We start from the raw sequence: 55900 nt of genomic DNA on the forward strand, positions 1-55900 counted from the left end.
CATGCTGGATGTCAACGGCATCCGCCACGTCTTGGGCTTTCACCGCCGCCAGCTGCGCTTCCAACCGTGCCACCACCTCCAGCCGCCCCAGACATGACTCATACCGCCGCTGCAACACATCCACGTCATCACCAGCGCCGGACGCGAAGGAACCATCCACCCGAACCAGCCCGCCCAGCGCAGCAACAGAGGCAGAAACACCCTCCATCACCACCGCCAGATCAGTACCGATTCCCATAAAGAAATCATCCAACCAGGGTCCGACATTTATGGAGGAGGCTTGTGGTTCAGCGCCCTTCCGCATAATTCAGCGATGCTCCCCGGGAACGCTTAAATGAATTCGGCCGCCATCGGGTGGTGACGCCGTTGTCACCACCCGATGGCGGCCGAAGCTTTTGGGCGCACGCTTATAAGGCCCTCTCCGGAACTAAGCCGGAGAGCGCGAGGGATGGTCAGATGGTGACGGCCCCGTTGGCGGTTTCAAATGTGACGGACAGAATGCCGGGAGTGCCGTGCGGCGCTACCCACTCGACCACAACGTCTTCAAGCGGCTTCTCCACCGGCTCGCCCAGCCACTCGGTCACCCGCGACGCGGAGCCGGCAATGGTCAGGCAGCTCATCTTGAGGTTGCTCTCGTAGGCATTGGAGGGGTGCAGGGACGGGTCGCCTTCCCATTTGAGCATGTAGGGGACCTGGGGGTCTGCAATAAGGCCCAGGATGCCTATCTGCTTCCACACGAGTTCGCGGCCATCCGGGAACTTGCGGTTGCCGTTTACGGCAGCTCGGCCCAGGCGTTCCTCGAACGGGGCAAGGTCGTCCACTTCGACGCACCAGCCCATCCAGCCGCCGCCCGCAGCGGAACGGGCACGAACTGCCTGTCCGAACGGTGCTTTGTCCGAAGCCGGGTGGTCCAGGACCTCCACAACTTCGAGGTATTTGTGCCCGGCGAGGGGGATGATCATATTCCGGGTGCCGAACCGGGGGTGGACCCCGCCCTTCACTGCCTCAACGCCGAGGGCAGTTGAAATACGTTCGGTAGTGGCCGCGAGGCCATCGTGTTCACAGGCGTAAGAGACGTGATCCATGCGCATGGCAACATCTTGGCACTTTGTGATCGGGCTCTCAGCTAAGGGTACCCTTACTGGAATCGTGGCTGTTCGGACCGTCCCCGCCCGTCAGCTGCCACCCTCGCGGGCCCCACGGCCCGCACACAGCGGCAAGACCATGTTCGTCACAATGCTGTCCCGGCCGGAGTGATGTTCCTACACTGGGCGCAGGTCATGAGTGCCAGCGTTAAGCCCCGGCTCGCTGGCCGGCAACCCTCCATCCGCGGTGGGGTGCCCCGGGTGAGGACCAGGCTGTCCGGCAATTGCCGGAAGCAAGCGCGGCCCGTGGTGCTCCCAGCATGCCGGGCCCATGTCATAGGAGACTGAGATGTCCAACGGATGGTCCTTCGAAACCCGCCAGATCCATGCAGGCCAGGAGCCTGACAGCGCCACCGGGGCCCGCGCCCTTCCCATCTACCAGACCACGTCATTCGTGTTCCCGAGCGCCGAGAGCGCAGCCAACCGTTTTGCGCTGGCCGAACTGGCGCCGATCTACACCCGCATCGGCAACCCCACCCAGGACGCGGTGGAGCAGCGGATCGCCAGCCTCGAAGGTGGCCTGGCCGCTTTGCTGCTGAGCTCGGGGCAGGCCGCGGAGACCTTCGCCGTCCTGAATATCGCCGAGGCCGGGGACCACATCGTGGCCAGCCCCAGCCTGTACGGCGGCACCTACAACCTGTTCGCCCACACCCTGAAGAAGTTCGGCATCGCGGTCACCTTCGTGGAAGATCCGGACAACCTGGATCAGTGGCGGAATGCCGTTCAGCCCAACACCAAACTGTTCTTTGGCGAGGTGGTATCCAACCCGCGCCAGGACGTCTTGGACATCGAAGGCATCTCCCAGGTGGCCCACGACGCCGGCGTTCCCCTGATCGTGGACAACACCCTGTCCACTCCCTACCTGATCCGGCCGCTGGAGTGGGGTGCGGACATCGTGATCCACTCCGCCACCAAGTACCTGGGCGGTCATGGCTCGGCGATTGCCGGCGTCATCGTCGACTCCGGCAAGTTCGATTTCGGCAAGGACCCCGACCGGTTCCCCGGTTTCAACACCCCGGATCCCACCTACAACGGGCTGGTCTACGCCCGGGACCTTGGCGAGGGCGGCGCACTGGGCGCCAACCTTTCCTACATCCTCAAAGCCCGTGTCCAGTTGCTGCGCGACCTTGGCTCGGCGGTTTCGCCCTTCAACGCCTTCCTGATTTCGCAGGGCCTGGAAACGCTGAGCCTGCGGGTGGAACGGCACGTTTCCAACGCCACGGAGGTGGCGCGCTGGCTGGAGGGAAGGGACGACGTCGAATCGGTCGCCTACGCGGGGCTGCCGTCCAGCCCCTGGTACGAACGGGGCCGCAAGTACGGGCCCAAGGGGACCGGCGCCGTCGTCGCTTTCAACCTGGCCGGGGGCGCGGAGGCGGGCAAGCGCTTCGTCGACGCCCTGGAACTGCACTCGCACGTCGCCAACATCGGCGACGTCCGTTCGCTTGTCATCCATCCGGCGTCGACCACCCACAGCCAGCTCTCGCCCGAGCAGCAGGTGGTGGCCGGCGTCAATCCGGGGCTGGTCCGCTTGTCGGTTGGCTTGGAGCACATCGACGACATCCTGGCCGACCTGGAGGCCGGTTTCCGCGCGGCCAAGGGCGGCGCCGACGCCTGACCGCCGGCACGCCGGGGCGCTGCCGGCCGGCAGCGCCGGGAAGTCACAACCAGTCACACTCTTGGCCTGGACCGGGGGGTGTTTCGTACACTCGAACCAGGTCATGAGTGCCAGTGACAGCCCCGGCTTGCTGGCCGGCAACCCTCCTTCCGCGGTGGGGTGCCCCGGGTGAAGACCTGGCCTGCCGGTCAAATGACGGCAGGCAAGCGCGTAGAAGAGGTCTTGCCATGACGGTTACCGTCGCCCGTAACACCATTCCCGAACACGGAGTTGTCCGCTACGCCTCCATCGGAGGACTCGAGCTCGAGGGCGGCGGCTACCTGCCGGATGTCACCCTGGCGTACGAGACCTGGGGCACGCTGAACGCGGACGGCAGCAACGCCATCCTGATCGAGCACGCCCTGACGGGCAGCACCCACGTGACCCGGGGCGACACCGACGAAGAGGGCTGGTGGGAACAGCTGGCCGGTCCTGGGGCGCCCGTCGATACGGACAGGTTCTTCGTGGTGTCCGTCAACATTGTGGGCGGCTGCTACGGGTCCACGGGCCCGTCGTCGGCCGCCCCCGACGGAGCACCCTGGGGCTCACGCTTCCCCCTGGTCACCCTGCGGGACAGTACTGTTGCCGAGGCCCGGCTGGCGGACCAGCTGGGCATCGGGAGCTGGTACGCCGTCCTTGGCGGTTCCATGGGGGGTGCCCGCGCCCTGGAGTGGGCGGTGACCTACCCTGGCCGGGTGCAGCGCTGCGCCGTCATCTCGGTCGGCGCTGCCAGCACGGCTGAACAGATCGCTTTCGCCCAGGCCCAGACCTTGGCCATCCGCCAGGATCCGAACTTCAACGGCGGCGACTACTACGGCGGACCGTGTCCGGAAGACGGACTGGCCCTGGCACGGCGGATCGCCCACATCACGTACCGGTCCGCCGCGGAACTGGAAGGGCGCTTCGGCCGGGAACCCCAGGCCCCCGAGTCGCCCCTGCACGGCGGACTGCTGGCAAACCGCGGACGCTACCAGGTGGAAAGCTATCTGGACCACCAGGGCAGGAAGCTCGTCCGCCGGTTCGACGCCAACAGCTATATCGCCCTCACCGAGGCGTTGATGAGCCACGATGTCTGCCGTGGCCGCGGGCCGCTGGCCGAGACCCTGGCCTCCGCCACCGCCCGGTTCTTCGTTGCCGCCGTGGACTCCGACCGGCTCTACTTCCCGTCCCAGTCCCGCGAATTGGCCCAGGCCCTGCCGGGTGAGGTTGACGTGCATATGATCTCGGCACCGATAGGCCATGACGGCTTCCTGACCGAGATCGGACAGCTGGGGAACCAGCTCCGGACGACGTTCCTGGCCTAGCTGCGCCCGTCCCGGCAGCGGCCGGCTGCTGCCCTGCGGTGCTTCCGGTGCACGCTGCCGGTGGACGCCGCGGTGCCACAGTGCTGCAGGCCCGGGGTGGAAGTACGGCATGATCGTGTCATGAAAGCCGCCGTCCTGTATTCGACCGTTCCCGCCGCCGGACAGGCACCAGGAAAACCCGCCTACGCTGACGCGAAGCCCCTGATCCTGCAGGAACTGGACCAACCGCAGCCGCGCGCCGGTGAGCTTGGGGTTGCCATCACCTATTCGAGCCTGTGCCATTCGGACCTGTCCGTGGTGGACGGCTCCAGGGTCCGGCCGCTTCCGATGGCATTGGGCCACGAGGCGGTGGGGCGGGTGGTGTCCGTGGGCGACGGGGTAGCCGATGTGTCCGTGGGAGACCACGTGGTGCTCGTTTTCGTGCCCAGTTGCGGCCACTGCCGGGCCTGCCGGGCCGGGAGGCCCGCGCTTTGCCACCGCGCTGCAGAGGTCAACGGCTCCGGTGACCTGTCGCATGGGCCGGCCTTGCTGCGCACGCCGGCGGGGGAGCGCATCAACCACCATTTGGGCGTCTCGGCGTTTGCGGATTACGCCGTGGTGGCGCGGGAGTCGGTGGTGGTGATTGACGACGACGTCCCGGACACCGTCGCGGCGATGTTTGGTTGCGCCGTGCTCACCGGAATGGGGGCCGTGCTCAATACGGCAGGCGTCAGCCCGGGGCAGTCCGTGGCTGTCTTCGGCATCGGCGCAGTAGGCTTATCGGCCGTCATGGCGGCCCGCCTCGCCGGGGCCGCCGGAGTGATTGCCATCGATCCGAATCCGGGCAAGCACCCCTTGGCCCTGGACGCCGGTGCCACGGCGGTGGGAACGCCTGCGGATGCGCCCCGTCTTGTTGCCGAGGCTGCCGGTGACGGGGTGGATGTGGCCGTCGAAGCAGTCGGCTCGGCCGGCGTGATAGCAACTTGCCTGGATCTGGTGACGCGGGGTGGCGCGGTTGTCTCGGTGGGACTGCCCCATCCGTCAGCTGAACTGGCCGTTCCCGCACTGCAGTTCGCAGGAGCCGGCAAACGGCTCCTCGGCTCCTACATGGGCGACGCGGTTCCCCGCCGAGACATCCCGGCGTACCTTGGCTACTGGCGGGAAGGCAGGCTTCCGGTGGAACTTCTGCACACCGATACCCGGCCGCTGGCCGAAATCAATGAAGGCCTGGATGCGCTGGCGTCCGGGCAAGTGGTCAGGCGGCTCTTCCGGGCTTGAGGCGTTGCTCCGGGCTTGAGGCGTGGCGGCGGCTGGGGCTCAGCCGTTCATGATGTCGCTGCGGCGCTTCATGTAGTCCTCCATGGACATTTCGCCGTTGCTGTACTGCTGGTCCAGTTCTGCGAGCTTCCGGGCACGGAATCCCTGGGGCGCTCCCGGCGGGGGAACGGCCGGGCCTGGAGGCGGGCCGGCCGGCGTGTGGCCGGTACCCTGCTGCTGGCCGGGGAACTGCTGGCCCAGACCCTGCTGGCCCGGGAACTGCTGGCCCGGGAACTGCTGGCCCGGGAACTGCTGGAACGGCGGTTCCTGGGGCGCGCCGTAGCGGGGGTCCGGCATGGGGGGCTGCCCGTACTGGTAGGGCTGTGGCTGTGATTCACCGGCCGGGGTGGGCTGGCGGAAGCCGCCGGAGTAGTAGTCCTGCTGGGTGTAGCCGTCGCGGGGCTGGTTGCTCTGCGGCCCCGCGGACCCGGGAAACCGGCCGGACCCGGGGAACCCGCCCGGCCCGTACTGTCCCGGAAACTGGCCAGGGTACTGGCCCGGCAAGCCTTGGTCCCGGTCCCGCCGTGCCATGGACCGCCGGTACATCCGCATGGCCATGGGGACAACGAAGGACAGGATGATGATCCACAAAAACAAGCTGCTCACGGTGCCGCGCCTCTCAAAGGTTGTCCCTCCAGCGTAACCCCGTGCGGTCCTACCGGCGGCTGGGTTCCGAGGTTCCCAGCGGACCCTCGCCGGACCCCAACGGAACGCCCGGGCCAAAGACGGGACCCGGCGTCGGCCGTTTCGCCGTGACGCCGTCACCGGAGGACTGGTGCCGGAGCCGGCGCAGGACCCAGGGCACGAAGTATTCGCGCGCCCACACCAAGTCCCCGGTCCTTGCCTCGCGCCAGGTCCGGGGCGGCAGATCCTTGGGCTGGAGGGGTTCCAGCGAATGTTCAACGTTAAGCGAGTCCAGCACCATGGCCGCGATGGTGTGGTGCCCCAACGGGGAGAAGTGCAGCCTGTCCTGGTCCCACATCTGCGGATCGCTCAGTTGCCGGAGGGACCACATGTCGGCGATGACGGCGTCGTGCCGGGCCGCGACAGTCCGCAGGTTCTCGTTATAAATGGCCACCTTGCTCCGGATCCTGCCCAGGACCGAGGAGCCGGTGTCCGGACCGTTGAACAGGACCACGGTGGCTCCGCCCATGGACAGGATCTGGACCACGGAATCGAGCTTTTCGGCCAGCGCGTCGGGGTCGCCGCCCGGGCGGATGAGGTCGTTGCCCCCGGCTGACAAGGTGACCAGGTCCGGCTTCAGGGCCAGGGCCGGGGCCAGCTGCTGGTCCACGATCTGCTGCAGGAGCCGGCCCCTGACGGCGAGGTTGGCGTAGGCGAAGTCCGGCTTGGTGCGGCCCAGTTCTTCGGCCACCCGGTCGGCCCAGCCGCGGTGCCCTCCGGGGCTTGCGGGCTCGGGGTCGCCGATGCCCTCGGTAAAGGAATCGCCCATCGCCACGTACCGGCTCCAGGGGTGGGAACCGGGGTGCACGGACGGGGTCTGGATGGCACTTGCGTCAGTCACTGTCCTATCCTGCCTTCCGCTTCAATGGCTACGCCAACGTAGGTTGTTACTTTCGGGTAACTGTAAGAATGGAAACCATGACTGACGCCGAAGTATTTCCCGCTCCCGTTGTCCTGTGGTCCCACCCCGAAGACCAGCGTGCCGGCAAACCGCTGCTGGTGCTGCTCCATGGCTACGGCGCCAACGAACAGGACCTGTTCAGCCTTGCCGGGATGCTTCCGGGGGACTTTGCGGTGGCATCCGTCCGGGCGCCGATCGCCATGGGCCCGGGCTTCACCTGGTTCCCGCTGACGGCGTCCATCGACTACTCCCTGGACCGGGTCAAGGCGGCGTCGGCCTACGTCCAGGAATGGATCGACACCATCAGGGAAGGCCACCCCTCTGTTTCCCTGCTGGGCTTCTCCATGGGCATGGCCATGGCCACCACCCTCCTGCGGCAGCGTCCCACGGACTTCGCCGCCGTCGTCGGGCTCTCGGGCTTCGTGGTGGACGCCGCCGGCGACCCCACCTTCAAGGATGCCGAACTGGACGGAACCATCCCCATGTTCTGGGGCCGGGACCAGCAGGACCCGGTGATCACCCAGGACAAGATCGAGTTCACCATGGGGTGGGTGCGCAAGCACGTCAAGCTCACCAAGGTGCTCTACACGGGCATGTGGCACGGCATCAACCAGCAGGAGATCGGCCACGTGGGGGAGTTCCTCACCCACGAGGTGCTCAACAAGTAGGCGTCCGACGACGGCGCCGCGGCCGTGGCGGTCAGCCCGCCTCCGGCGCGACCACCTTCACGGTGTGCCCGTTCACGGTGACGGTGTCGCCGTGGTGCAGCTGGCGGCCGCGGCGGTCGTCGATTTCGCCGTTGACTTTCACCAGCCCGTTCTTGATGAGCTCCGTTGCCTCCACGCCGTCCTCCACGAGGTTGGCAAGCTTCAACAGCTGGCCCAGCCGGATCATGCTGTCGCGGATGGGGACGTCGTCAATGGGGTTGCTCATACAGCAATAATGCCTGAACTAAGGTGGATCCAATGACCTCCCCTCCACGCCTGCCCGTCCTCGCAGGTCTGCCCCTGGCGGTGGGCGCCGGCCTGGCCATCCCCGTCCAAGGCCGCATCAACGGGGCCCTCGGCGCCCGCCTCAACGACGGAATCGCCGCTGCCGTGGTCAGTTTCAGCACCGGCCTGCTGGTGATGATCCTGATCTCGCTGGTCCTGCCGCGGGGCCGGGCCGGGCTGGCGGCCATCCTCCCGGCCGTCCGTACCCGGGCTTTTCCCCGCATCTACGTGCTGGCCGGCGCCATCGGGGCGCTGTTCGTCTTCGCCCAATCCTTTACCGTGGGCCTCCTCGGGGTGGCCCTCTTCACCGTCGCCACCGTCACCGGACAGACCGTGAGCGGGCTGCTGGTGGACCGGCTGGGGATCGGCCCGGCCGGGAAGAAGTCCGTCACGGGAATCCGCATCATCGGTTGCGTCCTGACCATCGCCGCCGTCGCCTGGGCAGTGTCGCCGCGGTTCGGCGGGGGAGGCGCCGGTACCGGCGCCGACCCGGCTGCGTTGCTCGTTCCGCTGCTCCTGCCGGTGGCCGCAGGCTTCCTGATGAGCTTCCAGCAGGCCATGAACGGCACCGCCACCGTCCACTACGGCACCCCCATCGCCGCCACCCTGGTCAACTTCGTGGCCGGCACCATCGTGCTGTGGGCGGCGTTCGCCGTGAAGCTCGCGGTGGCCGGGCCGGGCAATCCGTTGCCCGCCGACTGGTGGTACTACCTGGGCGGTCCCATGGGCTGCGTGTTCATCGGCCTGGGTGCCCTGCTGGTCCGCAGCCTCGGCGTCCTGGTCACCGGGCTCGGCATGATCGCGGGCCAACTCCTGGGGTCCCTGGCACTGGACCTGGTGCTGCCCGCGCCTGGCACCGTCGTCGCCCCTGCCACGGTCCTTGGGACCCTGCTCACCCTCGGCGCCATCATCCTGGCAACCTTGCCCTGGCCGCGGGGCGCGCTCCGGGGGCGCCGGCCGGTAGGCTAGTACACGCAGCTCTTGACGCATCTTCCCCCATCCGCCCACCCGGTGCCCGGTGTGCCCTGCACGCCGCAGCCGGGGTTTGCACACCGCGGACCGCACCCAGCGGCCCTGTAGAAATTGGAGTTACCCCATGGCAGCAAAATCCGTCCTCGACCAGGTCATTTCCCTCTCCAAGCGGAGGGGCTTCGTGTTCCAGGCCGGTGAGATCTACGGAGGTTCGCGTTCTGCCTGGGACTACGGCCCTTTGGGCGCTGAGCTGAAGGAAAACATCAAGCGCCAGTGGTGGCAGTCCATGGTCCGCGGCCGCGAGGACGTGGTGGGCCTTGACTCCTCCGTGATCCTGCCCCGCCAGGTGTGGGAGGCCTCCGGCCACGTCGAGGTCTTTTCCGACCCTCTGGTGGAATGCCTCTCCTGCCACAAGCGGTACCGCGCCGACCACCTCGAGGAAGAGTACGAGGAGAAGAAGGGCCGCCCGGCGGAAAATGGCCTGAAGGACATTGCCTGCGCCAACTGCGGCACCCGCGGCCAGTGGACTGAGCCGCAGGAATTCTCCGGCCTGCTCAAGACCTACCTCGGGCCGGTCGCCAGCGAGGAAGGCCTGCACTACCTGCGCCCCGAAACCGCCCAGGGCATCTTCGTGAACTTCAACAACGTCCTCACCACGTCGCGGAAGAAGCCGCCGTTCGGCATCGGCCAGATCGGCAAGTCCTTCCGCAACGAGATCACGCCCGGCAACTTCATCTTCCGCACGCGCGAGTTTGAGCAGATGGAAATGGAGTTCTTCGTCGAGCCCGGCACGGATGAAGAGTGGCACAAGTACTGGATGAACGAGCGCATGGCCTGGTACACCGGCCTGGGCATCCGCGACGAGAACCTGCGCTTCTTCGAGCACCCCAAGGAGAAGCTGAGCCACTACTCCAAGGGCACCACGGACATCGAGTACCGCTTCGGTTTCCAGGGCTCGGAGTGGGGCGAACTGGAAGGCATCGCCAACCGGACCGATTTTGACCTCTCCACCCACGCGAAGGCCTCCGGCACGGACCTGAGCTACTTCAACCAGGCCACCAACGAACGCTACACCCCCTACGTGATCGAGCCCGCGGCCGGCCTGACCCGTTCCTTCATGGCGTTCCTGGTGGACGCCTACACCGAGGACGAGGCCCCCAACGCCAAGGGCGGCGTGGACGTGCGCACCGTGCTGAAGCTTGACCCGCGCCTGGCCCCCGTCAAGGCCGCCGTGCTGCCGTTGAGCCGCAATGAGGACCTGTCACCGAAGGCGAAGGCACTTGGCGCCCAGCTGCGCAAGAACTGGAACATCGACTTTGACGACGCCGGTGCAATCGGCCGCCGGTACCGCCGCCAGGATGAGATCGGCACCCCGTTCTGCATCACCGTGGACTTCGATACCCTCGAGGACCAGGCCGTCACCATCCGCGAGCGGGACACCATGGGCCAGGAACGTGTTTCCCTGGACAAGGTGGAGGGTTACCTGGCCGCACGGCTGATCGGCGCCTGAGCATGGCCATCGAATACCGCCCATGGCGCGATGGTGACGACCTTGCGCTGCTGGAAATCTGGGGTGACCCGGACACCGGTGAGGCCCGCCAGTTCCGCGGCGCCCTGGCACTGTCCTCCAACGGCCGGGACGGCACGCCGTGGCGCCGCTGCATCGTGGCCGAGGACGTTATTGACGGCGTCGGCATCCCGGTAGCCGCCGGCGTCGTCTACGAGGCGTCCCTGCACCCGGAACGCCTCTGGACCTACATCGAGGTGGCCCGGGACCATCGCCGCGCCGGCATCGGCGCCAGCCTGCTGACCATGCTGCGCCGCGAAGCCGAAAACGCGCCGACGGGTGTCACCAGGCTGCGCGCCAAGGTGGAGCCCGGCACCGCCGGGGCCGCCTTCGCCGAAGCGTTCGGGCTGGAACCCATCCAGCGCTCGCGCCTGGTGGTCGTCGAGCCGGGCGCCCTCCGGCTGCCCGTCTTCCCGGCCAAGGACGGGGACGGTGCGGCCGGCGGCGAGAACGCAGGCTCCGACGTCGTCATGGACCTGGCCACCGGCTCGGTGGAGCTCACCGACGTGGTGGGACGCTACTACACCGCCATCCATGACTGGGATTCACCCGGGGTCCTCTCCGTGGGACAGGTGCAGAAACTGTTCCTGGACGAGCTCACCGGCGCGCACGGCGCCATCGTGCTGCGGGCCGAACCGGAATCGGCTTTCGGGGCCGGCGTGGCGCCGAGCAAGAAGGGCCGCATCCGGGCCTTCGCCGTCAGCTACGCGGCCCCCGCCGGGCCTGATGCCGCACCGGCCCACCTGCAAACCCCTGGTGCAGAGACAACGGGCGCCGACATACCGACGGACGTTTTCGTGGGACATGAGCCGGCATTGTCCGCCGCGGACGCTGCCGAGGCCGTGCGCGACATGCTCGCCCTCATCGCGTACCAGCACCCGGTGATGCTGGAACTGGACGACTCGATGACCGCGCTGCGCGCCGCCGTCGAACCCCTCCTGGAGTCCGGCAAGGCCCGCCTCGCCGCGGCGGAAACCCTGGTGGTCTCCGACTGACCGGGGCCGGCCGGCCAACCCGGCAGCCAAGGCAGCGCCAGGTTTTGGCGTGACCTTCACGGCAAGACCTGGCGCTTACTTCGTTTGGCGGGAACCACGACGCCGGCCCGCGGCGGCGTCTGCGGCGTCCAGGCGCTGCCGCTCGGCGTCCGAAGGAGCGCCGCCGCCCAAGTGCGCCGGCATCCACCACGCCCCGTGCTCCGGCTGCAGCGGAAAGCCTGCAATGCACCGGTCGATCCCGGCCTGGAGCGTGCCGCGCAGCGCCTCCGTGGCCTCCTCAACGTCAACGTCATGCGGAAAGACGATCGGCGCTCCCACTTCGAGGCGCACCGGTGCCCGCCAGCTGCGCCGAAGGGAAAATCCGTGGCCGCGGGTCATCACCCGGTGGGCACCCCAGACCGAAACCGGAATGACCGGGACCCCGGCTTCCGCAGCCATCCGCACGGCACCGGTCCTGCATTCGCGAACCGTGAAGCTGCGGCTCACCCCGGCCTCCGGGAAGACCGCGAGGTACTCGCCGGCCCGCAGCTTGGCCACCGCGGCATCGTAGGCGTCTGAACGGTCCGCATAGCCCACCACCACATGGCCGCTGGCGCTGATGGCGGGGCCGGCCAACCAGTGGTCTGCGGCGCCTTGATGGACGAGGAACCGCAGCTGGGCACGCGTATGCCGCCACAGGAGCAGCTCGACTACCGCGAAGTCCACGTAGCCGAAGTGCGTGATGGCGAAGACCGCTCCCTTTCCGGGGGACGCCCGGCGGGAAGGGCCGGTGGCCGGTTCCTTCGCGGGAAGGATTTCCAGGCCGGTCGCCTGGATGTCCAGCCGGAGGGCCCAGCGCAGGAACTGCCCGGTACGGACGATGACCCGGTAGAAGGTGTCGTTGGACGGGGGACGCCAAGGCATCGGGACCGCGCCTAGAGAGTGACGTGCACGGACGATTCCGGCAGCAGCTGCGAAAAAGAACGCGGCGGCCGGACAGGGGCGCCCGTGCTCTCCGCGAAGGACTTAATGACAAACCCGGAGGCCAGCGTCTGCCACACCCGGATCTTTCGGAGCATGAAGTGCCCCACACCCTTCAGGGACACATACTGCATGCTTGACGCTTCCGCGGTGGCGCGGCGGGCGAACGCCAGCGACTGCCGGGGGCTGGTCATGTGGTCCGTGGTTCCGTGCACGATCAGCACCTTCCGTCCGGCAACCCGGGCTGAAGGGGTCTCCGGGCTTAGCCATGGCGCAAGGGCCACCACGGCTTCAACCTGCGGATGGTCTGCGGCGCAGACGGCTGTCAGGCCGCCCATCGAGTGGCCCAGCAGGAAGATCGGTACGCCGGGGTGCTGTTCCTCGATCTGCCGTAGCGCCCACCGTGCGTCCTGCAGCGGGGTCATGTCCGGGCCATTCCAGCCGCGGACGCTGTTGCGCAGGGACCAGACCGCCAGCCCGTGTTTCCTTCCCATGCGGTGCAGGTCCCGGGCAAAGGGGACCATCCTGGCCGGGCTCAGGTGCCGGGCCTCCACGGGTGCGCGGCTGTGCGCCCTCCCGCCGTGCAGGACCAGGACCACTCCCTTGGTGGCACCGGATGCCGCAAGGACGCTCAGTACGGGACGGTGCTGGGGATCCGAAGGCGCGCGCCCGGCCTGTTCCCCGCCACTTTTTCCCGTCCCGCGGGTATCGGTTCCACGTGTCCCACCGTTGTCCATGCCTGGTTCCTCCCCATCCGATGGTCCATTTATAAACCCTATGGCGCCGCACGTAGAGTACAAGCCATGAGGTTGTACTGCTGATGGGCGCCGGTCACTCCCACACTTCCGAGAGCCATTCGGAGCCGACACCGCAAGCGATGGCTGCCCGCAGCAAGGCGAACCGCATCCTGGCCGCGGTCCTGATCCCGCTGGCGCTGCTGACCCTGGCCGGGATGGCCGCGCTGTGGCCCTCCGGCAGCAAGGAAGGAATCACCCTCGCCAACCCGTACTCCACGGCCCCCGGCGTGACATTCGATACGGGAACCATCCAAAGCGTGGTGGCCGAGAACTGCATGCAGGGGACCAGCCAGCAATCCAGCCAGCCGGGGGCCGGCCAGCAGTCCAGCCAGCAGGGGACGGGCCAGGATTCCACCGGACAGCCTCCCCGCCAGGGCTCGGACTGCACGTTCGCGTTCACGGAGCCGGATAAGGGCGGGAGCCCGGTCAAGGTGGTGATCAACCCGGATGTGGCCTCTTCGCACGGGGTCAAGCCCGGGGACCAGATCCGGTACCTGAACCTCTCGAAGGTCCAAGGGGCCACCGGGTCGCAGGGTTCGCCGGCCTACGTCTTTGTGGACTTCGTCCGCACCCTGCCGATTGTCCTGCTCGCCGTGCTCTATGCCGCGGTGGTCATCGCTGTCGCCCGGTGGCGCGGTCTCCGCGCCCTGGTCGGACTCGTGGGCGCCTATTTTGTCCTGGCCAACTTCCTGCTCCCGGGCCTGGTGGAGGGCAAGCCTCCGCTGCTCCTGACCCTGGTGGGCTCCACCGTGATCATGATCGGTGTGCTCTACTTTGCCCACGGATTCTCGGCGAGGACGTCCACGGCATTGTTGGGCACCATTTTCGGGCTCGGCATCACGGCGCTGTTGGCCGCCTGGGCCACGGACGCCGCCAACCTCGCCGGCGTCGGCAGCCATGACGCCGCCACCTTGGTGAACACCTCGGCGAACATCTCAATCTCCGGCGTGATCCTGTGCGGGCTCATCATTTCGGGACTCGGCGTCCTGAACGACGTCACCATCACCCAGTCCTCTGCCGTGTGGGAGCTCTACGAACTGGCGCCGGGCACCAGCGCCCGGAAACTCTTCACCTCCGCCATGCGGATCGGCCGAGACCACATCGCCTCCACCGTGTACACCATCGCCTTCGCCTACGCGGGGGCCGCGCTGCCCATCCTGATCATCGTCATGCTCTACGACCGGCCCCTGATGGATACCCTCACCAGTTCGGAACTGTCCGAGGAAGTCATCCGCACGCTGGTGGGCTCCATCGGCCTGGTCCTGGCCATCCCGGTCACCACCCTGATCGCCGTGCTCGTGGTCAAGGCCACCGGCATCAGGGCAGTTGAGGGCCATGCCGGGGTCGGGGCGCACGACGACGGCCACGTCCACGCCGGAGACGTGGCGGATACCGGGGCGCTCGCCGCAGCCGTGCTGGGGGAGCGCAGCCGGCGGGCCGGCGTCGAACCAGCTGCGGAAACCGCCACCCGCCGGGGCCGGAGGGCGGACCGCGGCTGACGGGGTGCGCGGCGACTTGCCTGCGGGGCGGGCCGGAAAGCCCCGCCGGAGAGGCCTGGTGCCACGGCGGAAACCTTCGATTTGCCCGGCTTTGCAACAATGGACAGGTGACTGTTGCAGCAACCCCTCCCGCCCCCAAGCTGGAACTCCCGCCCCTGAAGCTGGGACCCATCACCGTTGACACTCCGGTGGTCCTGGCCCCCATGGCCGGCATCACCAACTCCGCCTTCCGCAGGCTCTGCCGTGAATACGGCGGCGGCATGTACGTGGCGGAGATGGTCACCTCCCGCGCACTGGTGGAACGGACCCCTGAATCACTCCGCATCATTTCGCATGACGACGACGAGAAAGTCCGTTCCGTCCAGCTGTACGGTGTGGATCCGGGCACCGTCGGCGCCGCCGTGCGGATGCTCGTGGAGGAAGACCGGGCGGACCACATCGACCTCAACTTCGGCTGCCCGGTCCCCAAGGTGACCCGGCGCGGCGGCGGCTCGGCCTTGCCCTGGAAGATCGACCTCTTCACCGCGATCGTGCAGACCGCCGTCAAGGAAGCCGGCAAGGGTAACGTTCCGCTGACCATCAAGATGCGCAAGGGCATTGACGATGACCACCTGACGTACCTCGATGCCGGCCGCATCGCCCGCGACTCCGGGGTTGCCGCCGTCGCGCTGCACGGCCGCACGGCCGCCCAGTTCTACTCCGGCAAGGCGGACTGGTCCGCCATCGCGCGCCTCCGCGAGGCCCTGCCGGACATCCCGGTGCTGGGCAACGGCGATATCTGGTCAGCAGAGGACGCCGTCAGGATGGTCCGCGAAACCGGCGTGGACGGCGTGGTGGTGGGCCGCGGCTGCCAAGGGCGCCCGTGGCTGTTCGGCGACCTTCAGGCGGCATTCGAAGGCAGCGATGTCCGGCACCGGCCCAACCTGCGCCAGGTGGCCGAGGGTGTCTACCGGCACGCCGAACTGATGGTGGAGACTTTCGGTGACGAGGGCAAGGCGCTGCGTGAAATCCGGAAGCATATCGCCTGGTACTTCAAGGGCTACGTGGTGGGCGGTGAGCTGCGCACCAGGCTGGCCCTGGTCACCAGCCTTGAGGTGCTCCGGGATACCCTCGCGGAGTTGGACCTGGACTCGCCCTACCCCGGGGTTGACGCCGAGGGCCCGCGCGGACGTGCCGGCTCCCCGAAACGTCCTGCCCTGCCCAAGGACTGGCTCGATTCCCGCGCCCTGAACGCCGACCAGTCCCGGGACATCGCTGCTGCCGAGCTGGATGTCTCCGGTGGCTGAGGCTTCCCTGAGCACCCCGGTCGCCGGCACTCCGGCGTCCGGCACGCCTACCGCGGCGCTCGCCTTGCCCGGCTACGAGCTGCACGATTCCGCCCGCTGGGTGGAGGAACCGCCCAAGAACACGTACCGCTCCGATTTCGAGAGGGACCGCGCCCGGGTCCTGCACTCCTCGGCCCTGCGCCGGCTGGGCGCCAAAACCCAGGTGGTGGCCCCTGACACGGACGACTTCGTCCGCACCCGGCTCACGCACAGCCTGGAAGTGGCGCAGGTGGGCCGGGAACTCGGCCGGGCTTTGGGCTGCGACCCCGACGTGGTGGACACGGCCTGCTTGAGCCACGATCTCGGCCACCCGCCGTTCGGCCACAACGGCGAATCGGCGCTGAACGAGGTGGCGCACGCCATCGGCGGGTTCGAAGGCAACGCCCAGACGCTCCGCCTGCTCACCCGGCTCGAACCCAAAGTGCTCACGGCTGACGGCCGTCCGGCCGGGCTGAACCTCACCCGCGCAAGCCTCGATGCCGCGTCTAAATATCCGTGGTCTGCCCTGGAAGCCCCGGTGATCCACGGCCAGCGGACCAGCAAGTTCGGCGCCTACGAGGACGATCTCCCCATCTTCAACTGGATCCGCGAGGGTGCCCCGGAGCGCCGGTCCTGCCTGGAAGCCCAGGTGATGGACCTCGCGGACGACATTTCCTACTCGGTGCACGACGTGGAGGACGCGATTGTTGCCGGCCACTTCCAGTTGCGCTGGCTGGACAACCCGGACCACCGGGCCCGCGTGGTGGGGTACGCGAAGCAGTGGTACCTGCCGCACAACGATCCTGCGGCGATCGACGCCGCGCTGGCCCGGCTCGAGGCCACGGACGTGTGGGTGCGCGAGGCGGACGGCAGCCGCAAGTCGATGGCAGCCCTGAAGAACATGACCAGCCAGCTGATCGGCAGGTTCTGCCAGAGCGCCCTGGAAACCACCCGTGCTGTCTACGGCCCCGAAAACCTCACCCGGTACAGCGCCGAGCTCATGGTGCCGGATGAGACGGTGATGGAGATCGCGGTCATGAAGGGCCTCGCCACCACGTTCGTGATGACCACTGAACACCGGCAGCCCATCTACGAGCGCCAGCGCGAAGTGCTGCACGCCTTGGTCACTGCCCTGAGCGCCACGGGGGACAGGCACCTGGAACCGATGTTTGCCGCCGACTGGCGGGACGCTGCCGACGACGGGGCACGGCTCCGGGTGGTCATCGACCAGGTGGCGTCCCTGACGGATGGTTCGGCGCTTGCCATGTACGAGCGCCTGGTGGGGAGCCTGCCTTCGCTCTGGTAGCCCCGCGAGGCCGTGGCGGATCCTGCCAACACCCGACCGATCAAACAGCTTGCTCTAAGAGTTTCCACAGGAACGAGGGGCAAGATAGGGGAAAAGGCAGGCCGTTAAAGCACGGGAGCAGGTCATGAGTACTCGCAGCAGGGGCAAGCGCCTCGCCACCGGGATTACCGTGGCGGTGGGCGCGGGCAGCGTCGCCGTTGCGGGCGTCAGCGCGGCCGCCGTGTACGCCGCCACGCCTTCCGTCATCGCCAGGACCACTCCCGGGACGGACAACAGCACCCAAGGCACCACGCCGAAACCGAGCGGTTCCACCGGTTCGGGCAACGACGGTTACGGGAGCCGGCAGGACGGCACGCGCCGTTCCAAGAGCTACGGAAGCACCACGCCGGTCCAACCCGGCAACGGCGGCACGGTCCACGGCAGGTCTTCGGGATCCTGAAATGAACGGTCCTGACGCGCACGGTGCCCGCATGGGCCGGTCCGGCCCGGCCGGCAGTGCGGCGGCGGAAAGCGGTATGGCGGCCCAATCAACCTGGACAGTCTGGGAGCTTGAGGCCTCCGTTACCGTTACGGACGCCGGCGCCCTGGCTGGCGCGGAACGGATCGTCCGCGACGTGCTGGCCGCCGTCGACGCCGCCTGCAGCCGTTTCCGCAACGACTCGGAACTTGTGATCCTCCAACCCCGGATGGCGCAGGGCGTCACCGTCAGCCCGATGCTCCGGCTGCTCCTGCAACGGGCCCTGGACGCGGCGGCCATGACCGGCGGCGACGTCGACCCCACCCTCGGAGCGGACCTGGCCGCACTGGGCCACGGCCCGGACCAACAGGGTATGACGGGGCTCCGCAGCGTGCCGGTGCCGGCACTGGCGAACGGAGCGGCGCGAACTCCTGCGCCGCCGTCGGCCGCATCCCCTGGCATGCCCGCGACGCGGGCACCCGGATGGACCAGGCTCGGCCTCGACTCCACCACCCTGACCCTGCCTGCCGAACTCCGGCTTGACCTCGGTGCCACGGCCAAGGCGGTCGCGGCGGACCTCGCCGCCGCCGAAGTGCACCAGCGGCTCGGCTGCGGGGTCCTCGTAGGGCTCGGCGGAGACCTGGCCAGCGCAGGGCCCGGACCCCTCGTGGATGGCCAACCCGGCCAGTGGCAAATCCTGGTCCAGGACCTGCCCGCCGACCCCGCCCAGCACATCTCCCTCGCGTCCGGGTATGCCCTCGCCACGTCCAGCACGCAAAAGCGCCGCTGGACGAACCGGGGAACCGACGTCCACCACATCCTTGACCCGCGCTTCGGGCTCCCGGCCGAGCCCGTCTGGCGGTCCGTGACAGTGGCCGCACCAACGTGCCTGGATGCCAACGCCTGCAGCACGGCCGCCATTGTCCGCGGCCACGCCGCCGTGGACTGGTTCCGGGCCGAAAATATCGTGGCCCGGCTCGTGGACCGCCATGGCAGGATTGTCACCACTGGCGGCTGGCCCACCGATACCCAACGCCCCCGCGGCGCCGGGTCCAAGCCTGCAGAACCACCCCGCCAAGCAGCCGGCGCCGGCGCTGCGGGGGGTGGCCGCCATGGATGAGGCAATGTGGGCTTTCGGCCGGGTGAGCGGCTTCATCTCCCTTGCCCTGTTCACCGCGTCCGTGCTGCTGGGAATCCTCAACAGGTCCGGCCGTCCCCTGATGGTGCTGCCGCGGTTTTCCATCAGCCTCCTGCACCGGAACATCGCCCTGCTCGCCACCGTCTTCCTGGGGCTCCACGTGGGCTCCCTGCTGCTGGACTCCTTCGCCAAGCTGAAGCCGGTGGACGTCGTGGTGCCCTTCCTGGGCTCCTTCCAACCGTTCTGGCAGGGTTTGGGGACGGTGGCCCTTGACCTGGTCCTGGCCGTGGTTGTCACCGGGTTGCTGCGGCACCGGATCGGACAACGGACCTTCAAGGCGGTCCACTGGCTGACCTATGGCGTCTGGCCGGTGGCGATGGCGCACGCCCTCGGAAACGGTACCGACGTCTCGAGCGGCTGGTTCCTGCTGCTTGCCGCGGCGTCCGCCGTCGCCGTGGCCGCGGCGCTGTTGTGGCGGCTGTCACCGACATTTCTTGAAACCTCCGCTGCCAGGCAAGGAAACCACCCGTGAGCCACGCCGGAGACACCTCCCAGCCGGCGCCCCCGGATGCGGCACGGCAGGAACCGCGCCTCCTCGCGGCCGGCCCGGATGCCGGCTGGGACCAGCACCTGAATACCTTCGGCCCCCTGGACGCAGACGCGGCCGCACCGGGGCTGCTTGACGCGCTCGCGGCGTCGGGGCTGACCGGCCGGGGCGGGGCAGCGTTCGAAACCTGGCGCAAGGTGACCGCCACGGCGGAGTCCGGCCGCAAGGGCCTGTTTGCGGCCCGGCCGGTGGTGATCGCCAACGGCGCCGAGGGCGAACCACTCAGCTTCAAAGACCGGACCCTCCTTAGCCATGCACCGCACCTGGTCATCGACGGCCTGCTCACCCTGGCGGCTGCCTTGGGCGGCGCCGGCACCTACGTGTACGCGCCGGCAGCAGGCCTGCCCCGTGTCCGGCAGGCCCTCGCGGGGCGTCCCGGCACCAAGCGGGTCCGGGTGGTGGAGGCGCCGGAAACGTTCATCTCGGGCGAGTCGAGCGCGGTGGTCAACATGATTGCCACCGGAAATGCGGTGCCGGTTGACCAACGCCGGCGCCTGAGCGAATCGGGACTGAACGGCCGCCCCACGCTGGTGGTCAATGTCGAAACCCTGGCACAGGTTGCCCTGATCGCCCGCTACGGGGCGCAGTGGTTCCGCCAAGCGGGAACTGCGACGGATCCGGGAACCCGGCTCGTGTCAGTTTCCGGTCCGGCCCCGGTCCGCGACGTGGTGCTGGAGGTGCCGGGCGGGGTGGAACTGTCTGCCGTCCTCAAGGAAGCGGGGATGGACCCGGCTCCCTTGTCGGCCGTCCTGGTGGGCGGCTACCACGGCCGCTGGGTACGGCCTGCTGCCCATGTGCTCTCGCCGGTGGGGCCGGTGGGCGGGACGGTGCGCCCCGGAGCAGGCGTGATCCATGCGCTGGATCCGCACGCCTGCGGGATCGGGGCGACCGCCCGGATCCTCACCTACCTCGCCAATGAATCGGCAAGGCAATGCGGACCCTGCATGTTCGGCCTGCCGGCCATGGCGTCCGTCCTCAACCGGATCGCTGGCGGGGAACGCAACCCCCGCCTCGCCTCCGAACTGGACCGACTGGGACGGCTGGTGTCCGGCCGCGGCGCCTGCCGGCATCCTGAGGGGACCACTGGGCTGGTCAGCAGCGCCCTGGAGGTGTTCGCCGCGGACTTCCGTGCGCACCTCGCCGGTTACTGTGTTCCCCTGGGGGGAGTGGCGGCATGACGGCCATTCTGCACATCGACTGGACCAGCTGCGACGGCCGCGGCCTGTGCACAGAACTGCTTCCCGGCGTACTGGACCGTGATGACTGGGGATACCCCGTGGCACGCGGGAAGTCCGGCCGCGAACGGACGGACATTCCGCTGCGGGACGCGGACCGGGACGCCGCGCAGGAGGCCGTGTTCCTCTGCCCCAAGCTGGCCCTGAGCCTCCAGGAACGCATGGCGACGGCACGTGAAAGCCGTAAGCCGGGACGGTGACACTAAGATTGCTGTGTGGCTGGGCTGATTAAACGTGAAGATATCGACGAAGTACGCCAGCGCACGGACATCAAGGAAGTGGTTGACGGCTACGTCACGCTCAAAGGCGCCGGGCTGGGAACCTGGAAGGGCCTGTGCCCCTTCCACGACGAGCGTTCGCCGTCCTTCACCGTCCGCCCCCAGGTAGGCCGCTACCACTGCTTTGGCTGCGGCGAGGACGGTGACGTCATCGCCTTCGTCCAAAAGCAGGACCACAGCTCCTTCCACGAGGCGGTAGAAAAACTCGCCGCCCGGATCGGCTACGAGCTGCGCTACGAGGATGGCGGAAGCGGGCCCAACCGGGAGGAAGTGGGCCGGCGGCAGCGTTTGCTGGACGCCCACAAAATTGCCGACGAGTTCTTCCGCGCCCAGTTGCTCACGCCTGGTGCCGCCGAGGCCCGGAACTTCCTGCACGGACGGGGCTTTGACCGGGCGGCCGCCGAGCACTTCGGCTGCGGGTATGCCCCCCAAGGCTGGGATGCGTTGCTGAAGCACCTCCGGGGCCGCGGCTTCACCGACGCCGAGCTGAAGCTCACCGGCATGTTCTCGGAGGGCAACCGCGGCATCTACGACCGCTTCCGCGGCCGCCTCATCTGGCCCATCAAGGACATCGCCGGCGACACCATCGGCTTCGGCGCCCGCAAGCTCTACGAGGATGACCAGGGCCCCAAGTACCTCAACACCCCGGAAACCACGCTCTACAAGAAGTCCCAGGTCCTCTACGGAATCGACCTCGCCAAGCGCAGCATCGCCAAGGACCGCCAGCTGGTGGTGGTGGAGGGCTACACGGACGTGATGGCCTGCCACCTTGCAGGAATTACGACGGCGGTGGCCACCTGTGGAACGGCGTTCGGCACCGAGCACATCAAGATTGCCCGCCGGCTTCTGTCCGACGACGGCACCGGGGGAGAAGTGGTGTTCACGTTCGACGGGGACGCCGCGGGACAGAAAGCGGCCCTCCGCGCCTTCGAGGAAGACCAGCGCTTCACGGCCCAGACCTACGTGGCGGTGGAACCCACGGGCGCCGACCCCTGCGACCTCCGCCTGAGCAGGGGAGACGAAGCAGTGCACGCCCTCATCCAGTCCCGCCGGCCGCTGTTTGAATTCGCCATCCGCACCACCTTGAAGCAGTTCAACCTGGATACCGTTGAGGGCCGCGTACAGGGCCTGAAAGCCTCAGTGCCCGTGGTGGCCGCCATTCGTGACGCCTCCACCCGGACCGGCTACTGCCAGGCGCTGACCGGCTGGCTCGGGATGCCGGACCCCAACGAAGTCCTCCGCCTGGTCACGGCCGCCGTGAAGCGGGGGGACACCGGACGTCCGGCGGCCTCCGGCCACCCGCAGGCCGGCAAGGCCGCCCAGCCGGGCGCCGCCCAACCCGGCGGCCCCGGCGTTGCTGCCGGGCCGTCGTCGGGCGCGGTCCCTTCCTACCACCGGCCGGACCCCCGGGATCCCGTGGCCTCGATGGAACGCCAGGCCCTGGAGGTGGCACTCCAGCAGCCGTCCCTGCTGGCCGGCGCCGTTTGGGACCGCTTCGCAGACGCCCGGTTCGCCACGCCCGCCTTCCAGGCGGTCCACGACGCCATGCGCGCCACCGGTCCGGGGCAGGCGGCCGGTGATCCGGTGCGCTGGGTGGAACACGTGATGCACGAAGTGCCCGAACCCCTCCGGCAGCTGGTCTCGGAGCTGGCTGTGGTGCCGCTGCCTGCCCACACGGAGGAGGCCGTGCTGAAGTATTGCCGCGACATCCTGTCCCGCTTGTTCGAGCTGCAGATCACCCGGGTCAAGGCGGACAAGATGGGGCAGCTGCAACGGCTCGATCCGGCCGCGGATCCGGAAACCTACCAGCGGCTCAACCGTGAACTGATGATGCTGGAAATGGAACGCCGGGCCCTGCGCGCCGAGGCGTAGCCGGGCCCGTACCGGGGTGGCCGGGACGGACGGCGTCCCGATTTCGTTTCCGCCGCAGGTGTTTGCTAGGCTAATACCCGCTTCATTCCTCCTTAGCTCAATTGGCAGAGCATTCGACTGTTAATCGAAGGGTTGCTGGTTCAAGTCCAGCAGGAGGAGCGCACAGTCCCCGTTTCGGCCTCCGGAACGGGGACTTTTCTTTGCCCGCGGGCTGTTTGGGCCCGGAAAACCGCCGATTTCCCTTGGGCCGGAATCCTTTGCTAATGTCATACCTGCTTCATTCCTCCTTAGCTCAATTGGCAGAGCATTCGACTGTTAATCGAAGGGTTGCTGGTTCAAGTCCAGCAGGAGGAGCGCAACGGAAAATCCCTGTTCCTCCAGCCGGCGGAACAGGGATTTTTTTGTCTTCGCGGGCAAAGCCTTGGACGCGCCCGGCAGATCAGACGAAGTCCATTTCCACCTGCAGGAATCTTTCGGCCTCCGCGATGGCTGCGTTGAAGGCCTCGTTTTCCGTGGGCGACCTGCGGGGTTCGCGCGGGTTCCATTCGTGCGGGGCCGAGTGGATGCGGACAAAGCCGGCATCCGGCGGGGCGTAGAAAATACCGAACCGCTGGACCGGCCACTCCGGCGAGGTTTCCGGAGCCACCAGCAGGGCTGCATTGAAGGCGGGATTGAACCACTGGGCGATGGGCCGGCGGCGGTCCTCGGTGAACAGCCCCGCGGCGTACAGCGCCGCTGACTGCTGCCCGGCCTGGGCACACAGTCGCTCCCACCACAGTGGCAGGATCCGGGCGTCGCACCGTTGCCATGTGGCCGGAAGTGGCGGTTGGTTCTGCCAGCTGGGCACGGGAATATTTTATCGCGGGAAGGCCCGGGAAGGCAGGTGGCGCGTCCGCAGCCGGGCCTGGCAGTCAGCGGCGTTTCCGGGACCCGGGGTTGATCCGGTACAGCAGGGCTGCGCCGGCCAGCGTGCCCAGGATGATGCCCCAGGCCGGGTTGCCCACGGCCCGGCCGGCAAAATAGCCGACGACGGCGCCGAGCACGGCGCCCAGGAAGAGTCCCCGTCCGTTGCGGTGCGGTTTCCGGCTCATCGGCGGCCTTCCTGGTGGACGTTCGGTGGATCGGCGTTAGTGGATTGAGGGTACCGTGCGCGGGCGGACAACCAGCCACAAGGCCCCGATGGCAAGCAGGATGCATGCGGCCTGCACCGAACCCATCGGCGCCGCGCTGGTAATGCCCAGCCAGCCCACCACGGGGGAAATCAGCCCGGCCATGAGGAACGTGGCCGCACCAAGGAGCGACGCCGCCGTCCCCGCCTGGGCTGCGTGGCCGGCCAGTGCCAGCACTTGGACGCAGGGGAACATGAAGCCTGTCCCCAGGATGTAGAACCACAGCGGGACCATCACTCCCCACAGCCCCAGGCCCATGCGGTCGAACACGACGATCAGCACGGCCATCAGGAACATCCAGGCCGTGGCGCACGCCAGGATCCACTGTGGCGGGACAACCCGGATCAGGCGCGCACTGGTTTGGACGCCGGCAACGATGCCCAGGGAGTTGATGCCAAAGAGCAACCCGTACTGCTGGGCGGAGAAGCCGAACACGTCCTGGAACAGGAAGGGCGACGCCGACAGGTAGGTGAACAGGCCGCCAAAGTTGAATCCGGCCACCATCAGCAGCCCCACGAAGATCCGGTCGCTGAAGAGCGCCTTGTACCGCTGCCGGGCAGTCATGCCGCTCTTGCCGCGCTTCTCCGGCGGAAGCGTCTCGCGCACCAGCAACAGGGCGGCCACGATGACAAGGGTTCCGTAGGAGGCAAGGAACACGAATATTCCGGGCCAGGGCATGACCAGCAGCAGCTGCGAGCCGATCACCGGTGCCAGGATGGGGGCCAGGCCGTTGACCAGCGCCATCCGCGAAAACATCCGTACCATGGCATACCCGGAAAACAGGTCGCGCACCATGGCCATGGCCACCACGCCGCCGCCGGCAGCGCCGACACCCATCAGGACACGGAAGATCCCCAAGGTGGTGATGTCCGCGGACAAGGCCGCACCCACGGACGCTGCGATATGGAGGGCGGTGGCAAGGATCAAGGGTGTCCGGCGGCCAAACTTGTCGCTGAACGGCCCCACCACCAGCTGCCCGAACGCAAAGCCCACGGTGGTGCCGGCCAGCGTCAACTGAACCTGCGCCTCCGTCACGCCCAGGCTCGCCTCCAGCGCAGGAAAAGCGGGCAGGTAAAGGTCGATCGTGAACGGACCCAAGGCCGTCAGGGCGCCCAGGAGGAGGATGTACAGAAGCTTCCGGCGGCGGGTCAGCAGGTCGCCTGGATTGGGGGCATTGGTCACGATCACCAATCCTAGGCCCGGCGGGGGACGTTTTTTCAGCGTTGTAGGCCGCGCCGCCCGGCAAGCCCCGGAGTTCGCCCTGAACCTGAATGATAGTTTGGGTGGCGTGGACTGTGCGGCTGCACATTTCCGCAGGACAACGCAGGCAGTATCGACCCAGACGACCAGTAAGGCGGAACCGATGAGCGGACGTCACAGCGGGCGTACCAGTCCCGGATTGCGCATCACCGCGCTGCCGGGAACGGCACGACTCCTTTTCCGGTTGGCCCCACGCCAGCTCAACGACGAGATCGCCTTCGCCAAGATCGAACTCAAGCGCAAGGGCATCCAGGTTGGGGTGGCCGCAGCGTTCTTCGCCATCGCCCTGGTCTTCGTGGCGTTCCTGGTAGTTGGCCTGATCGTCGCCGCCATCATGGGGCTGGCCACCATCATGCCCGCCTGGCTGGCAGCACTCCTGGTGTCCGCCGCCTTCCTGGTCATCGCCTTGGTCGGCGGCCTGGTAGGCCTTGCGAGGTTCAAGAAAGCCATGCCGCTGGTGCCTGAAGAGACCATCCGCGGCATTAAGTACGATCTCGGCGTCGCCCGCGAAGGGTCCGCCTTCAATCCCGCGGTCCTGGATCCGGACAGCCCGGAAGCAAAGGCAGCGAAGGCTGCAAAGGCCGAAGCCGCCGCCAAGGCCAAGGCCGAGAAGGAAGCCAAGGCCGCCCAGCACGACCAGGAGTTCCCGCACGCTTCCGAGCCCGAGCTGGTTCGCCGGCTCAGCCAGCGCCGGCACCACCTCGCCGAGGTCCGGGATGAACTCGGCACCGAGCTGGACCTCAAGACGCAGGCCCGCTACCTGCTGGCCGCCGCCCAGGTCAAAGCCCGTGAGGCCCAGCTGCTCGCCGCCCGCGGCGCGGACGCGGCATCGCAGCGGTTCGCCGCCGTCGCCGACTCCGCGGACCTGGGCCGCCGCTGGAAGCCGCTGGCAGCCCTCGCAGCGGCCGGTACGGTGCTGGTGGTCCTGCTCCGGCGGCTCCTGCGCGCCAACCAGGCCTGAACAGGTCCGTAACGCACAACCGATAGACCGCGCCGCGGCGCAACAGCAAGGAGAGGGGGACGGGTGAGGTTCATTGGCGCAGGCGCCCGCCCCGGCCGCCCCCAGGTGGACCACGACCGCGTGTTCACCATCCCCAACCTGCTTACCGTGGTGCGGTTCATGGGGGTTCCGCTCTTCATTTGGCTCGTCCTGGCCCAGCGGGAATACGGAGCCGGCGTGGCCGTCCTGGCGGTCATGGCGGGTACGGACTGGATTGACGGCTACATTGCCCGCCGTTTCGACCAAGCTTCCAAACTCGGCCGTGTCCTGGACCCCATTGCTGACCGGCTGGCCCTGCTTGCCGTGGCGGTCACCCTGGTGATCGCCGGCGTCGTGCACTGGCTCTACCTCGCCGCGCTGGTGATTCCCGACGCCATTCTGCTGGTCCTCACGCTCTCCCTTTTCCATGGCCATCCCGACCTCCCCGTCAGTGTTGTGGGCAAGGTCAGGACCGGCCTGCTCCTGCTGGGAACGCCGCTGCTGCTCCTGTCCCGGGTGGACACCGTCGCCGCGGGCCAGCTCCTCGCTGCCGCCTGGGTGGTCCTGGTCCTGGGCCTGGTGGGCCACTGGATTGCCGCCTACAACTACTTCTGGGCCATGCTGCGCAAAGGCCGGGAAACGGAACAACACGACGGCGGTCACGGCTGATGGTGTGGTTCGCCGTCGCGCTGGCGGTCCTGGGTGCCTTCTGCCTGGCCCTCGGTGCCCAGCGCCAGGGGAGTGCCGTCAAAGCCGATACCGGCGGGCTCGCGCTGAGCTCCAACGGTTTCCTCCGGCTGCTGCGCAACCCGCGCTGGATGTTCGGGCTCCTGCTGCTGTGCCTGGGCATGGCCATGAATGCCGTGGCCCTCGTATCAGCCCCGCTGACCGTGGTCCAGCCAATTGGTGCCATTGCCCTGGTGATCACCACGGTGGTTAACGCCCGGGACCAGGACCTCACCATCAACCGCGCCACGGCGGTCTCCATCGCCGCATGCGTCACGGGATCGGCGCTCTTCGTCCTCCTGGCCGTGAACGTGACGCAGGAAAGCCACCACGTCAGCCTTGCAGACGAGCTGACCATCGTGCTGCTCCTCGCCCTCGCGGTGGGCCTGTTCGGTACGCTGGCGGTGACGTTCAGGCACCGCATGAACGCGTTCGTCTACATCCTTGGCGCCGGTATCCTGTTCGGCTTCGTTGCGGTCCTGACCCGGATCATCGGCAAGCACCTCCTGGACCCCAACGGGCTTTTCCTGCTGAACGTGCAGTGGTACTCGGTGGTGGCCATCATCGCTGCCGGCGGCCTGGGCTCCTGGTTTGTCCAGAGCGCTTACTCCACCGGCCCTCCGGACCTGGTGATCGCCGGACTCACGGTGATCGACCCCATGGTGGGCATCGCCATCGGCATCATCATCCTGGGCGAACTGCGCCCCGACGTCCACGCCGTCATGGCCATCGCAATGGGAACGGCGGCGTGCCTTGCTATCGTTGGGGTTATCGCCCTTTCCCGGCACCACCCGGAGGTCACCAAGCGCAAGAAGGACGCGCGCAAGGCCGCCGGCAAACCGAACCAGTAGCCCGTCACCGCACACATCAAGCAAACCATGAGGCCGTGCGCCACCTGCGCCGGCGGCCAACCGTGCTGTCAGTTCCACGCTGCCCGCACCGTGACCATCAGGAGTACTCCACATGACCACGCCAGCCGACCAGCGCCCCCTGACCATCCTGATCGCGGCGGACACCTACCCGCCGGACGTCAACGGCGCCGCCCAGTTCGGATACCGGCTGGCCAAGGGCATGACCGCCCGGGGCCACAACGTCCATGTCCTGGCGTCCCGCGACAGCAAGGGAAAGAGCTTCACCGAATTCCGTGCGGAAGCAACCGTGCACCGGCTCCGCTCGCACCGGGCGTTCACCCACGAGACCTTCCGCATCTGCTTCCCGTGGGAAATCAAGAAGGAAATCAGCCTGCTTTTTGACCGGGTCAAGCCGGACGTGGTGCACATCCAGAGCCACTACATGATCGGCGAGCACGTCCTCTATGAGGCCGTGAAACGCGGCATCAGGGTAGTGGCCACCAACCACTTCATGCCGGAAAACCTCAACCCCTTCCTGCCGTTCCCGCAGTGGTTCAAGGACATCGTCGGCCGGGTTTCCTGGAAGGACATGGGCAAGGTCATGGGCCAGGCCGACGTCGTCACCACGCCCACGCCGCTGGCCGCCAGGGCCATGCATGAGCACGCCTTCCTGCGCAAAGTCCTGCCGCTGTCCAACGGCATCGACTCCGCCGCCTATGAGCTGAAGCCCGGCGAGCGTATTGAGCCGCATGCCCACCCCACGGTGCTCTTCGCCGGCCGCCTGGCCGAAGAAAAGCACGTTGACGTGCTCATCGAAGCCATCGGTAAGACTCCGCCGGAACTGAATGTGCACCTGGAGATCGTGGGCGGCGGCGAAGTACGGCCCGCCCTCGAGGACCTGGTCCTGCGGCTGGGACTTGGCGGCCGGGTGAAATTCCTGGGGCTTGCCAGCGACGAGGAACTGCGCAGGGCCTACATCGCGGCCGACCTCTTCTGCATGCCCGGAACTGCTGAATTGCAGTCGCTGGTGACCCTTGAGGCGATGTCCGCTTCCACCCCCGTGGTCCTTGCCGACGCCATGGCCCTTCCGCATCTGGTGCGCGACGGCGAAAACGGCTACCTGTTTACGCCCAACGACAGCGACGATCTCGCCAAGAAGATCACCCAGGTCCTGGAACTGCCCGAGGAGGAACGGCGCGCCATGGGCAGGGCCAGCCGGGAGATGGTGGAGCCCCACAGTATCCAGGGGACCCTGCAGACCTTCGAGGACCTGTACCGCGGTGCCACCTACGAGGACAAAGTGGTCTGAACCCTTTCCCGGGTTTGCTAGAGTGTTTCTGCCCTGCCGGAGCGCGGCCTTCAGGCCCGCTCCCGGGGTGGTTGGGGGCTATAGCTCAGCTGGTTAGAGCGCGGGACTCATAATCCTAAGGTCCTCGGTTCAAGTCCGAGTAGCCCTACCGCCACACGAAGACCGCGGCCGACAATCCTTGTCGGCCGCGGTCTACTTGGTTAAAGCCCGGGAGTTCTTGGTTAACCGGGCGTCCTCGGGTAAGTTACTGATCAGTAACATCCTGGCCGCCACCGCGGCCCGGTCAGCGCTGATCACCAAAGAAGGTACCCATGCCCGCCTCTGCAGCCGATCCCCGTGAGCTTCCCTACGCTGACGGCGACTTCTTCGCCTTCGAGCAACTCCTCTCGGACAAGGAACGCGACCGGCTGGCCGAAGTCAAGGACTTCCTGGCGCGCGAGGTCCGGCCGATCGCCGTGGACTGCTGGAACCGCGCCGAGTTCCCGATGGACCTGGTGCCCAAGCTCGCCGACGTGGACCTGGTCAGCCCCGTCCGGCGGCAGGGCTACTCCAACCTTTTCGCAGGAATGCTGCACGCCGAGGCCACCCGGGCCGACGCCTCCATCGCCACCTTCCTGGGAGTGCACGACGGGCTGTTCACCGGATCCATCGAACTGCTGGCGTCCCCGGAACAGCAGGCCGAGTGGCTGCCGGACATTTATGCACTGAAGAAGATCGGCGCCTTCGGCCTGACCGAACCGCTGGGCGGCAGCGACGTTGCCGGCGGAACCCGCACCACCGCACGCAAAGACGGTGACCGGTGGATCCTGAACGGGGCCAAGCGCTGGATCGGCAACGCCACCTTCTCGGACTGGGTGGTGGTGTACGCCCGGGATGAGGCGGACAACCAGGTCAAGGGCTTCATGGTGGACACTTCGTTGGCCGGCTTCAGCGCCACAAAGATCGAAAACAAGATATCCCTGCGCACCGTCCAGAACGCCGACATTGTCCTGGATAACGTTGCCGTTCCCGGAGACTTCAAGCTCGCGAACGCCAACAGCTTCCGCGACGTCAACAAAGTCCTGAAGGTCACCCGCCTGGCCGTTGCCTGGCAGGCCGTGGGACTCCAGTTGGCAGCGTTCGACGTTGCCCGGCGCTACGCAGTGGAACGTCAGCAGTTCGGCCGGCCGCTGGCCTCCTTCCAGCTCGTCCAGGACCAGCTGGTGCGGATCCTCGGCAACGCGGTCAGCTCCATGGGCATGATGGTCCGGTTGTCGCAATTGGAGGACGCGGGAGTGGCGAAGGACGAGCAGTCCGCCTTGGCCAAGGCCTTCACCACCGCGCGCATGCGCGAGAGCGTGGCGCTGGGTCGAGGCATCCTTGGCGGCAACGGCATCGTGACCGATTTCGAGATGGCCAAGATCTTCGCCGACGCAGAGGCCATCTACTCCTACGAGGGGACCGCCGAGATCAACACCCTGGTCACGGGCCGGGCCATCACGGGCATCTCGGCCATCGTCTGATCCGCCGCCCGGCCGCGTTCCGGTCAGGGTGCGCCGGCCAGTGGGAGCAGGATGGACGGGCGCAGGTCCAGGACGAACTGGAGCGGATTGACATACTGCTCCCCGTCCCTGACGCCCCAGTGCAGGCACGCCGCCAAGGGGCAGTGGCCGGGGACCACTGTGCCGACCACCTCGCCTGCCGCCACCGGCGTCCCAACGGCCAGCGGGCTGTCCACGGGTTCGAAACTGCTCCGCAGGCCATCACCGTGGTCGATGGTGATCACGGGCCGGTCCACCACGACTCCGACGAAACTCACCGTCCCCGCCGCAGGGGACGCCACGTCGGCGCCGGGCGCGGCGCCGCCAAGGTCGACGCCGCGGTGACCGCTGAGCCAAGGGAGCGGCGGGGGAGAGAAATACCGGAGCACCGGCGGCTTCGGGGCAAGGGGCCAGCGCCAGGCTGCCGTGGCACCAGGCCCGGCAGCCGCCGTCGTGCCCCCGGCCCGCTGGAGTGGTGCCGCGCCGGACCCGGCGGAGCTGCCGGCCTCAACCGGGCCGCCTGCCGTCGCGGAGGCGCCGGCTTCAGCCGGACCGACTGCCGAAACCGGACCGACTGCCGAAACCGGACCGACTGCCGACGGCGGCCCTGCCGATGCCATGGATGCCGGCAGCATCAGCACTGCTGCCAGGAGGATTGATCGTTTCATGGCACCAGCGTGCCCGGGCGTTCCGCAGGCCGGGAGGGGGCAGTCCGGCTATGTGGATAAGCCGGCCCGGGCCCTGCCGGGACGGTCCGGCGCGCAGGGGTCCCTGTAGTACACTTGATGGAGCAGTTTGCTGCGCCCTCAACGCATCCCGTCCCAGTGGTTCACCCCCGCGGTGCCTTCCCCTGTCCGGATTGCGTCGGCACATCTCATTCAGGAGTGTGGGGGAACAGCGGCTGACTACGCGCATCCGGGCCTCCGGGACCCAACGCCACGGCGTTGGCCTTGGAGGACCGGTCTTCCCGCGGTCAGGGCTTTGGTCCTGATGGGACGGCCGGAGGATGCCAGGAGCAAGGCCCGTCCGGGCCACGCTGATCAACCGTCAACTATTGGCAGGGTAAGAAGCCTTCGGGGTTTCTCATGAATGACCTGCCGGAAAATAAGGAGCGTCGGAATGCCCGTCGTAACCATGCGCCAGCTGCTTGACAGCGGCGTCCACTTTGGACACCAGACCCGCCGTTGGAACCCGAAGATGAAGCGCTTCATCTTCACCGAGCGCAACGGCATCTACATCATCGACCTGCAGCAGTCGCTGTCCTACATCGACCGCGCCTACGAGTTCGTCAAGGCCACTGTTGCCCACGGCGGCACCGTGCTGTTCGTCGGTACCAAGAAGCAGGCCCAGGAAGCAATCGCAGAGCAGGCAACCCGCGTGGGCCAGCCCTACGTGAACCAGCGGTGGCTCGGCGGTATGCTGACCAACTTCCAGACTGTCGCCAAGCGTATCCAGCGCATGAAGGAACTCGAAGAGATCGACTTCGACGACGTCGCCGGTTCCGCCTACACCAAGAAGGAGCTCCTGCTCCTCAAGCGTGAACTGACCAAGCTCGAGTCCAACCTCGGCGGTATCCGCAACCTGACCAAGGCGCCGTCCGTGCTCTGGGTTGTCGACACCAAGAAGGAACACCTCGCCGTTGACGAGGCCAAGAAGCTGAACATCCCGGTTGTTGCCATCCTGGACACCAACTGCGATCCCGACGAAGTCGACTTCCCGATCCCGGGCAACGACGACGCCATCCGCTCCGTAAACCTCCTGACCCGCGTTGTCGCCGACGCCGTCGCCGAGGGCCTCATCGCCCGCAACAACCGCGGCACCGGCACCACCGACGCTCCGGAAGAGCCCCTCGCCGAGTGGGAGCGCGAGCTCCTCGAAGGCAACAAGGCGGAAGCCGCTGCCGCTCCGGCCGAAAACGCTGAAGCTCCGGCCGCCGAGGCTCCCGCAGCCGAGGCTCCCGCTGCCGAGGCTCCCGCCGAAGACGCCAAGTAACACACGTCAATCCGGATTCTCCGCGCTGTCCGCAGCCGGAGCTGCTGACAGGATGGCAGCCCACACCCGTGGGCTGCCGTCCTGTCGGTCCGTACACCACCAAACATTTCTAGACAGAGGGGTTCACATGGCGAACTACACTGCCGCTGACATCAAGGCCCTGCGCGAGCGCACCGGCGCCGGCATGATGGACGTCAAGAAGGCTCTTGACGAAGCCAACGGTGACGCCGAGAAGGCCATCGAGATCATCCGCATCAAGGGCCTGAAGGGCGCTACCAAGCGTGAAGGCCGCTCCACCGCCGAAGGCCTGGTGGCCGCAAAGGTCAGCAACGGCGTCGGCGTCATGATCGAGGTCAACTGCGAGACCGACTTCGTTGCCAAGGCTGACAAGTTCATCCAGCTGGCCGACAAGGTCCTGGCCGTCGCCGTCGAGTCCGGCGCTGCCGACCTCGAAACCCTGCTCGCCACCGATGTCGACGGCAAGCCGCTGTCCGAGGTCGTCGTCGAAGAGGGTGCCATCCTGGGCGAGAAGGTTGTGGTTCGCCGCATCTCCCGCATCGAGGGTGCAACGGTCGACGCTTACCTGCACAAGACCTCCAAGGACCTCCCGGCCCAGGTCGGCGTCCTGTTCGCCGTTGACGGTGAAGGCGAAGCCGCAGCCACGGCTGCCCACGACGTCGCCGTCCACATCGCCGCGATGGCTCCGAACTACCTCACCCGTGAGGACGTTCCGGCCGATCTCGTTGAGTCCGAGCGCCGCATCGCCGAGGAGACCGCCAAGGCGGAAGGCAAGCCCGAGGCAGCCCTCACCAAGATCGTTGAAGGCCGCGTGACGGGCTTCTACAAGGGCGAGGTCCTGGTTGACCAGGCATTCGCCAAGGACGCCAAGAAGTCCGTGGCACAGATCCTCGAAGAGGCCGGTGTCAAGGGAACTGCGTTCACGCGTTTCCGCGTCGGCTCCTAGTCGAAACTGCAAGGGGTGGCCACTTCGGTGGCCGCCCCTTTTGCATGCGCCCAATCCGCTGGAAACGCAGCGGCAAGCGCGGCCGGTTCCGAGCACGGGACCCGGCAGGATACCCTTTTTTCAGAATCACCAACGGGAAGGCATCATGGAAGCCGTCAACACTGACATGCATTCAGAGAAGAGCAAGCGGCGGGTCCTCCTGAAGCTCTCCGGCGAGGTCTTCGGCGGCGGGAAACTGGGTGTCGACCCCGAGACCGTCCGCGACGTCGCCAAGCAGATCGCAGCGGCCGTCCCGCAGGTTGAGGTGGCCATCGTGGTAGGTGGCGGCAACTTCTTCCGCGGCGCAGAGTTGTCCCAGAGCGGCATGGACCGCTCACGAGCCGACTACATGGGCATGCTGGGGACCGTCATGAACTGCCTCGCCCTGCAGGACTTCCTGGAGCAGGCCGGAGTGGAAACCCGCGTCCAGAGCGCCATCACCATGGGCCAGGTGGCCGAGGCCTACATCCCACGCCGCGCTATCCGCCACATGGAAAAGGGTCGCGTGGTCATCTTTGGCGCCGGCGCCGGCCTGCCCTACTTCTCCACCGACACGGTAGCCGCCCAGCGGGCCCTGGAAGTCCACGCCGACGTCGTCCTGATGGCCAAGAGCGGAGTGGACGCCGTCTACACGGCAGACCCCAAGAAGGACCCGAGCGCCGAACGCCTCGAAACCCTCAGCTACGACGATGCGCTGCGCCGTGACATCCGGGTCATGGACCAGACTGCCATGACCATGTGCAAGGACAACGACCTCTCGATGGTCGTCTTCGGCATGGAGGGTGAAGGCAACGTCACCCGCGCCATCCTCGGCGAGAAGCTGGGCACGCTGGTCACCGCCTAGCTCCGGCTAGGATGATTTCAGGACAGTTCCGTCCCCGCCTGCGACGGCGGGGACGGAGACAGCAACAGAGAACCACGTGAGTGCAACCGGCGCGATCGGACTGCACCAGAACCGTCAGGAGAGACCGTGATCGAAGAAACCTTGCTCGAAGCCGAAGAAAAGATGGACAAGGCGGTAGAGGTAGCCAAGGAAGACTTCGCGTCCGTCCGCACCGGCCGCGCCAACCCCGGCCTCTACAACAAGGTCCTGGTGGAGTACTACGGGTCGCCCACGCCGCTGCAGCAGCTCGCTTCGTTCGCCATCCCGGACGCCCGCACCATCCTGATCACCCCGTTCGACAAGACCGCCCTCCGGGACATCGAACGCGCCTTGAGCGACTCCGAGGTTGGCGCCAATCCGTCCAACGACGGCAACGTCATCCGCATCACCATTCCTGAGCTGACCAAGGAACGCCGCAAGGAATACGTCAAGATCGTCAAGACCAAGGGCGAGGACGCGAAGATCTCCATCCGCAACATCCGGCGCAAGGCCAAGGAAACGCTGGACCGCCTGGTCAAGGACGGCGAAGCCGGCGAGGACGAAGGCAGCCGGGCCGAGAAGGAACTTGACAGCCTCACCAAGGCCCACGTGGACGGCATCGACGAACTGCTCAAGCGCAAGGAAGCAGAGCTGCTCGAAGTCTGATGGGCCAAGCAGATCAGGCCCCCGCTTCACGGGCCCGCACACGGGGGAAGCAGCCCAGGAGCAACCCGACGCCGAAAGCCGGGCGGAACCTGCCCGCCGCCGTCGTGGTGGGCCTGGCCATGCTGCTGGGCGTGCTGGGCGGCCTGCTGTTCCTCCCGCTGGCGTTCGTAGCGATCGTTACCGCCTTCGCCGTCTTCGGCGTCTGGGAAATCTACCGTGCGCTGGAGGCCAACGGAACCAGGATGCCCATCGTGCCGGTCATGACCGGCACGGTGGCCCTGCCGTTCGCCGCCTACTTCGGCGGCATTGAGAGCCAGCTGTTCGCCCTCCTGCTCAGCGCCGTGGCCGTCCTGCTGTGGCGGTCGATCGAAAGCGCCGCAGGATCGGCCAACAGCATCTTCGCCGGCGTCTTCACGCTGGGTTGGGTTCCGTTCTTCATCAGCTTCGCGGCCCTGCCGCTGCACGCGGCCGGAACCATCCCGCTGGGGCTGTGGCCAGGCGGCCTGGCGCCCATCGGCGCCTGGGAAATTGCAGTCATGCTGCTGCTGGTGGTCTCGAACGACACCTTCGGCTACCTGGTGGGAGCCTCCATCGGGAAGCACCCCATGGCCCCCAAGATCAGCCCCAAGAAGTCCTGGGAGGGCTTCGCCGGATCGGCAGCGGGCGCCATGCTGATCGGCGTCCTGGCCGCCATCTTCGTACTGGACAAGCCGTGGTGGGTAGGCGTGGTCCTCGCGGTGGGAACGGTGGCCGCCGCCACCGCCGGGGACCTGGCCGAGTCCATGGTCAAGCGTGAACTTGGCGTCAAGGACATGAGCAGCATCCTGCCCGGCCACGGCGGCGTGATGGACCGGCTGGACTCCATCGTCTTCGCCTCGCCCGTGGCCTTCATCCTGTACGGACTCGTGGCCGGCGCCTGAGGGATGCCCCGGCGCGGGGCAGCCAACGAGAAACTGGCCCCACGCGGGGCGCCCGTGACACACAACGGGGCCGGAGGGTTGCACCTTCCCCGGCACCTTAAACTGGTGCGGAAGCACTACGGCTGAAGAGCATTGAAGGAATCAAAGTGGCATTGGACATTCATCGGCAGATCCCTGCGTCCTTTGAGCGCGTGCAGCGCAGTGAGTACGGCTACAACGCCAAGCAGGTGGACCAGTTCCTGCAGCGGGCCCGGGTCTCCTTGGAAACCCCCGCGTCCGCAAGCGAGCCCGTCAACAGCTCCGACGTCAGGGCCGTGTCATTCGACCCCGTCAAGGGAGGCTACTCCGCCGCTGTGGTGGACGCCGCGCTGGACCGGCTTGAGGACGCGTTCGCCCGCCGCGAGCGCGATGAACTGATTGCCGCCCGCGGCGAGGAGGCCTGGCTGCGTGAAATCGGAAGCCTTTCGGGCATCCTCCGCGGACGGCTGCACCGGCCGGACGGCGAGCGCTTCCGCCGGCCCACCAAGAAGAAAGCCCGAAGCTACAACACGGCCGACGTCGACCGGTTGTGCCGCGAACTCGTTGCCTACCTGGAGCAGGACAAGCCGCTGAGCGTCGACAGCGTCCGGCGTGCGGTCTTCCGCCCGGCCGTGGGCCGCGACGGCTACGAAGAATCCCAGGTGGACGCGTTCCTGGACCGGGTGGTCGAACTCATGGCGGCCATCGACTGACGAACCGCTCCCGGGAGGCCGCTTAGTCCCCGGCCGGAGGGGTGGGGGAGAGCGGGCTGAACCGCCGCCACACCTCGCGGTAGCTGCGGTAGCCGCGCACTGCGGACACTGCCAGGAACCCGGCACCGCACACAGCTCCCGCCACCGTCGCGGCCGCGATGCCCGCGCCCGCCAGCGACACCAGCAGCCCGGCAAAGATGGCAATCAAGGCGGCGTTCGCCGTCGTCATGAAGATCATGCTGCTCCCGGCCACGTGGCTGAATGTGCCTCGGTGGCCGAAGAAATAGTACGTTTGGACGGAGCCTGCCTCGTCGTCATGGTATGACGCCATCAGGTAGGGGGCCACGCCCGGGTCGAGGTCGACATACGCGGCCCGCAGGCGGTTCATGGCCGTGACGTACATCAGGTCCTCGTGGGCCACGTTCATGACCCGGAGCTGGGTCAGCAGCCCAATCGCGGTGTCAATGAACAGCACCACCACGGCCAAGAGCACGAAGGCTTCCGAGAATCCCGTCGCCTGGCCCACCAAGGCAACACTGACAACGCTCGCGGAAGTGAACGTCAGGAACATGCTGATCCGCGTCAGGACCTCGCTTTGGGCGGTGCTCCGGGATGCCAGCAGGCCCCAGTGTTCCGTGGCGAGCAGCTGCGCCCGAACGGAGGAAGGGACTGCGCCTTCCCGGCGGGACGGCCCGCCGTCCTCGATGGACATGGCGTTATTGTCCACCCGATCACCGTCCGGTTGCCAGCGGCCTTTCCGGGGTGTGCAGGCGCGTCATGGTCCGCGGCATCGTTGCGGGAATACGGTGGGCCGTGGCCCGGGAGACCAGGACCATGACGGCAAAGGCCGTGGGTACACTCCAGGCGGCAGGCTGGGCAAGCCACGCCGGAGTCTGCCCGGAACCGGCCAGCGCCAGCGAGCCGGCGATCATCGCCCCGCCGCAAAGCACGCCGCCGGTCACCATGCCGGCGATCGCCCCTGTGTCCGTCAGGCCACGCCACCAGATGCCCAGCAGGAGGACCGGGCACACCGTCGAGGCAGTAAACGCGAACACCAGTCCCACGCTTCCGGCCAGGGCCAGGGAATCGGTCATGAAGGCAAAGCCCAGCGGCACGACGGCGGATACGACGGCGGCGAGCCGGAAGCCGCGGACGCTTCCGCCCAGGACGTCCTGGCTGATGACGCCGGCCAGGGAGACCACCAGTCCCGAGGTGGTGGAGAGGAACGCGGCGAAGGCCCCGGCCACCACCAGGGCGGAGAGCAGGCTGCCCGCCGTGCCGCCCAGGAATTCACCGGGCAGCCGCAGGACCATGGCGTCCGGCTGGCCCGAACGTGCCAGGTCCGGGGCGAACATCCGCGCCACCAGGCCGTATGCGGTGGGAAACAGGTAGAACACGGACAGCAACCCCAGGACGATCAGCGTGGTGCGCCTCGCGGTGTGTCCGTCCGGGTTGGTGTAGAAACGCACCAGGACGTGCGGCAGCCCCAGCGTTCCGAAGAGCAACGCCACCAGCAGGGAAATATTCTGGTACGGGCCTGCGGGGGCCGCCCCGGTGGGGTTGACGGCGGCCGGGGCCAGCGGTTGCGTGCCCTGGCCGGCCAGCACGAACAAAATGAACAGGATGGGCACGGCCAGCGCCGTGAGCTTGAGCCAGTACTGGAATGCCTGCACGAACGTGATGGACCGCATGCCGCCGGCTGCCACGGTCAGGCACACCACCACCACGACGGCCACCGAGCCGACCCAGGACGGTAGGCCCGTGGTGATGCGGATGGCCAGGGCCGCGCCATGGAGTTGCGGCACGATGTACAGCCAGCCGACCATGACCACCACCAGGCTGGTCACCCTGCGGACGGTCCGTGACGCCAGCCTGGATTCCGTGAAGTCCGGGATGGTGTACGCCCCGGACCTGCGCAGTGGCGCGGCGACGAAAAGCAGCAGCATCAGGTAGCCCGCCGTGTACCCCACGGGGAACCACAGGGCGTCGGTCCCGGACAACAGGATCAGCCCGGCCACGCCAAGGAAGCTGGCGGCGGACAGGTATTCGCCGCCGATCGCGGACGCGTTCCACCATGGCCGCACCGTCCGGGAAGCGACGTAGAAATCCCCGGTGGTGCGCGAGATGCGCAGCCCGTAGAACCCGATGATCGCCGTGGCGAGGGACACCACCGCGACCGCTGTGATGGCGACCCCGGCGTTCACTGCGGCACCACCGGGGCGCCCCGTGCCGCCGGGTTCATTGTTCGCCGGCCAGGTCGCGGTAGCGAGCCTCATTGCGGGCCGCGCTCCTGACATACAGCCACGCGCTCAAACCGATGACCGGGTAGATGCCGAGGCCCAGCAGGAGCCAGTCGAACGGGATACCGGCGATCCTGGTGTCGGCAAGGCCGGGAACCGCGACCAGCACCAGGGGGAACGCGGCCAGGATGAGCAGGAAGCCGCCGGCGACAACCAGTGCCAGCCGCAGCTGCGAGCGGATGAGGGAACGCACGAATACCTGGCCAACCTCGGTGTCCTGGGCGGCTTCGCGTGATTCCAGCGGGCGCGGTCCGCCGCGGCCGGGGCCGCCGGGGGAGGCGTGCGGGGCGGTAACCCGGACCCTGGTCATGCGTGCGGCCTGATCCGGGTTGCTTCCAGCTTCTCCCGCACCGTGGGCAGGTGGCGCCGGCTGATGGGCAGCCCGGCCCCGGCCACGGTCACGCGGGGCCCGTCGGCCGCCAGCTTCATGGAGGACACGTGTTTCAGCGCCACCAGGTAGGAGCGGTGCGTCCGGATGAATCCCGCATCCGCCCACTGTTGTTCCAGGTCGGCCAGGGGCACCCGGATCAGGTAGCTGGCGTCGGCGGTGTGCAGGCGGGCATAGTCGCCCTGCGCCTGGACATACGTGACGTCGTCCCGCCGGATCATCCTGGTGGTCCCGCCCTGGTCCACCGTGATCATCTCCGGCGCGCTGCCGCCGTCGCGCAGTTCACTGATCCGGCCCACGGAGCGCGCCAGGCGTTCGGTGCGGACGGGCTTGAGCAGGTAGTCGACGGCGGCCAGTTCAAACGCTGCCAGGGCATGGTCCTCGTCGGCGGTAACGAACACAACCGCCGGGGGATTGCTGCTCCGGGCGATGAAGCCGGCGATGTCCAGGCCGGACACGGCGGGCATGTGAATGTCCAGGAACACGGCGTCGATGCCGCCGCCCGCCAGGGCTGCGAGGGCTTCCGCGCCGGACGTTGCCCGCAGCACCTTGCCGATGCGCTCATCCCTGCCCAGCAGGAAAGCCAGTTCCTCAACGGCGGGCAGCTCATCATCAACGACGAGGACGTTAATCATGCTCCTAGGGTACTTCCAGCAGCGGGAGCCGCTTCACGCGTCATGTCCGGGCTGGGACTTGGGTACGCGCATGGTGATCAGGGTTCCCTCGCCCGGCGCCGTTTCCACCACCAGCCCGTGGTCGTTGCCGTAAACCTGCCGGAGCCGGGCATCCACGTTCCGCAGCCCCACGTGGTCCCCGTCGGTGTGGCCTGCCAGCACGGACCGGAGCTGTTCCGGATCCATCCCCACGCCGTCGTCCTCGATGGTAACTTCGGCGAAGGCGCCGGCGTCCTCTGCGGTGATGGTGATGTGTCCGGGCCCCGCCTTGGCCTCAAGGCCGTGCCGGACGGCATTCTCCACCAGCGGCTGCAGGCTCAGGAAGGGGATGACGGTGCTGAGGACCTCGGGGGCTACGCGCAGGCTGACCTGGACGCGTTCGCCAAACCGGGCCCGTTCCAGCAACAGGTAGCGGTCGATGCAGCGGAGTTCCTCTGCAAGGGTGGTGAAGTCGCCGTGCCGCCGGAACGAGTACCGGGTGAAGTCGGCAAACTCCACCACGAGCTCCCTGGCCCGCTCGGGATCCGTGTTGATGAACGAGGCGATGGCGTTCAGCGAGTTGTAGATGAAGTGCGGGCTGATCTGCGCTCGAAGCGCCCGCACTTCCGCCTCCATCAACAGCGTGCGGGATGCGTCCAGCTCCGCGAGTTCCACCTGCACCGCAACCCAGTCGGCCACTTCCCCCGTTGCACGGACGAGGCCCGCGCCGGCCGTGGGGGCGAACGCCGCCACCGCGCCCACCACGCGGGTGCCGGCCCGCACCGGGGCGATAACTGCGGCCAGGGGCCCGCCGGTTCCCTCCGCGCCCGCAGGAAGCACGGCCGCCCGGCCTGATTCCATGGCGCCGGCGGCGAGCTGCATCAGCCGCGCCCGGATTTCCTCAGCGCCGCCATCCCAGGCCAGGACGCCGGACGTGTCGGTTATGGCCAATGCGTCGCAGCCCAGCAGGGAGCGAAGCTGGCGGGCGGCCTTCGCGGCTCCTGACGGGTTCAGCCCGCGGCGCAGGTGCTGGCCTGCCTGGGAGGCGGCGTGCAGCGTGCGGTAGGTGGCCCGCTCGGCGTCCGTGCCCAGCTCCCTGAAGGAACGGAGCACCTTCAGGCCCACGCCGACGACGACGGCAATGGCCATTGCGATCAGCGCCACTGCCGCGGCGGTCAGGAGGGGGGAGTCCGGCATGGTGCCCAGCGTAGCGGCGGGTGCCGTTTGCCGCAGCATCGCAGCCGTTGAGCGACCCCGCGCCGCGTAGTTCTGGAATACCGCGCCGGACAGGCCGCAGAGTGATTGCAGTCACATCTGCGGTTTCCCTGGCAGAATTCCCGGGCAGTTTCCTGCCGCGGGCCCTGCCGCCCGGTGTGTACCCGCATGACTCAATGAGGAGGAACGATGGGTAACGAGGCCCATACTCCGGACGCAGCGGCGTCCGTGGACTTCGAGCAAGTCCAGTCGACCGGGCAGTTCCAGGAACTGCGCAGGCGTCACCGCAGCTTTGTCTTCCCCATGGCAGTGGCCTTCCTGCTGTGGTATTTCGCTTACGTCCTCCTGGCCGATTATGCGGTGGACTTCATGTCCACCAAGGTTTGGGGCAACATCAACGTCGGCCTGATCCTGGGGCTGCTCCAGTTCGTCTCGACCTTCGCCATCACCGGCTGGTACGTGCACTACTCCAACCGGAAACTGGACCCGATCGCCACCGAAATCAGGAATGAGATCGAGGGGCACGAATTCGACAAGGACGGACACCGAGTGGGCGGAGCCAACAAATGATTGCAATCCCAGCCGCCGTGGATGTTGCCGCGCTCAAAGACACCACCCTCTTGAACATGGGCATCTTCGGCCTGTTCGTGGCCGTGACCATGGTGATCGTGTTCCGTGCCAGCCGGAACAACAAGACCGCCGCCGACTACTACGCCGCCGGCCGGTCGTTCACCGGCTCGCAAAACGGCACCGCCATCGCCGGGGACTACCTGTCGGCGGCATCCTTCCTGGGCATCACCGGCGCCATCGCCATCAACGGCTATGACGGCTTCATGTACTCCATCGGCTTCCTCGTGGCGTGGCTCGTGGCGCTGCTCCTGGTGGCCGAACTGCTGCGGAACACCGGCAAATTCACCATGGCGGACGTCCTGTCCTTCCGGCTGAAGCAGCGCCCGGTCCGGATAGCGGCGGCCATCTCCACCCTTGCCGTCTGCTTCTTCTACCTGCTGGCCCAGATGGCCGGTGCGGGAAGCCTGATCTCCCTCCTGCTGGGCATCAGTGACTGGGGCGGACAGGCGCTGGTAATCATCGTCGTCGGCGCCCTCATGATCATGTACGTCCTGATCGGCGGCATGAAGGGCACCACGTGGGTGCAGATCATCAAAGCCATGCTGCTGATCGCCGGCGCCGCCGTCATGACGCTGTGGGTCCTGGCCATCTACGGCTTCAACCTCTCCGCCCTCCTGGGCGGCGCCGTGGAAACCGCCAACAACCCGGCCGTCCTGAACCCCGGCCTGCAGTACGGCAAGACGGAAACCTCGAAGCTGGACTTCATGTCCCTGGGCCTGGCCCTGGTCCTGGGCACGGCAGCCCTGCCGCACGTGCTGATGCGCTTCTACACCGTGCCCACGGCCAAGGAGGCCCGGAAATCCGTGGTGTGGTCCATCTGGCTGATCGGCCTGTTCTACCTCTTCACCCTGGTGCTCGGCTACGGCGCAGCCGCCCTGGTGGGCGCTGACACCATCAAGAGCGCCCCCGGCGGCGTCAACGCGGCCGCCCCGCTGCTGGCCTTCCACCTGGGCGGCCCGCTGCTGCTCGGCTTCATCTCCGCGGTAGCGTTCGCCACCATCCTGGCCGTGGTGGCCGGGCTGACCATCACCGCCGCCGCTTCCTTCGCGCACGACATCTACGCCAACGTCATCGCCAAGGGCAAGGCCGACGCCGCCACGGAAGTCCGGGTGGCCCGGCGCACCGTGGTGGTGATCGGCATCCTGGCCATCCTGGGCGGCATCTTCGCCAACGGCCAGAACGTGGCCTTCCTGGTGGCCCTGGCCTTCGCCGTCGCCGCGTCCGCCAACCTGCCCACCATCATCTACTCGCTGTTCTGGCGGAAGTTCACCACCCAGGGCGCGGTGTGGAGCATGTACGGCGGCCTGGCGTCGGCGATCCTGCTCATCGTTTTCTCCCCGGTGGTTTCCGGTGCCAAGACCTCGATGATCCCGGGCGCCAACTTCGCCCTCTTCCCGCTCAGCAACCCCGGCATCGTGTCCATCCCGCTGGCGTTCCTGCTGGGCTGGCTGGGCACCACGCTGGACAAGCGGCGCGAGGACCCGGCCAAGCAGGCCGAAATGGAAGTGCGCTCGCTGACGGGCATCGGGGCTGAAAAGGCGGTGGACCACTAACTGACGCCGGGCAGCCCGGAACACGGAAGAGCCTCCATGCCGCTGGTGCGGTGTGGAGGCTCTTTTGTTGTGCAGCGGTGCAGCCGTGGGCGGCTTTCGCCGTTGCGTTTCATCGTTGATGGTGGCCGGCCGGGGCCAGGTTTCCGTGTTCTCCGTGCGGGACGGCGTACTGGCCCGCCGTCGACGCAGCGAGTCCCGGCGTCGCTATTCCCGCCACCAGCACGGCGCCGGCGAAGGCTGCCGCAAGCAGCCGTCCGGGCCGGACCGATCCCGCCGTACCGCTGCCTGCCCGCGGCCCGCCTTCCCGGCGTGCTTCCGTCCGCCCGAGCCAGCCAAGGGACGCAATGATCATCAGCGTCAGCAGCAGGGCGGAGAGCTGCGTGAGGTTGAGCCCGGACGTCCGCGGAGCGGCGAAGGCGATGGCCGCCACATGGACTGCTGCGGCGCCTCCCAAGGCATACCGCACCCGGCGGCCGCCCGCCGCAGGCTCCTTGGCCAGGAACACGATGGCTCCCGCCAGCAGGGCGGTGCCCCACAGCGCGGCTGCCGCACCGGCGGCAAGCCCGAGAGGTTGCGCGGGCCCGGCTGCCGCGGCGAAGAAGCTGGACGCGATGGCCAGGTTGACCGATCCCGCGCCGAAGCCGGCGAACCCGGCAACAAGCCGGACGGCCGGGACGGCAGGGGACGCCGCCCAGGCAGGGGCGGCAGCAGCAGCCCCCGGAGCCGCCGGGCCGGAGGCGGCCATGCCGGATGCCGCCATGGCTATGCCCGGGCAGCGGCCGGGGACTTGTCCAGGGACAGGCCCACGCCCAGGAGCAGGACGGCGCTGGCGAGGTGCAGGACGTTGTCGGCACCGTTCAGGGCGATGATGTTCAGCGGCGAGTCCAGCAGGAACAAGCCCACGATGCCCACCAGGAGGTAAACGGCGCCCACGGTGGCGTTGAGGGTGCGTGCGGTGTCCGTCCCGCGGAGTCCGGCGAACAGCAGGGCCGCGCCAATGGCCAGGTGGATGACGTTGTGGAGCGGGTTGACCTCGAAGATGATCAGGTTCGCGCCTTCGGTGGCGACGAATCCGACGCCGGACGTGACGGCAAAGCCGAGGAGGCCCACCAGCAGGTAGACGGCTCCGAAAACGGTGGCGACGAGACGGTTGGGTGAGTTGCGCATGGGACGAATCCTTCCTAGGGCGGGGACAGTTCCCCGAACGCCGGGCCCGGACGGACCCTCGGAAGCAGTTCGCATCACTGCAGGAGAAGGATGGGTGAAAAGATCAGTACCCTTTGTACTGCGCGGCTGCCGGGGCCGCACCGGCCCGCCCGCAATCGCGCGGCGGAGCGGTCAGGCAGCGGGCCGGAGCTTGATGTTGGTCATCTTGAGGTCGTTGGTGCCCTCGAAGCGGTAGGCGAGGTCGACCTTCTTGCCGTTACAGCTGATCTGGCCCGCCACGTCGGCTGATTTCAGGCCGTTTTCGGTGGCCACCTTGAGGTCGGTGTAGGCGGGCTTGCAGGAGTCATCCAGTTCCAGGCTTTTCACCCCGGCGATGAACGCCTCCTTGGAAAGCTGCTGCTGGAGCGCGGGGTCAAGGTAGTTGTCATATGCGGTGGTCACCTCGCCCGCGATCACCTTCTTGGTGAAGTCGTCGGCGAGGCCCCTGGCCTGGTTGGTGGCACTGTTCACCACGTTCACCAGGATCACGACGCCGAGGATCACCAACAGCAGCACCCCGCCGATGCCGCCGAGCACGATCCACAGTTTCCGCCGGCTGCGCACCCGCGGACGTTCCCCGGGCAGGCCGAACGGGGCCGGCTGCGCAGGCATCGGGGGCAGTTGCTGCGGCGACGGGTCCGCGTGTCCGTGCCGGTACGAATCCTGGGGACTGCTCAAGGGGGAGCCTTTCGGGGACGGGTGCGGTGGCACCGGCGGATTGCCCGGGCCCATCCCGGCCCGGCGCGTAACTGGAACCAGCCTATAACCCCGGCCTCCGGCGTCGTGCCTCCCGTGGTACAGCTACCCTCCCTCCGAGCCCCGTTCCAGGAGGGGCTGCACCCGGAAGGGGATCAGCTCGCCCATGGCCAGGGCCGTGTCCGCCCGCTCCACGCCGTCGCAGGCCAGGATCTTGCCGTTGATCCGGAACAGGTCCTCGGCGTCCTTGGCCACCACGCGCAGCAGCAGGTCTGCCGACCCCGTGAGCCCGTACCCCTCCAGGATCTCGGGGATCGCCGCGATCTCTTCCGCCAGCCGCCCGAGTTTCTGCTGCTGGACGTGCACGGAGATGAAGGCCATCAGCGGGTAGCCCAGCGCCACTGGATTAATGCGCCGTTCGAAGGACAGGAAGACGTGCTTCTTTTCCAGCTGTGCCATCCGCGCCTGGACGGTGTTCCGGGACAGGCCGAGCTTTTGCGCCAGTGCCACCACGGTCCGGCGCGGGTCCTGCGACAGCGCCGACAGCAGGCGGGTGTCAGTGCCATCCAAAGATTGCATAATGCGCAACGCTAGCACGGTGGCAGCACGGCGGACAGTGCATTCTGCTCAGAAAGAGCCGTGGTGGTTGTACCCCCTGAGCATTGTGAGTAGGGTCACAGTATCTGGGGCAATGGCGCCCGGAAGGCCGGTGGCGGCTGGAGCCAAAAGCCCGAAAACCACAGGTCAACGACGTACGAAGGTTGCGGCAATCGTGTCTACAGACGAAACGGGCCATGGCGGTGCAATCACCCCCGACAACGCAGGGGAATCCACCGCGTCCGGGCAGGAACTCCTCCAGTTGATCACCCCGGAAGGCGAGCGGATCAGCCACCCGGAGTTCGATTTTTGGGTCAAGGACATCACCGACGAGCAGTTGTGTTCGCTGTTCGAGGACATGACGGTCATCCGGCGGATCGATGTTGAAGCCACCGCCCTGCAAAGGCAGGGAGAGCTGGCGCTCTGGCCGCCGCTGCTGGGGCAGGAGGCGTCCCAGATCGGTTCGGGACGCGCCATGCGGGCGGACGACTTCGTCTTCTCCAGCTACCGCGAGAACGGCGTGGCCTACTGCCGGGGAGTGGACCTGACAGACCTGCTCCGGGTCTGGCGCGGCAACGCCTCCGGCGGCTGGGACCCCTACAGCATCAACATGGCAACCCCGCAGATCATCATTGGCGCCCAAACCCTCCACGCCACCGGCTATGCCATGGGCATCCAGAACGACGGCGCCGATGCCGTGGCAGTTACCTACTTCGGCGACGGCGCCACCAGCGAAGGCGACGTCAACGAGGCCATGGTGTTCGCCGCCAGCTTCCAGGCCCCCGTGGTGTTCTTCTGCACCAACAACCACTGGGCCATCTCCGAGCCCGTACGGCTGCAGTCGCACATCCACCTTGCGGAGCGGGCCACAGGCTTCGGCATCCCCAGCCTTCGGGTGGACGGCAATGACGTCCTGGCTGTCATGGCAGGCACCCGGCTTGCACTGGACCGGGCGCGGCGCGGCGGCGGCCCCACCTTCATCGAAGCCGTCACCTACCGGATGGGACCGCACACCACCGCCGATGATCCCACCCGCTACCGGGACGCCAACGAACTGGAGGACTGGGCGGCAAAGGACCCCATCTCCCGGCTGGCATCGCTCCTGGACCGGAAGGGCCTCCTGACCGCGGAGCTGCAGGAGCAGGTCCGGCGCAAGGCCGATTCCGTGGCAGCGGAAATGCGCCGCGGTTGCACCACCATGCCGGATCCCCAGCCGATGGACGTCTTCAAGCACGTCTACAGCACCCCCAACTCCTGGCTTGAACGCCAGCAGGACCATTACGCCCGCTACCTGGCTTCATTCGGCGACCCCGCAGGAGCAGTTTCAGAGGAAGGTGCACGCTGATGACCCAGTTGACCTTTGCCCGCGCCATAAACGCCGGCCTGCGGAAGTCGCTGGAAAGCGACTCCAAGGTGGTCCTCCTCGGCGAGGACATCGGTGCCCTCGGCGGCGTGTTCCGGGTAACCGACGGTCTGCAAAAAGACTTCGGCACCCACCGGGTGGTGGACACGCCGCTGGCCGAATCCGCCATCGTGGGGACTGCCGTCGGCCTGGCCTACCGCGGCTACCGCCCTGTGGTGGAGATCCAGTTCGACGGATTCATCTATCCGGCGTTCGACCAGATCGTCAGCCAGGTGGCGAAGCTGCATTACCGCACACGCGGCGCGGTGAAGATGCCCATCACCATCAGGGTTCCCTTCGGCGGCGGGATCGGCTCGCCGGAGCACCACTCCGAGTCCCCGGAAGCGTACTTCACACACACCTCCGGGCTGCGCGTGGTGGCCGTTTCCAACCCCCAGGACGCGTACACCGTGATCCAGCAGGCCATTTCCTGCGACGATCCCGTCCTGTATTTCGAACCCAAGCGCCGCTACCACGACAAAGGCGAGGTGGACGAGTCGGCCGCCCTTTCCTCCGCCCTGCCCATGGACAAGGCCCGCGTGCTGACCGAGGGCACCGACGCCACCCTGGTGGCCTACGGACCCCTGGTCAAGACCGCACTGGACGCCGCCACGGCCGCAGCCGACGAAGGAATCTCCCTCGAAGTCATCGACCTGCGCTCGCTGGCCCCGGTGGACTACGACGCCGTGGTCGCCTCCGTGCGGAAGACCGGGCGCCTGGTGGTCACGCACGAAGCCGGACAGTCCGGCGGCCTCGGAGCGGAAGTGGCCGCCAGCATCACCGAGCGGTGTTTCTACCACCTCGAAGCTGCTCCGGTCCGGGTCACCGGGTTCGACATTCCGTACCCGTACTCCAAGCTGGAAATGCACCACCTGCCGGGCCTGGACCGTATTCTCGACGGCGTGGACCGCGCCTTGGGCCGCCCGAATTCCCTGAGCGGGCTGGAAGGATGAGCGCCACCATGATCAAGGAATTCCGTCTCCCTGACCTGGGCGAAGGGCTCACAGAGTCAGAAATCCTCAGCTGGAAAGTGGACGTTGGGGACACCGTCAGCCTGAACCAGGTCATTGCCGAGGTGGAGACAGCCAAAGCCGTGGTGGAGCTTCCCTCTCCGTATGCCGGGGTTATCAGGGAGCTCCACGAGCAGCCCGGGTCCGTGGTTGAGGTAGGCAAGCCCATCGTCTCGTTCGAGGTGCCGGACGACGCCGGAACGGCACCTTCGGACCCGGCCGGAACGTTGACGGCGGAGCCGGGGGAGCGCGGCGCGGAAACGCAGAAACGGGAACCGAACCTGGTGGGCTACGGCGCCGTCGTCGAAGGCTCCGGCCGGCCGGCCCGCCGGCCCCGGAACTTCGCCGCCCCGGTGGTTGGCGCGGTCAAAACCGAGCCGGTCAAAATCGAGCCGCTCAAAACTGAGCCGGTCAAAACCGCGCCGGTCCAAACCGGGCCTGCGGTGGTTGAGCCTGCCGAAACCAGGCCTGCTGACACTGCAACCGCCGAGCGGCCACGGTCCACACCCCCGGTGCGCAAGCTGGCCAGGGACTTGGGGGTGGACCTGGCACGGGTTCCCGGCACCGGGCCTGGCGGGTTGATCACCAGGGAAGACGTCCGGGGATTTGCCGGACACAAGGAAGAAGCTGTCCCGCCCCTGGCGGAGCCGGTGGCCCGCTCAGGCAGCCGGTTGGGGGAGCGGGAAACCCGGACTCCCATCAAGGGCGTCCGCAAATACACCGCGGCCGCCATGGTGCAGAGTGCCTTCACCGCCCCGCATGCCACCGAATTCCTCACCGTGGACGTGACGCCAAGCCTTGAACTGCTGGCCAGGCTCAAGAACAGCAGGGAATTCGCCGGCTTCAAGCTCACCCCGCTGACGCTCGCGGCCAAGGCAGTCCTCGTCGCCCTCCGCAGGAATCCGGCGCTGAATTCGCACTGGGATGAGGAACACCAGGAAATCGTCACCTACAACTACGTCAACCTTGGCATCGCGGCGGCCACGCCCCGGGGACTCACCGTTCCCAACATCAAGGATGCGGACACCATGCAACTTCCGCAGCTCGCCCAGGCGTTGACGGCGCTCGCGGAAACGGCCCGCGCCGGCAAGACCACGCCTGCCGAGCTGTCCGGGGGCACCATTTCCATCACCAACATCGGCGTTTTCGGCATCGATGCCGGTACTCCCATCCTCAATCCGGGCGAGGCGGCCATCCTGGGGCTGGGCGCCGTCCGGACCCTGCCGTGGGAATACCGGGGCGAGGTGGCCCTGCGCCAGGTGATCACCTTGAGCCTGTCCTTCGACCACCGGCTGGTGGACGGCGAACAAGGCTCCCGGTTCCTTGCCGACGTGGGCGCCATCCTGGCCGAGCCGGGAATGGTGCTCACCATGGTCTAGCGGGAGGGCGGGGCGTCCCCTGCACTGTCCGCCAGCAGCGCTGCCAGTGCCATGCGCTCAAGCAGGGGGCGGGCCACGCCTGCCGCCATCCGCCGGCCATGGCTGCGGACGGAGTGCGGAGTGGAGTTGATGAGGCCGAAGGTGGCGTGCGCCCGCATGCGGAGTTCGGCAGCGTCCGTCCCGGGGTGGACGCCTGCGAGGACGTCCACCCATAACTCCACGTAGCTGCGCTGCAGGGAGCGCACCGCTGACTGGTCCTGCTCGGAGAGGTTGCTGAGGTCCCGGTCCTGGACGCGGATCACGTCGGGCTTGCCGAGCGCAAAGTCCACCTGGAACTCCACCAGCCGGCGGAGGGCGGCTGCCGGGTCGGCGCTGTCTTCCACCACCTGGCGTCCGCCGTCCAGCAGTTCCTGGCTCACGGTCACCAGGAGGTCGGCGAGGACTGCCTGCTTGCCCGGGAAATGGCGGTACACAGCGGGGCCGCTCACGCCTGCTGCCGCACCAAGGTCTTCGAGCGACACCCGGTTGAAGCCGTTCAGTGCGAACAGTGAAGCCGCCGCGGTGAGCAGGGCCTGCCGCCGGTTCTCCTTCGCCTTGCCGCGCTGCGTGGTGGGAGCCGGGTGCGTTGTGGTGCCTGGCTGCGCGGCGTTGCTGGACTGTGTTCCCGTGCTTGGCACTTTTCCTCCTCGGACCGACGCAGATTCTACCAACACCGCCATGTGTTGGACATCACAGTTAATCGAGACTAACCTGAATTTCAGTTATTAGTCACTAACCGAGTTGACCTGGAGTCGGCCCGGTCCAGACACGAACGGATCGTCAATGGAGACCCTGGCCAGCAGGCTCGACCCCGCAAGCGAGTCCTTCCGCGCCAACCGGGAAGCGCAACTGGCTCTCGCCGGCGATCTCCGGAAGAGGCTGGCGGACGCGGCCCTCGGCGGACCACAGAAATCGCGGGAGAGGCACGTGGCCCGGGGGAAGCTGCTGCCACGGGACCGGATCGACCAGTTGCTGGATGACGGCAGCCCGTTCCTTGAAATCGCGCCGCTGGCTGCCAACGGGATGTACGGCGACGACGCACCGGGAGCCGGGGTCATCGCCGGGATCGGACTGGTGCACGGGCGGCAGGTGCTGGTGATCTCCAACGATGCCACCGTCAAAGGCGGAACCTACTACCCGATGACGGTGAAGAAGCACCTCCGTGCCCAGGAGATAGCTCTCGAAAACGGGCTGCCCTGCATCTACCTGGTGGATTCGGGCGGGGCGTTCCTTCCCAAGCAGGATGAGGTCTTTCCGGACAAGGACCATTTTGGCCGCATCTTCTACAACCAGGCCAGGCTCTCCGCCGCGAAGATACCGCAGATCGCCGCCGTCATGGGGTCATGCACCGCCGGCGGTGCCTACGTCCCCGCCATGAGCGACGAGACAGTCATTGTCAGGAACCAAGGCACGATCTTCCTGGGCGGCCCGCCCCTGGTGAAGGCCGCCATCGGGGAGATCGTGACTGCGGAGGAACTCGGCGGTGGAGACGTGCACGCACGCATCTCCGGGGTGACCGACCACCTGGCCGAAAATGACGAGCACGCCCTGCAGATCATCCGGGACATCGTTGCCACCCTCCCGCCGCCCGCCGCGCCCGCCTGGCAGGTGGAGCCCGTCGTCGAACCCGCCGTGGACCCGGACGGAATCTACGGCGCCGTGCCCACGGACGTCAACGCCCCCTACGACGTCCACGAAGTCATCGCCCGGCTGGTGGACGGCAGCAGGTTCCACGAGTTCAAACGGGAATACGGCACCACCCTTGTCACGGGATTCGCCCGGATCTGCGGACACCCCGTGGGAATCGTGGCCAACAACGGCGTGCTTTTCAGCGAATCGTCGCTCAAGGGCGCCCATTTCATCGAACTCTGCGACCAGCGCGGCATCCCCCTGCTGTTCCTGCAGAACATCTCCGGCTTCATGGTGGGCAAGGACGCCGAGCAGGGCGGCATCGCCAAGAACGGCGCCAAGATGGTGACCGCCGTGGCCACTGCCCGCGTTCCCAAGCTGACGGTGGTGATCGGCGGCTCCTTTGGCGCCGGCAACTATTCGATGTGCGGCCGGGCCTTTTCGCCGCGGTTCCTCTGGATGTGGCCGGCCGCCCGGATCTCCGTCATGGGCGGCAACCAGGCCGCCAGCGTCCTGGCCACCGTGAAACGCGACCAGTACGAGGCGGCCGGCGAAGAATGGCCGGCAAGCGACGAAGAGGCGTTCAAAGCACCCATCCGCCGCCAGTACGAGGACCAAGGCAGCCCCTACTACTCCACGGCCAGGCTCTGGGACGATGCCGTGATCGACCCCGCAGACACCCGCACCGTCCTGGGACTGGCGCTCGACGTCGTCTCCCGCACCCCCTTGCCGGAGACCTCCTTCGGCCTCTTCCGGATGTGAGCCCGCAATGACCATGCAAACCCGAACAGATCCAGCCCCCGGCGGCACGTCCACCCCACGCCTGTTCGGCACGGTCCTGGTGGCAAACCGCGGTGAAATCGCCTGCCGGGTCATCCGGACCCTGCGCCGCCTGGGCATCCGGTCGGTGGCCGTCTACAGCGATGCCGACGCCGGCGCCCGCCACGTCCGCGAAGCTGACGCGGCCGTGCGCATCGGCCCGGCAGCCGCCGTCGACAGCTACCTGAGCGCGGACGCGATCATTGAGGCGTGCCGGCAATCGGGCGCCGAGGCCGTCCACCCGGGGTACGGCTTCCTCAGCGAGAACGTGGACTTCGCCCGCGCCCTGGAGAAATCCGGCATCACTTTCATCGGACCCGGCGTGGAGGCCCTGAACGTTATGGGGGACAAGATCCGGGCCAAGAACCACGTGGCCGGCTACGGCGTGCCGGTGGTTCCCGGCATCGCCGAGCCCGGCATGACCGACAGCGAACTGGTGGAGGCAGCCGGCGGGGTCGGCTTTCCGCTCCTGATCAAGCCCTCCGCCGGCGGCGGCGGCAAGGGGATGCACGCCGTCGAAAAACCGGAGGACCTGGCCGCCGCCCTGGCAACGGCCCGGCGCGTGGCCGCCGCCGCGTTCGGCGACGACACCCTGTTCCTGGAACGCCTGGTGACCACCCCACGGCACATCGAAGTGCAGGTGCTGGCGGACAGCCACGGCAACGTCATCCACCTGGGCGAGCGGGAATGCTCGCTGCAGCGGCGTCACCAGAAAGTCATCGAGGAAGCGCCGTCGCCGCTGCTGGAGGGCCTTCCGGACGGGGCGGCCATTCGGGCACGGATCGGCGAGGCGGCCTGCAATGCAGCCCGCAGCGTGAACTACCGGGGCGCCGGAACCGTGGAATTCCTGGTTTCCGACGACGCACCGGACGAGTTCTTCTTCATGGAGATGAACACCAGGCTGCAGGTGGAGCACCCGGTGACCGAAATGGTCACCGGCACCGACCTCGTGGAATGGCAGGTAAGGATCGCCGCCGGTGCCGAACTGACGCTCCGGCAGGCCGACGTCGAACTTTCCGGCCATGCCGTGGAAGCGCGCGTGTACGCCGAGGTGCCGGAGAAGAATTTCCTCCCCTCCACCGGGACCGTGCTGGTGCTGGACGAACTGCCATCCCCGGCCGGGGGCCGGGTCCGGGTGGACTCCTCCCTGCTGGAGGGCCTGGAACTCCCGGCCCACTATGACCCCATGATTTCCAAGGTCATCGCGTGGGGCGAAGACCGCGGTGCCGCGCTGGCAACCCTTGACGAGGCCCTGGCCCGCTACACCGCCTTGGGAATCGACACCAATGTGGAGTACCTGCGGCTCCTGCTGAACGACTCCGACGTCAAGGCCGGCCACCTGGACACCGGCCTGATCGAACGCAAGCTGCCCGGCATGGAATTCCGGAAGGCCGGTGACGCCGAACTGGTGGCCGCGGCGCTGTACGCGCTCTCCCTGGAGGACCACAACACTGCCCCGGGGAGCGGACCGTGGCGGGCCCACAACGGCTGGCGGCTCGGAACGCCGGCACCGCGCCGGATCAGCCTGGGAACGGCCGACGACGGCGTGGCCACGGTTGAGGTCACCGGAAGCCCGGCAAGGGCAGCCGCCGTCACGGCAGCCGTTGACGGGCGAAAGCAGGAGCGCGCAGGGCTATCCCTTGAGGACCCGCGGCGGGCCGTCCTCCGGCTCGGCGACGACACCCAAATTTACGCGGTGGGCGCAAGCCCCGGCCGGCCCACGCGGCTCTTCCTGGGCAGTGATGGCTGGTCCTGCCGGCTTGAGGTCCTGACCCGGGAGGCACGGCTGGACCGGGTGCTCGCCGCCATTCAACGCGAAGAGGGCTCAGCGGACCCCGAGGTGCGCTCGCCAATGCCGGGAACCGTGGTGGCCGTCCCGGTCTCCGACGGCGACGCGGTCCAAGCCGGGGAGGTCCTGGTGTCCGTGGAGGCCATGAAGATGGAGCACCACCTCGTTGCGCCGCTGACCGGCACCGTGCACCTCAGCGCCCGCACCGGCGACCTCGTGAAGGCCGACCAGGTCCTGGCCACCGTGCACCCCCACCCTGCAGACGCGGAACCAGCGCCCGCAGATACAGATACAGATACAGATACAGATACAGATACAGCCACCAGCCAAGGCGAAGGAGCCTGACCATGACCGGATTCGAACTCAGCGAGGAATACCAGGACCTCAGCGACACCGTCCGCGACTTCGCGGACAACGTGGTGGCCCCTGTCTCCGCCAAACACGATGAGGAACACAGCTTCCCGTATGACGTGGTGAAACAGATGGCCGAAATGGGCCTGTTCGGGCTGCCCTTCCCGGAGGAATTCGGCGGCATGGGCGGCGACTACTTCGCGCTCGCCCTGGCCTTGGAACAACTCGGCCGGGTGGACCAGTCGGTGGCCATCACGCTGGAGGCCGGCGTTTCCCTGGGTGCCATGCCGGTGTACCGCTTTGGAACCGACGCCCAGAAGCAGGAATGGCTTCCGCTCCTGGCATCAGGCCAGGCGCTCGCGGGCTTCGGGCTCACCGAACCCGAGGCCGGCTCTGACGCCGGCGGTACCAAGACCCACGCCCGGCGGGAGGACGGTCACTGGGTGATCAACGGCAACAAGGAGTTCATCACCAACTCGGGAACCGACATCACCCGCCTGGTTACCGTCACCGCCGTCACCGGGCAGCAGGAACGCCCCGACGGCAGCATCAAGAAGGACATCTCCACCATCCTCGTGCCCACGGATACGCCGGGCTTCAAAGCCGAGAAGCCGTACAACAAGGTGGGCTGGAATGCCTCCGACACCCACCCGTTGACCCTCAAGGATGTCCGCGTACCGGAGGAAAACCTCCTCGGCGAAGAAGGGCGCGGGTACGCGAATTTCCTGTCCATCCTGGACGAAGGCAGGATCGCCATTGCCGCGCTGGCCACCGGCGCCGCCCAGGGCTGCGTGGACCTGTCGGTCAAATACGCCAGGGAACGCCGGGCATTTGGCCAGGAAATCGGCAAGTACCAGGCCATCTCCTTCAAGATCGCGCGGATGGAAGCGCGGGCCCACACGGCCCGCCTGGCCTACTACGATGCGGCCGCCAGGATGCTGGCCGGCAAGCCGTTCAAGACCCAGGCGGCCATCGCTAAGATGGTCGCAGGCGAGGCGGCCATGGACAACGCGCGGGATGCCACCCAGGTATTCGGCGGCTATGGCTTCATCAACGAGTTCACCGTGGCACGCCACTACCGCGACTCCAAGATCCTTGAAGTGGGGGAGGGCACCACGGAAGTCCAGCTGATGCTGATCGCCCGTGAACTGGGACTGTAAGCACCTGCGCCAGCAGTACGGATCGCAGCCGGCCGGAAAGGATCAATGATGATTGACAAGGTTGTAGCCAGCGCCGACGACGCCGTGGCGGATATCCCGGACGGGGCTTCCCTGGCGGTTGGCGGCTTCGGGC

At 67.5% G+C, this 55900-nt stretch carries 56 protein-coding genes, 3 tRNA genes, 1 pseudogene and 2 riboswitches (1 of these 62 cut by a window edge); of the genes and pseudogenes, 39 read left to right on the forward strand and 21 right to left on the reverse strand.

Annotated features, from left to right (window positions below; translation table 11 throughout):
* Together QRM96_RS18070 and QRM96_RS18075 are read right to left on the reverse strand one after the other, a co-directional pair.
* Nucleotides 1-253: pseudogene (locus tag QRM96_RS18070) on the reverse strand (HNH endonuclease signature motif containing protein); the annotation flags it as partial.
* A gap of 199 nt (nt 254-452) precedes the next feature.
* Nucleotides 453-1091 carry a VOC family protein gene (locus QRM96_RS18075; protein WP_285320490.1) on the reverse strand — a complete coding sequence of 213 codons (639 nt, stop codon included), beginning with the start codon at nt 1089-1091 and terminating at the stop codon, nt 453-455.
* A 185-nt stretch (nt 1092-1276) separates the two neighbouring features.
* Nucleotides 1277-1391: riboswitch (SAM riboswitch) on the forward strand.
* 43 nt (nt 1392-1434) lie between these two features.
* On the opposite strand from QRM96_RS18075, the gene QRM96_RS18080 reads away from it, so the two are divergent.
* The 3 genes from QRM96_RS18080 to QRM96_RS18090 all read left to right on the forward strand — a co-directional run bounded on the left by QRM96_RS18080 (nt 1435) and on the right by QRM96_RS18090 (nt 5360).
* Nucleotides 1435-2760 carry a bifunctional o-acetylhomoserine/o-acetylserine sulfhydrylase gene (locus QRM96_RS18080; RefSeq protein WP_018763399.1) on the forward strand — a complete coding sequence of 442 codons (1326 nt, stop codon included), beginning with the start codon at nt 1435-1437 and terminating at the stop codon, nt 2758-2760.
* 99 nt (nt 2761-2859) lie between these two features.
* Nucleotides 2860-2975, forward strand: a riboswitch (SAM riboswitch).
* A 12-nt stretch (nt 2976-2987) separates the two neighbouring features.
* On the forward strand, nt 2988-4103 hold the full coding sequence (gene metX, locus QRM96_RS18085) for a homoserine O-acetyltransferase MetX (RefSeq protein ID WP_285320491.1): 1116 nt from the start codon (nt 2988-2990) through the stop codon (nt 4101-4103).
* A gap of 120 nt (nt 4104-4223) precedes the next feature.
* Entirely contained in the window at nt 4224-5360 is a 1137-nt protein-coding gene (locus QRM96_RS18090) for an alcohol dehydrogenase catalytic domain-containing protein (RefSeq protein ID WP_285320492.1), read from the forward strand.
* Between the two features lie 39 nt (nt 5361-5399).
* On the opposite strand, the gene QRM96_RS18095 is transcribed toward QRM96_RS18090, so the two are convergent.
* Nucleotides 5400-6005 (reverse strand): hypothetical protein, encoded by a 606-nt coding sequence (locus tag QRM96_RS18095; RefSeq protein WP_285320493.1) that lies wholly within the window; start codon nt 6003-6005, stop codon nt 5400-5402.
* Between the two features lie 49 nt (nt 6006-6054).
* Nucleotides 6055-6924, reverse strand: coding sequence for an SGNH/GDSL hydrolase family protein (locus QRM96_RS18100; RefSeq protein WP_018763402.1), 870 nt, complete (start codon nt 6922-6924; stop codon nt 6055-6057).
* Between the two features lie 77 nt (nt 6925-7001).
* On the opposite strand from QRM96_RS18100, the gene QRM96_RS18105 reads away from it, so the two are divergent.
* The gene (locus QRM96_RS18105) at nt 7002-7652 is read left to right on the forward strand and encodes an alpha/beta hydrolase (protein ID WP_018763403.1); all 651 of its coding nucleotides are present in this window, start codon (nt 7002-7004) and stop codon (nt 7650-7652) included.
* A 31-nt stretch (nt 7653-7683) separates the two neighbouring features.
* Here the strand turns inward: QRM96_RS18105 and QRM96_RS18110 are convergent, their stop codons facing one another.
* Complete coding sequence (locus tag QRM96_RS18110; RefSeq protein WP_018763404.1) at nt 7684-7917, reverse strand: RNA-binding S4 domain-containing protein; 234 nt, start codon at nt 7915-7917, stop codon at nt 7684-7686.
* 32 nt (nt 7918-7949) lie between these two features.
* Between QRM96_RS18110 and QRM96_RS18115 the strand changes: the two genes are divergently transcribed.
* The 3 genes from QRM96_RS18115 to QRM96_RS18125 all read left to right on the forward strand — a co-directional run bounded on the left by QRM96_RS18115 (nt 7950) and on the right by QRM96_RS18125 (nt 11510).
* Nucleotides 7950-8945, forward strand: a complete 996-nt coding sequence (locus tag QRM96_RS18115; protein WP_285320494.1) for a DMT family transporter — start codon at nt 7950-7952, stop codon at nt 8943-8945.
* 127 nt (nt 8946-9072) lie between these two features.
* Nucleotides 9073-10458, forward strand: a complete 1386-nt coding sequence (locus QRM96_RS18120) for a glycine--tRNA ligase (protein WP_018763406.1) — start codon at nt 9073-9075, stop codon at nt 10456-10458.
* 2 nt (nt 10459-10460) lie between these two features.
* The gene (locus QRM96_RS18125; protein ID WP_285320495.1) at nt 10461-11510 is read left to right on the forward strand and encodes a GNAT family N-acetyltransferase; all 1050 of its coding nucleotides are present in this window, start codon (nt 10461-10463) and stop codon (nt 11508-11510) included.
* A gap of 75 nt (nt 11511-11585) precedes the next feature.
* On the opposite strand, the gene QRM96_RS18130 is transcribed toward QRM96_RS18125, so the two are convergent.
* Together QRM96_RS18130 and QRM96_RS18135 are read right to left on the reverse strand one after the other, a co-directional pair.
* Entirely contained in the window at nt 11586-12413 is an 828-nt protein-coding gene (locus tag QRM96_RS18130) for a lysophospholipid acyltransferase family protein (protein WP_285320496.1), read from the reverse strand.
* A gap of 11 nt (nt 12414-12424) precedes the next feature.
* On the reverse strand, nt 12425-13207 hold the full coding sequence (locus QRM96_RS18135; RefSeq protein WP_133832634.1) for an alpha/beta hydrolase: 783 nt from the start codon (nt 13205-13207) through the stop codon (nt 12425-12427).
* A gap of 140 nt (nt 13208-13347) precedes the next feature.
* Here QRM96_RS18135 and QRM96_RS18140 point away from each other — a divergent pair, with 140 nt between their 5' ends.
* The 11 genes from QRM96_RS18140 (at nt 13348) to QRM96_RS18190 (ending at nt 23317) form a co-directional block, all read left to right on the forward strand.
* Nucleotides 13348-14766 carry a YibE/F family protein gene (locus QRM96_RS18140; RefSeq protein WP_285320497.1) on the forward strand — a complete coding sequence of 473 codons (1419 nt, stop codon included), beginning with the start codon at nt 13348-13350 and terminating at the stop codon, nt 14764-14766.
* Between the two features lie 107 nt (nt 14767-14873).
* Nucleotides 14874-16052, forward strand: coding sequence for a tRNA dihydrouridine synthase DusB (dusB, locus tag QRM96_RS18145; protein WP_285320498.1), 1179 nt, complete (start codon nt 14874-14876; stop codon nt 16050-16052).
* A complete protein-coding gene (locus QRM96_RS18150; protein WP_442852944.1) occupies nt 16036-17376 on the forward strand; it encodes a deoxyguanosinetriphosphate triphosphohydrolase in 1341 nt (446 codons plus the stop codon). Before dusB ends, QRM96_RS18150 begins: the two co-directional genes overlap by 17 nt.
* A gap of 124 nt (nt 17377-17500) precedes the next feature.
* Entirely contained in the window at nt 17501-17815 is a 315-nt protein-coding gene (locus QRM96_RS18155) for a hypothetical protein (protein WP_285320499.1), read from the forward strand.
* A 1-nt stretch (nt 17816) separates the two neighbouring features.
* On the forward strand, nt 17817-18953 hold the full coding sequence (locus tag QRM96_RS18160) for an FAD:protein FMN transferase (protein WP_285320500.1): 1137 nt from the start codon (nt 17817-17819) through the stop codon (nt 18951-18953).
* Nucleotides 18946-19503: a ferric reductase-like transmembrane domain-containing protein gene (locus tag QRM96_RS18165; protein WP_285320501.1), complete on the forward strand. Its 558-nt coding sequence runs from the start codon at nt 18946-18948 to the stop codon at nt 19501-19503. Before QRM96_RS18160 ends, QRM96_RS18165 begins: the two co-directional genes overlap by 8 nt.
* The gene (locus tag QRM96_RS18170; RefSeq protein WP_285320502.1) at nt 19500-20756 is read left to right on the forward strand and encodes an NADH-ubiquinone oxidoreductase-F iron-sulfur binding region domain-containing protein; all 1257 of its coding nucleotides are present in this window, start codon (nt 19500-19502) and stop codon (nt 20754-20756) included. Before QRM96_RS18165 ends, QRM96_RS18170 begins: the two co-directional genes overlap by 4 nt.
* Nucleotides 20753-21013 carry a ferredoxin gene (locus tag QRM96_RS18175; protein WP_285320503.1) on the forward strand — a complete coding sequence of 87 codons (261 nt, stop codon included), beginning with the start codon at nt 20753-20755 and terminating at the stop codon, nt 21011-21013. The genes QRM96_RS18170 and QRM96_RS18175 overlap by 4 nt, the downstream gene beginning before the upstream one ends.
* Before the next feature lie 15 nt (nt 21014-21028).
* Complete coding sequence (gene dnaG, locus QRM96_RS18180; RefSeq protein ID WP_285320504.1) at nt 21029-22963, forward strand: DNA primase; 1935 nt, start codon at nt 21029-21031, stop codon at nt 22961-22963.
* An 86-nt stretch (nt 22964-23049) separates the two neighbouring features.
* Nucleotides 23050-23122 (forward strand) — tRNA-Asn (locus QRM96_RS18185).
* 122 nt (nt 23123-23244) lie between these two features.
* A tRNA-Asn gene (locus QRM96_RS18190) sits at nt 23245-23317 on the forward strand.
* A gap of 85 nt (nt 23318-23402) precedes the next feature.
* Here QRM96_RS18190 and QRM96_RS18195 read toward each other — a convergent pair.
* The 3 genes from QRM96_RS18195 to QRM96_RS18205 all read right to left on the reverse strand — a co-directional run bounded on the left by QRM96_RS18195 (nt 23403) and on the right by QRM96_RS18205 (nt 25320).
* Entirely contained in the window at nt 23403-23810 is a 408-nt protein-coding gene (locus QRM96_RS18195) for a hypothetical protein (RefSeq protein WP_018763419.1), read from the reverse strand.
* 64 nt (nt 23811-23874) lie between these two features.
* The gene (locus QRM96_RS18200) at nt 23875-24054 is read right to left on the reverse strand and encodes a glycine zipper 2TM domain-containing protein (protein ID WP_018763420.1); all 180 of its coding nucleotides are present in this window, start codon (nt 24052-24054) and stop codon (nt 23875-23877) included.
* A gap of 36 nt (nt 24055-24090) precedes the next feature.
* The gene (locus QRM96_RS18205) at nt 24091-25320 is read right to left on the reverse strand and encodes a multidrug effflux MFS transporter (protein WP_018763421.1); all 1230 of its coding nucleotides are present in this window, start codon (nt 25318-25320) and stop codon (nt 24091-24093) included.
* Between the two features lie 175 nt (nt 25321-25495).
* Between QRM96_RS18205 and QRM96_RS18210 the strand changes: the two genes are divergently transcribed.
* From QRM96_RS18210 to QRM96_RS18235, 6 genes are all read left to right on the forward strand, one after another.
* Nucleotides 25496-26353 (forward strand): phage holin family protein, encoded by an 858-nt coding sequence (locus QRM96_RS18210; RefSeq protein ID WP_026265057.1) that lies wholly within the window; start codon nt 25496-25498, stop codon nt 26351-26353.
* A gap of 63 nt (nt 26354-26416) precedes the next feature.
* Complete coding sequence (locus QRM96_RS18215) at nt 26417-27040, forward strand: CDP-alcohol phosphatidyltransferase family protein (protein WP_285320505.1); 624 nt, start codon at nt 26417-26419, stop codon at nt 27038-27040.
* Entirely contained in the window at nt 27040-27948 is a 909-nt protein-coding gene (locus QRM96_RS18220; RefSeq protein ID WP_018763424.1) for a DMT family transporter, read from the forward strand. The genes QRM96_RS18215 and QRM96_RS18220 overlap by 1 nt, the downstream gene beginning before the upstream one ends.
* A 112-nt stretch (nt 27949-28060) precedes the next feature.
* Nucleotides 28061-29257 carry a glycosyltransferase gene (locus QRM96_RS18225; protein WP_018763425.1) on the forward strand — a complete coding sequence of 399 codons (1197 nt, stop codon included), beginning with the start codon at nt 28061-28063 and terminating at the stop codon, nt 29255-29257.
* A 74-nt stretch (nt 29258-29331) separates the two neighbouring features.
* Nucleotides 29332-29405, forward strand: a tRNA-Ile gene (locus QRM96_RS18230).
* Between the two features lie 163 nt (nt 29406-29568).
* Nucleotides 29569-30759: an acyl-CoA dehydrogenase family protein gene (locus QRM96_RS18235; protein ID WP_285320506.1), complete on the forward strand. Its 1191-nt coding sequence runs from the start codon at nt 29569-29571 to the stop codon at nt 30757-30759.
* A 23-nt stretch (nt 30760-30782) separates the two neighbouring features.
* On the opposite strand, the gene QRM96_RS18240 is transcribed toward QRM96_RS18235, so the two are convergent.
* Nucleotides 30783-31445 (reverse strand): M23 family metallopeptidase, encoded by a 663-nt coding sequence (locus QRM96_RS18240; protein ID WP_285320507.1) that lies wholly within the window; start codon nt 31443-31445, stop codon nt 30783-30785.
* Between the two features lie 451 nt (nt 31446-31896).
* On the opposite strand from QRM96_RS18240, the gene rpsB reads away from it, so the two are divergent.
* The 6 genes from rpsB to QRM96_RS18270 all read left to right on the forward strand — a co-directional run bounded on the left by rpsB (nt 31897) and on the right by QRM96_RS18270 (nt 36951).
* A complete protein-coding gene (rpsB, locus tag QRM96_RS18245; RefSeq protein ID WP_109044945.1) occupies nt 31897-32769 on the forward strand; it encodes a 30S ribosomal protein S2 in 873 nt (290 codons plus the stop codon).
* A 127-nt stretch (nt 32770-32896) separates the two neighbouring features.
* Nucleotides 32897-33733 carry a translation elongation factor Ts gene (gene tsf, locus QRM96_RS18250; protein WP_018763429.1) on the forward strand — a complete coding sequence of 279 codons (837 nt, stop codon included), beginning with the start codon at nt 32897-32899 and terminating at the stop codon, nt 33731-33733.
* Nucleotides 33734-33878: 145 nt separating this feature from the next.
* Nucleotides 33879-34616, forward strand: coding sequence for a UMP kinase (gene pyrH / locus QRM96_RS18255; protein WP_018763430.1), 738 nt, complete (start codon nt 33879-33881; stop codon nt 34614-34616).
* A gap of 126 nt (nt 34617-34742) precedes the next feature.
* A complete protein-coding gene (gene frr, locus QRM96_RS18260) occupies nt 34743-35300 on the forward strand; it encodes a ribosome recycling factor (protein WP_018763431.1) in 558 nt (185 codons plus the stop codon).
* Nucleotides 35300-36220 carry a phosphatidate cytidylyltransferase gene (locus QRM96_RS18265; protein ID WP_018763432.1) on the forward strand — a complete coding sequence of 307 codons (921 nt, stop codon included), beginning with the start codon at nt 35300-35302 and terminating at the stop codon, nt 36218-36220. Before frr ends, QRM96_RS18265 begins: the two co-directional genes overlap by 1 nt.
* 146 nt (nt 36221-36366) lie before the next feature.
* A complete protein-coding gene (locus QRM96_RS18270) occupies nt 36367-36951 on the forward strand; it encodes a DivIVA domain-containing protein (protein WP_285320508.1) in 585 nt (194 codons plus the stop codon).
* Nucleotides 36952-36973: 22 nt separating this feature from the next.
* On the opposite strand, the gene QRM96_RS18275 is transcribed toward QRM96_RS18270, so the two are convergent.
* The 5 genes from QRM96_RS18275 to QRM96_RS18295 are packed head-to-tail and all read right to left on the reverse strand — an operon-like array spanning nt 36974 to nt 41489.
* Nucleotides 36974-37663, reverse strand: coding sequence for a hypothetical protein (locus QRM96_RS18275; RefSeq protein ID WP_043424430.1), 690 nt, complete (start codon nt 37661-37663; stop codon nt 36974-36976).
* Between the two features lie 19 nt (nt 37664-37682).
* A complete protein-coding gene (locus tag QRM96_RS18280) occupies nt 37683-39155 on the reverse strand; it encodes a sodium/solute symporter (RefSeq protein ID WP_285320534.1) in 1473 nt (490 codons plus the stop codon).
* Nucleotides 39156-39189: 34 nt separating this feature from the next.
* A complete protein-coding gene (locus QRM96_RS18285; RefSeq protein ID WP_133832624.1) occupies nt 39190-39561 on the reverse strand; it encodes a DUF485 domain-containing protein in 372 nt (123 codons plus the stop codon).
* On the reverse strand, nt 39558-40274 hold the full coding sequence (locus QRM96_RS18290; RefSeq protein WP_018763437.1) for a LytR/AlgR family response regulator transcription factor: 717 nt from the start codon (nt 40272-40274) through the stop codon (nt 39558-39560). The genes QRM96_RS18285 and QRM96_RS18290 overlap by 4 nt, the downstream gene beginning before the upstream one ends.
* Nucleotides 40275-40307: 33 nt before the next feature.
* The gene (locus QRM96_RS18295; protein WP_109044970.1) at nt 40308-41489 is read right to left on the reverse strand and encodes a sensor histidine kinase; all 1182 of its coding nucleotides are present in this window, start codon (nt 41487-41489) and stop codon (nt 40308-40310) included.
* A 207-nt stretch (nt 41490-41696) separates the two neighbouring features.
* On the opposite strand from QRM96_RS18295, the gene QRM96_RS18300 reads away from it, so the two are divergent.
* A complete protein-coding gene (locus tag QRM96_RS18300; RefSeq protein ID WP_018763439.1) occupies nt 41697-42077 on the forward strand; it encodes a DUF485 domain-containing protein in 381 nt (126 codons plus the stop codon).
* A complete protein-coding gene (locus QRM96_RS18305; protein WP_018763440.1) occupies nt 42074-43690 on the forward strand; it encodes a monocarboxylic acid transporter in 1617 nt (538 codons plus the stop codon). The genes QRM96_RS18300 and QRM96_RS18305 overlap by 4 nt, the downstream gene beginning before the upstream one ends.
* 109 nt (nt 43691-43799) lie before the next feature.
* Here QRM96_RS18305 and QRM96_RS18310 read toward each other — a convergent pair whose 3' ends face one another.
* The 4 genes from QRM96_RS18310 to QRM96_RS18325 all read right to left on the reverse strand — a co-directional run bounded on the left by QRM96_RS18310 (nt 43800) and on the right by QRM96_RS18325 (nt 46171).
* Nucleotides 43800-44450: a hypothetical protein gene (locus QRM96_RS18310; RefSeq protein ID WP_285320509.1), complete on the reverse strand. Its 651-nt coding sequence runs from the start codon at nt 44448-44450 to the stop codon at nt 43800-43802.
* 2 nt (nt 44451-44452) lie between these two features.
* The gene (locus QRM96_RS18315) at nt 44453-44857 is read right to left on the reverse strand and encodes a DUF4383 domain-containing protein (protein ID WP_018763442.1); all 405 of its coding nucleotides are present in this window, start codon (nt 44855-44857) and stop codon (nt 44453-44455) included.
* Nucleotides 44858-45028: 171 nt separating this feature from the next.
* The gene (locus tag QRM96_RS18320; protein WP_240617723.1) at nt 45029-45574 is read right to left on the reverse strand and encodes a hypothetical protein; all 546 of its coding nucleotides are present in this window, start codon (nt 45572-45574) and stop codon (nt 45029-45031) included.
* 123 nt (nt 45575-45697) lie between these two features.
* Nucleotides 45698-46171: an Lrp/AsnC family transcriptional regulator gene (locus tag QRM96_RS18325; protein WP_285320510.1), complete on the reverse strand. Its 474-nt coding sequence runs from the start codon at nt 46169-46171 to the stop codon at nt 45698-45700.
* Between the two features lie 193 nt (nt 46172-46364).
* On the opposite strand from QRM96_RS18325, the gene pdhA reads away from it, so the two are divergent.
* Genes pdhA through QRM96_RS18340 form a run of 3 tightly spaced genes read left to right on the forward strand, consistent with a single transcriptional unit; the run spans nt 46365 to nt 49980 of the window.
* On the forward strand, nt 46365-47534 hold the full coding sequence (gene pdhA / locus QRM96_RS18330; RefSeq protein ID WP_285320511.1) for a pyruvate dehydrogenase (acetyl-transferring) E1 component subunit alpha: 1170 nt from the start codon (nt 46365-46367) through the stop codon (nt 47532-47534).
* The gene (locus tag QRM96_RS18335; protein WP_018763446.1) at nt 47534-48544 is read left to right on the forward strand and encodes an alpha-ketoacid dehydrogenase subunit beta; all 1011 of its coding nucleotides are present in this window, start codon (nt 47534-47536) and stop codon (nt 48542-48544) included. The genes pdhA and QRM96_RS18335 overlap by 1 nt, the downstream gene beginning before the upstream one ends.
* Nucleotides 48545-48552: 8 nt before the next feature.
* Entirely contained in the window at nt 48553-49980 is a 1428-nt protein-coding gene (locus QRM96_RS18340; protein ID WP_285320512.1) for a dihydrolipoamide acetyltransferase family protein, read from the forward strand.
* On the opposite strand, the gene QRM96_RS18345 is transcribed toward QRM96_RS18340, so the two are convergent.
* Nucleotides 49977-50657: an SACE_7040 family transcriptional regulator gene (locus QRM96_RS18345; protein ID WP_285320513.1), complete on the reverse strand. Its 681-nt coding sequence runs from the start codon at nt 50655-50657 to the stop codon at nt 49977-49979. The genes QRM96_RS18340 and QRM96_RS18345 overlap by 4 nt on opposite strands.
* A 145-nt stretch (nt 50658-50802) precedes the next feature.
* Here QRM96_RS18345 and QRM96_RS18350 point away from each other — a divergent pair, with 145 nt between their 5' ends.
* The 4 genes in view from QRM96_RS18350 to QRM96_RS18365 are tightly spaced (at most 48 nt apart) and all read left to right on the forward strand, a layout consistent with a single transcriptional unit that may run on beyond the window.
* Nucleotides 50803-52410, forward strand: coding sequence for a carboxyl transferase domain-containing protein (locus tag QRM96_RS18350; RefSeq protein WP_285320514.1), 1608 nt, complete (start codon nt 50803-50805; stop codon nt 52408-52410).
* Nucleotides 52411-52417: 7 nt separating this feature from the next.
* A complete protein-coding gene (locus QRM96_RS18355; protein WP_285320515.1) occupies nt 52418-54601 on the forward strand; it encodes an acetyl/propionyl/methylcrotonyl-CoA carboxylase subunit alpha in 2184 nt (727 codons plus the stop codon).
* 2 nt (nt 54602-54603) lie between these two features.
* Nucleotides 54604-55767 (forward strand): acyl-CoA dehydrogenase family protein, encoded by a 1164-nt coding sequence (locus QRM96_RS18360; RefSeq protein WP_285320516.1) that lies wholly within the window; start codon nt 54604-54606, stop codon nt 55765-55767.
* 48 nt (nt 55768-55815) lie between these two features.
* A protein-coding gene (locus tag QRM96_RS18365) for a CoA transferase subunit A (protein WP_285320535.1) crosses the window boundary here: on the forward strand, nt 55816-55900 show its 5' portion. It continues 722 nt past the right edge of the window; the window shows 85 of its 807 coding nt (coding positions 1-85); it begins with the start codon at nt 55816-55818; its stop codon lies beyond the right edge, outside the window.

It is taken from the genome of Pseudarthrobacter sp. lyk4-40-TYG-27 (genome assembly GCF_030209295.1).
In the GTDB taxonomy this organism is placed as follows: domain Bacteria; phylum Actinomycetota; class Actinomycetes; order Actinomycetales; family Micrococcaceae; genus Arthrobacter.

Coding starts and splice junctions, on each gene's coding strand:
- QRM96_RS18075 (WP_285320490.1), bottom strand. CDS start 1,091: ATGCGCATGGATCACGTCTCTTACGCCTGTGAACACGATGGCCTCGCG.
- QRM96_RS18080 (WP_018763399.1), top strand. CDS start 1,435: ATGTCCAACGGATGGTCCTTCGAAACCCGCCAGATCCATGCAGGCCAG.
- metX (WP_285320491.1), top strand. CDS start 2,988: ATGACGGTTACCGTCGCCCGTAACACCATTCCCGAACACGGAGTTGTC.
- QRM96_RS18090 (WP_285320492.1), top strand. CDS start 4,224: ATGAAAGCCGCCGTCCTGTATTCGACCGTTCCCGCCGCCGGACAGGCA.
- QRM96_RS18105 (WP_018763403.1), top strand. CDS start 7,002: ATGACTGACGCCGAAGTATTTCCCGCTCCCGTTGTCCTGTGGTCCCAC.
- QRM96_RS18110 (WP_018763404.1), bottom strand. CDS start 7,917: ATGAGCAACCCCATTGACGACGTCCCCATCCGCGACAGCATGATCCGG.
- QRM96_RS18115 (WP_285320494.1), top strand. CDS start 7,950: ATGACCTCCCCTCCACGCCTGCCCGTCCTCGCAGGTCTGCCCCTGGCG.
- QRM96_RS18120 (WP_018763406.1), top strand. CDS start 9,073: ATGGCAGCAAAATCCGTCCTCGACCAGGTCATTTCCCTCTCCAAGCGG.
- QRM96_RS18125 (WP_285320495.1), top strand. CDS start 10,461: ATGGCCATCGAATACCGCCCATGGCGCGATGGTGACGACCTTGCGCTG.
- QRM96_RS18130 (WP_285320496.1), bottom strand. CDS start 12,413: ATGCCTTGGCGTCCCCCGTCCAACGACACCTTCTACCGGGTCATCGTC.
- QRM96_RS18135 (WP_133832634.1), bottom strand. CDS start 13,207: ATGGACAACGGTGGGACACGTGGAACCGATACCCGCGGGACGGGAAAA.
- QRM96_RS18140 (WP_285320497.1), top strand. CDS start 13,348: ATGGCTGCCCGCAGCAAGGCGAACCGCATCCTGGCCGCGGTCCTGATC.
- QRM96_RS18150 (WP_442852944.1), top strand. CDS start 16,036: ATGTCTCCGGTGGCTGAGGCTTCCCTGAGCACCCCGGTCGCCGGCACT.
- QRM96_RS18155 (WP_285320499.1), top strand. CDS start 17,501: ATGAGTACTCGCAGCAGGGGCAAGCGCCTCGCCACCGGGATTACCGTG.
- QRM96_RS18160 (WP_285320500.1), top strand. CDS start 17,817: ATGAACGGTCCTGACGCGCACGGTGCCCGCATGGGCCGGTCCGGCCCG.
- QRM96_RS18165 (WP_285320501.1), top strand. CDS start 18,946: ATGGATGAGGCAATGTGGGCTTTCGGCCGGGTGAGCGGCTTCATCTCC.
- QRM96_RS18175 (WP_285320503.1), top strand. CDS start 20,753: ATGACGGCCATTCTGCACATCGACTGGACCAGCTGCGACGGCCGCGGC.
- QRM96_RS18200 (WP_018763420.1), bottom strand. CDS start 24,054: ATGAGCCGGAAACCGCACCGCAACGGACGGGGACTCTTCCTGGGCGCC.
- QRM96_RS18210 (WP_026265057.1), top strand. CDS start 25,496: ATGAGCGGACGTCACAGCGGGCGTACCAGTCCCGGATTGCGCATCACC.
- QRM96_RS18220 (WP_018763424.1), top strand. CDS start 27,040: ATGGTGTGGTTCGCCGTCGCGCTGGCGGTCCTGGGTGCCTTCTGCCTG.
- QRM96_RS18225 (WP_018763425.1), top strand. CDS start 28,061: ATGACCACGCCAGCCGACCAGCGCCCCCTGACCATCCTGATCGCGGCG.
- QRM96_RS18235 (WP_285320506.1), top strand. CDS start 29,569: ATGCCCGCCTCTGCAGCCGATCCCCGTGAGCTTCCCTACGCTGACGGC.
- QRM96_RS18240 (WP_285320507.1), bottom strand. CDS start 31,445: ATGAAACGATCAATCCTCCTGGCAGCAGTGCTGATGCTGCCGGCATCC.
- rpsB (WP_109044945.1), top strand. CDS start 31,897: ATGCCCGTCGTAACCATGCGCCAGCTGCTTGACAGCGGCGTCCACTTT.
- tsf (WP_018763429.1), top strand. CDS start 32,897: ATGGCGAACTACACTGCCGCTGACATCAAGGCCCTGCGCGAGCGCACC.
- pyrH (WP_018763430.1), top strand. CDS start 33,879: ATGGAAGCCGTCAACACTGACATGCATTCAGAGAAGAGCAAGCGGCGG.
- QRM96_RS18265 (WP_018763432.1), top strand. CDS start 35,300: ATGGGCCAAGCAGATCAGGCCCCCGCTTCACGGGCCCGCACACGGGGG.
- QRM96_RS18275 (WP_043424430.1), bottom strand. CDS start 37,663: ATGTCCATCGAGGACGGCGGGCCGTCCCGCCGGGAAGGCGCAGTCCCT.
- QRM96_RS18285 (WP_133832624.1), bottom strand. CDS start 39,561: ATGACCAGGGTCCGGGTTACCGCCCCGCACGCCTCCCCCGGCGGCCCC.
- QRM96_RS18290 (WP_018763437.1), bottom strand. CDS start 40,274: ATGATTAACGTCCTCGTCGTTGATGATGAGCTGCCCGCCGTTGAGGAA.
- QRM96_RS18295 (WP_109044970.1), bottom strand. CDS start 41,489: ATGCCGGACTCCCCCCTCCTGACCGCCGCGGCAGTGGCGCTGATCGCA.
- QRM96_RS18300 (WP_018763439.1), top strand. CDS start 41,697: ATGGGTAACGAGGCCCATACTCCGGACGCAGCGGCGTCCGTGGACTTC.
- QRM96_RS18305 (WP_018763440.1), top strand. CDS start 42,074: ATGATTGCAATCCCAGCCGCCGTGGATGTTGCCGCGCTCAAAGACACC.
- QRM96_RS18310 (WP_285320509.1), bottom strand. CDS start 44,450: ATGGCGGCATCCGGCATGGCCGCCTCCGGCCCGGCGGCTCCGGGGGCT.
- QRM96_RS18315 (WP_018763442.1), bottom strand. CDS start 44,857: ATGCGCAACTCACCCAACCGTCTCGTCGCCACCGTTTTCGGAGCCGTC.
- QRM96_RS18325 (WP_285320510.1), bottom strand. CDS start 46,171: ATGCAATCTTTGGATGGCACTGACACCCGCCTGCTGTCGGCGCTGTCG.
- QRM96_RS18335 (WP_018763446.1), top strand. CDS start 47,534: ATGACCCAGTTGACCTTTGCCCGCGCCATAAACGCCGGCCTGCGGAAG.
- QRM96_RS18340 (WP_285320512.1), top strand. CDS start 48,553: ATGATCAAGGAATTCCGTCTCCCTGACCTGGGCGAAGGGCTCACAGAG.
- QRM96_RS18350 (WP_285320514.1), top strand. CDS start 50,803: ATGGAGACCCTGGCCAGCAGGCTCGACCCCGCAAGCGAGTCCTTCCGC.
- QRM96_RS18355 (WP_285320515.1), top strand. CDS start 52,418: ATGACCATGCAAACCCGAACAGATCCAGCCCCCGGCGGCACGTCCACC.
- QRM96_RS18360 (WP_285320516.1), top strand. CDS start 54,604: ATGACCGGATTCGAACTCAGCGAGGAATACCAGGACCTCAGCGACACC.